The organism is Klebsiella sp. H-Nf2, from assembly GCF_002806645.1.
Lineage (GTDB): Bacteria > Pseudomonadota > Gammaproteobacteria > Enterobacterales > Enterobacteriaceae > Klebsiella > Klebsiella variicola.
On the sequence record NZ_PIBL01000004.1, the window covers coordinates 228,139 to 285,809 of the forward strand.

Here is a 57,671-nt window from a genome sequence, read left to right on the forward strand (position 1 = left end):
CCTCTTCGCTATCAGCGGCGTCGAGGACCACCTCTTCCGGACGCAGAACACTGATAAGCTTGAAAATCAGGCTGAGCGCGATGCCCACGATGGTCGCCAGCGCCATCCCTTTCAGCTCAGCAGCACCGATGTGCACTTTAGCACCGCTGACGCCGATGATCAGGATCACGGAGGTAAGGATCAGATTCTGCGCTTTGCTGTAATCCACCTTCGATTCAATCAGTACACGGATCCCCGAGGCGCCGATCACCCCGTACAGCAGCAGCGAAACGCCCCCCATCACCGGTACCGGGATGATCTGGATAGCCGCCGCCAGTTTGCCAACGCAGGAGAGCAGAATCGCAATGATCGCCGCGCCGCCGATTACCCAGGTACTGTAGACCCGGGTAATCGCCATCACGCCGATATTTTCACCGTAGGTGGTGTTGGGCGTCGAACCGAAGAAACCGGAGATGATCGTCGACAGGCCATTGGCAAACATCGAACGATGCAGGCCCGGGTCGCGGATCAGATCGCGTTTAACGATATTAGCGGTCACCACCAGGTGCCCCACGTGTTCGGCAATCACCACCAGCGCGGCAGGCAGAATGGTGAAGATGGCGAACCACTCAAAGCGTGGCGTGTAGAAGGTTGGCAGGGCGAACCAGTGTGCTTCGGCAATCGGGGTGGTATCGACCACGCCCATCACAAACGACAGCGCATAGCCCACCAGCACGCCGATCAGGATCGGGATAATCGCCAGGAAGCCGCGGAACAGCACGGAACCAAACACCGTCACCCCCAGCGTCACCATCGAAATAATGATAGTTTTGCTGTCAGGTGATTGGCCATCCGCCGGCAGCAGCCCGGCCATATTGGCCGCCACGCCCGCCAGTTCGAGGCCGATAACCGCCACGATGGCGCCCATCGCCGCCGGCGGGAACATCACATCCAGCCAGCCGGTACCGGCTTTTTTGACAATAAAGGAGACGATGCAGAACAGCACGCCGCACATAATAAAACCGCCCAGCGCCACTTCGTAGCCCAGCGGCAACAGCAGCAGCACCGGGGAGATAAAAGCGAAGCTCGATCCCAGATAAGCGGGAATTTTGCCTTTACAAATAAAGAGGTACAACAGCGTACCGATGCCGTTGAACAGCAGGACGGTGGCCGGGTTAATGTGGAACAGAATAGGCACCAGTACCGTTGCGCCAAACATGGCGAACAGATGTTGCAAACTAAGCGGGATTGTCTGTAAAAGCGGCGGTCTTTCACTCACCCCGATGGCACGGCGCGTCATAGTGTATTCCTCTGAGAGTCGTCTGTTATTTGCTGTGGATTACTTTTATTCAAAAAAAAGCCGACTCTCAAAGTCGGCTTTTTTCGCGGTATGTTTTATTTCGTTCCAAAAATCTTGTCGCCGGCATCGCCGAGACCGGGAATGATGTACCCGTGTTCGTTCAGCCCCTTATCGACAGAGGCGGTGTACAGCTCAACGTCCGGGTGGGCTTTCTCCAGCGCGGCAATCCCTTCCGGCGCCGCTACCAGTACCAGCACCTTAATACTGGTACAGCCGGCGTTTTTCAGCAGATCGATAGTGGCGATCATCGACCCACCGGTTGCCAGCATCGGGTCAACCACCAGCGCCATACGCTCATCGATGTTGGACACCAGCTTCTGGAAGTAAGGTACCGGCTCGAGAGTCTCTTCATTACGATAGATACCGACCACGCTAATGCGCGCGCTGGGGACGTGCTCCAGCACCCCTTCCATCATGCCAAGGCCTGCGCGGAGAATAGGCACAACGGTAATTTTCTTGCCCTTGATCTGCTCAACTTCCACCGGGCCATTCCAGCCTTCGATGGTCACTCTCTCGGTCGCCAGATCGGCGGTGGCTTCATAAGTCAGTAAGCTGCCCACTTCTGAGGCGAGTTCACGGAAGCGTTTGGTGCTGATGTCGTGCTCGCGCATCAGGCCCAGCTTGTGTTTGACGAGTGGGTGTTTGACTTCCACAATCTTCATTCTCTTTCTCCTCTGAGGGGCGGCCACAAAAAAAATCGCGGGATTATACCGCTTTTTGCGGATTGTGCCATACCCATCTTGCTTGACGTATATCAAGCAAAGTGATTTAGAGACAAAAAAACCGGAGGCAAGGCTCCGGCTTGGGTGCGGGGTGCAGTCCATACGCTTACGCGGGCCTACGTGTATTGTAGGTCGGTTAAGCGTTAGCGCCACCCGACTACGACAGGTTCTCCCCGTTGCTGGCAATCACCTGTTGATACCAGGCGAAGGACTTTTTCCGGCTGCGAGCCAGCGAGCCATTGCCTTCATTATCTTTATCGACATAAATGAAGCCGTAGCGTTTTTTCATTTCCCCTGTGCCGGCGGAAACCAGATCGATACAGCCCCACGGGGTGTAGCCCATCAGATCAACGCCATCCTCGACTACTGCCTTTTTCATCTCCGCGATATGAGCGGAGAGATAATCGATACGATATTGGTCATTGACGCTGCCGTCCGCTTCACGGACATCGATCGCGCCAAAGCCGTTTTCGACAATAAACAGCGGCAGTTGGTAGTGATCCCAGAACCAGTTCAGCGAATAGCGCAGGCCGACCGGATCAATCTGCCAGCCCCAGTCCGACTTTTTGACGTACGGGTTGGAGACCAGGCTGGTGGTTTCATCATAATCAAGCAAGGGGTTGTCTTCAGTGGCTTTGGTAGCGAACGACATATAGTAGCTAAAGCCAATGTAGTCGACACAGCCCTCGGTTAACGCCTGACGATCGGCTTCGGTGATATCCAGGGTAAAGCCGCGGCGGGCAAAATAGTTGAGCAGATGCTGCGGATAGTGCCCGCGCACGTGAACGTCGGTAAACCAGTAACGGCGGTGCATGGCGTTCATCGCCATCATCATATCGTCCGGCGCGCAGGTCAGCGGATAGATGGGGCACATAGCGATCATGCAGCCAATCTGCAGTGCAGGGTTAATCTCGCGCGCCGCTTTCACCGCCAGGGCGCTGGCCACCAGCTCATAGTGCGCGGCCTGGTACATCACCGGCTCCCGGTCTTCACCCGGCAAATATCTCAGACCAGAGTTGGTGAAGGGGGCAAAGTCCTCATGGAAGTTGGCCTGGTTGTTGATCTCGTTAAAGGTCATCCAGTACTTCACTTTATGTTGATAGCGGGTGAAGACGACCCTGGCAAAGCGCACGAAAAAGTCGATCAGCTTCCGGTTGCGCCAGCCGCCGTACTCAGTGACCAGGTGATAAGGCATTTCAAAATGCGACAGCGTAATCACGGGCTCAATGCCGTGTTTCAGGCATTCGTCGAACAGATCATCGTAAAACTGCAGGCCAGCCTCGTTGGGCTCCAGCTCATCACCCTGTGGGAAAATACGCGTCCAGGCAATCGAGGTGCGAAAACATTTGAAGCCCATCTCGGCAAACAGCGCCAGGTCCTCCGGATAGCGATGATAAAAATCGATCGCCTCATGGTTCGGGTAATTTTTCCCCGCTACCACGCCGTCGGTAATTTCACGCGGCACGCCGTGGGCACCGGCGGTCATCACGTCCGCCACGCTGATCCCCTTGCCGCCCTCCTGCCAGCCGCCCTCTAACTGATGCGCCGCGACCGCGCCGCCCCACAGAAAACCTTCTTTAAATCCGGACATAGTCTCTCCCTAATGTCGATCGTCGCCAGGCGAGCGATAGTGCTGATTGAAATGGTAAACCGCGCCAATCAGGCCGGCATCGTTGCCGTGACTGACGGTATCGAGATAGTCGGCAATGCCGAACCAGGCCAGATGCTCCTGTAGCAGCGCCAGAAATCCGGGACGTTCCACAATGCCGCCACCGATAAAGATGGCCTGCGGATCGAAGATATTGACGAGGTTATAAAGGCCATGACCCAGGCCATTGAAGAACTCAGCGACCAGACGCTGACAAACCGGGTCGCCGGCATCATAGCGGTCAAAAATCATTTCGCCTGTCACGCTGTCCAGCGGCGCACCGATATGTTCCGCATAGCGATGGCGTAGCACTCGCAGGGTGCAGTTCTCATTCATCGAATAGCGACGAGGATCGCGCCCGCCGGGACGGTCGGTGAGCATGTAACCGAACTCACCGGCGCGAAAACGCGCCCCGTGAACCAACTGATGATGGCAATAAATCGCCCCGCCAATGCCAGTGCCAATGGTGAGTACCAGAAAATTGGCCATTTCCGCCGCTTTGCCCTGCCAGCGCTCGGCCAGCAACACACAGTTGGCATCATTTTCAACTGAGACCGGCAGTCCGGTCCGGGCTTCAAGCCATGCTTTCATGGCGAAGTTATCAAATCGACGAATAGCGCCGCCCATGGTGATAAAGCCGCTGCGCGGATCAACATAACCCGGCGCGCTGATGGCTACCCCTTCACACGACGGGTGGGCCGCCAGCCACGACAGCATTGCCTGTAAAATATGATCGCCATCGCTGTCATTGATCGACTGCTTCGCGCTTTCCAGCAGCCTGCCGTCGCGGGTCATCACGCCCATCTTTAATGCGGTGCCACCAATATCGAATGCCGCAATTTTCATTCATCCCTCTCCTGACCAGCGTCAATCACCGGAAAAATGCGTGGCAAACCAACACAGAAACCGGTTTCATTCGTATGATGAGGATTCCTTTACGCTGAGGCAAGCACAAGACTGTACCCGGTTTCATTTTCGTGAGCAGTATCAAATTTGACCATCCATCCGCTGTTTCACGCCGACTGTAAAGCAGGCTCGCAAACGTTTGCTTTCCCTGTTAGAATTGCGCCGATTTTTCTTGCTTACCGCAAACGCGTGGAGACTTCGCAGTGACCGACAAAACCTCTCTCAGCTATAAAGATGCCGGCGTGGATATTGATGCAGGCAACGCTCTCGTCGACCGTATTAAGGGCGTGGTGAAGAAAACCCGTCGCCCGGAAGTGATGGGGGGACTGGGCGGATTCGGCGCGCTGTGCGCACTGCCGCAGAAATACCGCGAGCCGGTACTGGTCTCCGGCACCGACGGCGTCGGTACCAAGCTGCGTCTGGCAATGGATCTGAAGCGTCACGACACCATCGGTATCGACCTGGTCGCCATGTGCGTGAACGACCTGGTGGTTCAGGGTGCTGAGCCGCTGTTTTTCCTGGATTATTACGCCACCGGTAAACTGGACGTCGATACCGCGGCCAGCGTCATTAACGGCATCGCCGAAGGCTGCCTGCAGTCCGGTTGCGCGCTGGTGGGCGGTGAAACCGCAGAAATGCCGGGGATGTATCACGGTGAAGATTACGACGTAGCGGGTTTCTGCGTCGGGGTGGTGGAAAAATCAGAAATCATCGACGGCAGCAAAGTGGCCGACGGCGACGTACTGGTGGCGCTGGCCTCCAGCGGCCCGCACTCTAACGGCTATTCACTGGTGCGTAAGATCATTGAGGTTAGCGGCGTTGACCCGCAGACCACCGACCTTGACGGCAAACCGCTGGCCGACCATCTGCTGGCACCAACCCGCATCTATGTGAAATCGGTGCTCGATCTGATCGCCAGCGTTGACGTTCACGCCATCGCCCACCTGACCGGCGGCGGTTTCTGGGAAAATATTCCGCGCGTGCTGCCGGATAACACCCAGGCGATCATTGATGAGTCCTCCTGGCAGTGGCCGTCCGTCTTCAACTGGCTGCAAACCGCCGGTAACGTCAGCCAGCATGAAATGTACCGTACCTTTAACTGCGGCGTGGGGATGGTTATCGCCCTGCCGGCTGCAGAAGCAGACAAGGCCATTGCCCTGCTGAACGAGAAAGGTGAAAACGCGTGGAAAATCGGTTATATCAAAGCTTCCGATTCCGAACAGCGTGTGGTCATTGCATGAAAAACATCGTGGTGCTGATTTCCGGTAGCGGCAGCAATTTGCAGGCGATCATCGACGCCTGCGGCCGTAAACAGATAAACGGCACCCTACGGGCGGTATTCAGTAACAAGGCCGATGCGTTCGGCCTTGAACGCGCGCGCGCGGCCGGCATCCCGGCCCACGCGCTGGCGCAAAGTCAGTTTGCCGACCGGGAAGCGTTCGATCGTCAGCTGATGCATGAAATCGACGCCTACGCCCCGGATCTGGTGGTGCTGGCGGGTTATATGCGTATCCTTAGCCCGGCGTTCGTCAGCCACTATCAGGGACGTCTGCTGAACATCCATCCCTCATTACTGCCGAAGTATCCTGGCCTGCATACTCATCGTCAGGTGCTGGAAAACGGTGATGAGGAGCATGGGACCTCGGTGCACTTCGTCACCGATGAGCTGGACGGTGGTCCGGTTATCCTGCAGGCCAAGGTGCCGGTCTTCGCTGGCGACAGCGAAGATGAGGTGACGGCGCGGGTTCAGGCCCAGGAACATGCCATTTATCCGCTGGTCATTAGTTGGTTCGTCGATGGGCGTCTGCGCATGGCAGGTAACCACGCCTGGCTGGATGAACGACAACTTCCGCCTCAGGGCTATGCCGCTGAAGAATGAACAACAGCCCCGCCTGTCCCTGTCGCGGGGCTTTTTTTAATTAAAATTGTTTATTAATCAAACATCTCACAGAAATAATTCTTCTTACTGTCATATAGTTGTGACACAGTAAATCGCTATGCAGAAAAATTCGTCATAATAGTCTACGTCCTGTGAGTAAAACGGAGTGTGAGCGGTAATGGGCCAGGAAAAGCTATACATCGAAAAAGAACTCAGCTGGTTGTCTTTTAACGAGCGCGTGCTGCAGGAAGCAGCGGACAAGAGTAACCCGCTGATTGAGCGCATGCGCTTTCTGGGGATCTACTCCAACAACCTTGATGAATTTTACAAAGTGCGCTTCGCTGAGCTTAAGCGGCGGATTATTATCAGTGAAGAACAAGGCAGTACCGCCCATTCTCGCCACCTGTTAGGCAAAATTCAGGCCCGCGTTCTGAAGGCCGATCAGGAATTCGATAGTCTGTACAACGAGCTGCTGCTGGAGATGGCGCGTAACCAGATCTTCCTGATCAACGAGCGCCAGCTGTCCGTCAATCAGCAGGCCTGGCTGCGCAACTACTTCAAACAGTATTTGCGTCAGCATATCTCGCCGATCCTGATTAATCGCGAAACGGACCTTGTGCAGTTCCTGAAAGATGATTACACCTATCTGGCGGTGGAGATTATCCGCGGGGAAAACATCAACTATGCCCTGCTGGAAATTCCGTCAGACAAAGTGCCGCGCTTCGTAAACCTGCCGCCGGAAGCGCCTCGCCGCCGTAAGCCAATGATCCTGTTGGATAACATCCTGCGCTACTGCCTGGATGATATCTTTAAAGGCTTCTTTGATTACGATGCGCTGAACGCCTACTCGATGAAAATGACCCGTGACGCCGAGTACGATCTGGTGCATGAGATGGAGTCGAGCCTGATGGAGCTGATGTCTTCCAGCCTCAAGCAGCGTCTGACCGCCGAGCCGGTTCGCTTCGTCTACCAGCGCGATATGCCGGACGCGATGGTCGAAATGCTGCGCGATAAGCTCTCCATCTCCAACTACGACTCAATGCTGCCGGGTGGCCGCTATCACAACTTTAAAGACTTTATCAGCTTCCCGAACGTAGGTAAGGCCAATCTGGTCAATAAGCCGATGCCGCGCCTGCGTCATCTGTGGTTTGATAAATTCCGCAACGGCTTCGACGCCATTCGCGAACGCGACGTGCTGCTTTACTATCCCTATCATACTTTTGAACATGTGCTGGAGCTACTGCGTCAGGCCTCGTTCGACCCCAGCGTACTGGCGATCAAAATCAACATCTACCGCGTGGCCAAGGATTCGCGCATCATTGACGCGATGATCCACGCCGCCCACAACGGTAAAAAAGTTACCGTGGTGGTAGAGCTGCAGGCGCGCTTCGATGAAGAGGCTAACATTCACTGGGCGAAACGCCTGACGGAAGCGGGTGTCCACGTTATCTTCTCCGCGCCGGGTCTGAAGATCCACGCCAAGCTGTTCCTTATCTCGCGTAAAGAAGGCGATGAGGTGGTGCGCTACGCCCACATCGGTACCGGTAACTTTAACGAGAAGACCGCGCGGATCTACACCGACTATTCGCTGTTAACCGCCGATGCGCGTATTACCAATGAAGTCCGCCGCGTGTTTAACTTTATTGAAAACCCCTACCGCCCGGTCAGCTTCGATTACCTGCTGGTGTCGCCGCAGAACTCGCGCCGCCTGCTGTATGAGATGATCGATCGCGAGATCGCCAATGCGCAGAACGGGCAGCCCTCCGGGATTACGCTGAAGCTGAACAACCTGGTGGATAAAGGGCTGGTGGACAGACTGTACGCCGCCTCCAGCTCCGGCGTGCCGGTCAATCTATTGATCCGCGGCATGTGCTCGCTGATCCCTGGACTGGAAGGCATCAGCGAGAATATCCGCGTCATTAGCATCGTTGACCGTTTCCTCGAGCACGACCGGGTCTATTGTTTTGAAAACGGTGGCGATAAACAGGTCTGGCTCTCCTCTGCCGACTGGATGACGCGTAACATCGATTACCGTATTGAAGTTGCTGCCCCGCTGCTCGACCCGCGTCTGAAACAGCGAGTGCTGGATATTTTTGATATCTTGTTCAACGATACGGTAAAAGCACGCTATCTTGATAAAGAACTGAGTAATCGCTATGTGCCGCGCGGCAATCGCCGTAAAGTACGCGCACAGATGGCGATTTACGATTATCTCAAATCACTCGAACAACCCGACTAACCTATGCCAATAAACGAAATAACCCCTCGGCCGCAGGAATTCGCTGCGGTCGACCTTGGTTCGAACAGTTTTCATATGGTGATCGCCCGTGTCGTCGATGGCGCCATGCAGATCATTGGACGCCTGAAACAGCGCGTGCATCTGGCCGATGGCCTTGATGAAAACTCGGTGTTGAGCGAAGAAGCGATGACCCGCGGGCTGAACTGCCTGTCGCTGTTTGCTGAACGTCTGCAAGGGTTCTCCCCTTCCAGCGTCTGCATCGTCGGGACGCATACGCTGCGTCAGGCGACCAACGCGGCAGAGTTTCTTAAACGCGCGGAAAAAGTGATCCCCTACCCGATCGAGATCATCTCCGGCAATGAAGAAGCGCGCCTGATTTTTATGGGCGTTGAACATACGCAGCCGGAGCGCGGCCGTAAGCTGGTGATTGATATCGGCGGCGGTTCGACCGAGCTGGTCATCGGTGAAGATTTTGAACCCCGCCTGGTGGAAAGCCGTCGCATGGGCTGCGTGAGCTTCTCGCAGGCCTACTTCCCTGGCGGGACAATCAATAAAGAAAATTTCCAGCGTGCTCGCCTGGCGGCGGTACAAAAACTGGAAACCCTGGCCTGGCAGTTCCGTATTCAGGGCTGGACCGTGGCGCTGGGCGCCTCCGGCACCATTAAAGCCGCGCAGGAAGTGCTGGTGGCCATGGGTGAGAAGGACGGGTTTATTACGCCGGAACGCCTCGAAATGCTGGTCAGTGAGCTGCTGAAGCATAAAAACTTCGACGCGCTCAGTCTGCCTGGTCTTTCTGAAGATCGTAAAGCGGTCTTTGCCCCGGGGCTGGCGATTCTGTGCGGCGTGTTTGACGCATTAGCCATTAAAGAACTTCGTCTGTCCGATGGCGCCCTGCGTGAAGGCGTGCTGTACGAGATGGAAGGCCGCTTCCGCCACCAGGATATTCGTAGCCGCACAGCGCAGAGTCTGGCGAATCAGTACAATATCGATCGCGAACAGGCACGCCGGGTGCTGGAAACCACCACCCATATGCTGGAACAGTGGCAGGAACAGAACCCCAAGCTGGCCAATCCGCACCTTGCGGCGCTGTTGAAGTGGGCGGTGATGCTCCATGAGGTAGGGCTGAATATCAACCATAGCGGTATGCATCGCCACTCGGCCTACATTCTGCAGAACAGCGACCTGCCGGGCTTCAACCAGGAGCAGCAGATGCTGATGGCCACCCTGGTGCGCTATCATCGCAAAGCGATAAAACTCGACGACCTGCCGCGCTTTACGCTGTTCAGGAAAAAGCAGTTTCTGCCGCTGATCCAGCTGCTGCGCCTGGGCGTGCTGCTGAATAACCAGCGTCAGGCCACCACCACGCCGCCGACGCTACGGCTGCAGACGGAAGCTCACCACTGGACGCTGACCTTCCCGCACAACTGGTTTAGCCAGAATGCGCTGGTGCTGTTGGATCTGGAAAAAGAGCAGCAGTACTGGGAAGGTGTGCCGGAATGGCTGCTGAAGATTGCTGAAGAAGAGCCAGACGCCTGAGCCGCGCTCCTGAATATTCTCCAGGCCGGGCCATCACGCCCGGCTTTTTTCCGCTTCAGGCAGTCATCCCCTCCGCCAGCTGCGCCAGTGGCACCGGTACGCCGATATCGTAGCCCTGCAAATAATCGATCCCCAGCGCGATAACCGCCTGGCGTATCTCCGGCGACTCGACATATTCGGCCACCACCTGCATGTTCTTCATGCGCGCCAGACGACAAATAGAGTCCACGACCTGATAATCGAGGCTGCTGGCAAGCAGATTGCGAATAAAGCTGCCGTCGATTTTAAGAATGTCGACGTTCATCGTTTTTAACCGGGCGTAGCTGGCGTAGCCAGTACCAAAATCATCGATCGCTACCCGGCAGCCCAGCGCCCGCAGATGCTCTAAAGTCTGACAGACCAGCTCAGGGTTACTGAGCGCATAGTTCTCGGTCAATTCGAAAATAATCTGCCATGGCTCAATGTTGTACGTCTGCAGCAGCGCTTCGACCTCCTGAGGAAACTGGCTGCGGCTCAGCGAGACCGGAGAGAGATTGATCGCCAGCCTCAGACCGGGCAGGGCCTCGCGGTGGGTATCCATAAAGGCCAGCGTGTGCTCAATGACCCACTGGTCGACGCGGGTGGAGAGGCCAAACTCGTGCGCCACTGGCAGGAACGCGTTTGGCCCCGTCAGTTCGCCTGATTCCCCTTCCATCCTCAGCAATACTTCATGGTAGTTATCGCCGCGGATGCCCTGAATAGGTTGCGCCATCAGGACAAAATGGTCTTGCTCCAGCGCCTTGAGGATGCGATTCATCATCACCACTTTATCTTTCAGATCCTGCTGAACATGGCCGGCGCCGCGGCGCTGCATATTCTCTGGATGGCCGCTGGCCAGCGACATGTCGGCAATCGTGTTTAGTTCGCCAAGCAGCAAATACAGATGTTTGACCGGTGAGCGCACGTTGCAATAGCTCATGCCGATCCGCGGCTGGAGGGGAACCCCGTCCCAGTAGAAACGGAACTGTCGGAGGGAGCGGTCGATTAAATGAATGCGGGCCTGATGCCCTTCGCTGTTAAGGCGAAAAACCAAATCATGGCCGGCAAGGTGATACACCGCTTCGTTAGGCTGCAGCAACGCGCTCAGGTGGTTTGCCAGCATTTGCTTATACTGAATGCGTAACAATACGCCGTAGTGGCGGCCCAGCAGTTCCAGCTCAGGAATGCGCAGAAAACAGAGCGTCGACCAGCTCGCGCCGTTGAGCGCCCGGCTCAGCGCCCGCAGATTAGGCATATGTATGACCGGGTCGAGGAAAGCCATTTGCCGGACGCGAGCGTAGATCAGACGCTGCTGTGTCGCCAGCATCGCCGTGTAGGCGACAATAAACGAGAACACCAGATAGCTTGACGAGGTGATCGCCAGTTGGGTGTTATAGCTCGGATAAACCGGTAAGTAACGGTAATGAAAATGGATCACGGCAATCAGTACCGGCGTCCAGATCAGCGAGATAAAACGATAGCCAAAACGCATGGCTCCCCAGAGCATGACCGGCATAAGTAATGATAACGTATAATTCGTACTAAATATGGTGCTGGTATCATTAAGTGGCATCAATAATAGACCCAGCAGCAGAATTAATATCGCCGCCCAGAAAATGATTTCAATGGTTTTTATTTTTGGATCAATTTGTAAGCGAACCTGAGAAATAAATCCGCGAACATGAAAAGGGTTCCGAATTATCCGTAGCAGAAAATAACACAGCGGCACGCCCGTCAGACACCCCACCATCAGCGCCTGAAAGGTGATTAACGACCGTAAACTAAAGGGCGTAATCCCCGTCATCTCCGTCGTACGTGGATGCAGTCCCAGATACTCAGCGATCTGTGACAGAATAAGAAAAATGACCGAGGGAAGCAGCATCTGCCAGAACAGACGGTGCGGCATCAGTTTGACGTTACCGTGCGAGACCTGTTGGCGCCGGGGGACAAAGATGCGATACCCACCCCAGCACAGCACGCAGGGAATGAGAAAATGAAACAGCACGCCGATAGCCTGCTCGGGCGTCATCCCTCGGGCCAGCGTGAGCAGCAGGCCAATGATGATACCCGGGATCGCCGCCCAACCGAAAAACATCATCAGGCTGAGTACCAATGCCAGGGGAAGATAATAGAGAAATACCATGTGACCATTCAGCATGGTGTAGGTATTCGCCAATCTGGCGAGAGGTAATAACAGCGCAGGCAGGACAAGCGGTAAAGCCCACCACTTGTCGCGATATTGTTGATAGTATTTTAATAAATTCATAGGTGCTCTACAGGGAACCTCTGCTCCTGCGAGGCATATTCAGGCAGGTATCCAACCACCCCATGCTGACCGCATCAGTAATAACAATACGGTAATGTCCGCTGATTTTAGTGGTCAAGAGAATGGGACTGTTGATATAAATCAACAAATACTGACGCTAACATTAATAAAACTTATTTTTTTACCTTTTTATCGCTAATAAAGTGAGCATGTAAATACGATGATTATCTTATATAACATTAATTAATGTTTTCACTGCGGCACTTTTACATCTGCATCAATTGACCCCACCTCGTTCCTGTGCCTTAATACCCCCATCGCCCATCTTCGGGTATACTTCAAGGAACCTTTTGTGAGTCAGGCACCCAGTATGCGTAAACGACATCGATTTAACCGTCGCATGACCCGTATCGTACTGCTTATCAGCTTTCTCTTCTTCTTTGGACGCTTTGTCTACTCCTCCATCGGCGCCTGGTACCATCACCAGGATAAAAAAACGTCGCAGGAGTCTTCACTCACCGTCGAGCCCTCCGCCCGCGAGTAATTCGTTGATTCTGATACAGGAAGCACCACACTCCGCAGACAGAGCAACCTGCGGCTGATGTCCAGCTTTTGATACGGTCGTTTTGCCGTCGGCGATTTATAAGCGCACGGCATGCAGCAGGCGCAGCATTTCCGCGATACCTTTTGTCACAATTTTGTCCTGACGCATGACTACCGCCAGCTGTCGATATAGCCGCGGCGCCAGCGAGTGCACGCTTAATCCGTCGCGATCCTCCTCCTGCTCCACCGCCATGCGGGGCACGATGCTGTAGCCCAGTCCTGCCCGCACCATCCGTTTAATCGCCTCGATGCTGCCCAACTGCATCACCGGCGTGACCGCCAGTCCCGCCGAGCGGAACCAGCGGTCAATCAGATCCCGGGTGCCGCTGCCGGCTTCGAAAGCAATGAGCGGCAGCGCCTGCAGCTCGGCAGGGGTACAAACCGCCGACATCGCTGCTTCGTGGCGAGCATGGATAACCACGAACTCCTCGTCAACCACTGAGGTCACCGCCAGACTGCGCCCCTGTACGGGCAAGGTAACCAGCCCGAGATCGAGGCGATTTTCCTCCACCGCCCGGACGATATCCAGCGTGTTGCCGGTGGTCACCCCCACCGTCAACAGCGGATGCTGCTGACGAAGATGCTGCAGCAGCGGCGGGAGAAGATGAATGCAGGCCGTCGCGCCGGTCCCCAGCGTTACCGCCCCATTAACTTCCTGACTGAATACACTGACCGACTGCATTACGCTATTCACCGCCCGATCGATCTGCTCGCTGTGGGCCAGCAGTGCCATTCCCGCCGCCGTCGCCTTGATCCCGCGGCCGGTACGCTCCAGCAAACGGGTCTGTAAAAACTGCTCCAGCTGACGCACCTGCAGGCTAACGGCAGGTTGGGAGATCCCCAGCGCGTCGGCGGCGGCAGAAAAGCTGCCGCGCTGTACGACCAGCCGGAAGGTCGCCAGGTTTCCCAGGTTCAGTGTTGTCATGCAAAGTTTCTCTTATACCGCGCATAAGGTGGCCGCTATGCCAGAACAATAGCCTGCCGGGTATGCTCAGGACAACTGCCTTAACGGAATGAAAACCATGGAAACGCCAGCTATTCCCCGACGCCTCGCCTTCACCGCGGGCGGTCAGCAACTGCTCAACTGGGGGATCTCTTTTTATATGCCCGGCACCTTTGCCCAGGCCATCGCTGCCGACAAGGGGTGGACGTCACCGCAGATCTATCTTGGCCTGACGCTCGCCATGCTGATGATGGCCGTTGTTTCTCCGTTCGTCGCCAGACTGCTGGCTCGCTTTGGCGGGCGGCACGTGGTCACCAGCGGAACCTTACTGATAGCCGCCAGCTGCGCTGTCATGGCCTGGCATCCTTCACTTGCCGGCTGGTACGGCGCCTGGCTGCTAACCGGAATTGGCATGCGGCTCTCGCTGTATGATGCGCTGTTCGCCGCGGTGGTGAATCTGTACGGCCAGCAGGCGCGGAAAACCATTTCCCACATTACCCTTGCCGGCGGCCTGGCTTCGGCCCTCTTCTGGCCGCTGGGCGAGGCGTTATTAACCGTCATGTCCTGGCAGGATGCCCTGCGGATCTATGCGCTGTTTGGCGTACTGAGCGCCTGTCTGAGTTATCAGTTGCCACGCCAGCGACTCAGTACATCGGCGAAAATGGTAGCCCCAACGACGACAGCAGAGGGCGATCGGCGTAACGGAGTGCGTTACGCGATCTTTATTGCGCTGATCACCTTCATCTCCAACGGTACCTCCACCCATCTACCGGAGTTTATCAGCCACTTTGGTCTGCCGGTTGCCGTCGGTATGCTGTGGGGGTTCGGCCAGACCGGCGCCCGGCTGGGGGAAGTGCTGGCCGGTCCCCGGGTCACCCCACTCACGCTGACGCGTTTTACTGCGCTCGCCATGCCGCTCTGTTTTCTCCTTGGATTGAGCAGCACGGCTTATGCCGGGTTCGCAGCCGGGTTTGTGCTGGGCTATGGCGCGATTAACGGGCTGGTGACGATTGTCAAAGCGACGTTACCGCTGGCGCTGTTTAGCGCAGAAAGCTATGCCAGCCGCACGGGTATCCTGCTGATCCCCGGGCAACTGATGGCGGCAGCCTCCCCCTTTGCCTACGCATGGCTGAACCACCGGCTGGGCATTATCGGCGGAATGTGGGTATCCACCGGGTTAACGTTGATAGTTGCCTGCCTGGCGCTGTCGATGGTGCGTGGGGCGGGCAAGGCACAGCCAGGCAAATTTCCCGCCCTTCATCCGGCGGCGGCAAAAAATGGGCCAGCTGAACATCTGCCGGAACCGTAAACGGGCAATTCACAGGCCCCCCTGCCAGATAGCGTCCAGGGATGATGGGGTTGAGGAGAGGCATAAAGAAAAAAACCCTCTGTAAAAACAGAGGGTTTCGTTTCATTCAGCTAACGCCGGGGATTACTCCCACTCAATCGTTGCTGGCGGCTTACCGCTGATGTCATACACCACGCGGGAGATACCGTTCACTTCATTGATGATACGGTTAGAGACGCGGCCGAGGAAATCATACGGCAGGTGCGCCCAGTGCGCGGTCATAAAGTCGATAGTTTCCACTGCACGCAGGGAAACGACCCAGTCGTATTTACGGCCATCGCCCATCACGCCGACGGAACGAACCGGCAGGAACACGGTAAACGCCTGACTCACTTTGTTGTACAGGTCAGCTTTGTGCAGCTCTTCGATGAAGATAGCGTCCGCACGACGCAGCAGGTCGCAGTACTCTTTCTTCACTTCGCCCAGCACGCGCACGCCGAGGCCAGGGCCCGGGAACGGGTGACGGTAGAGCATATCGTACGGTAGGCCCAGTTCCAGACCGATCTTACGCACTTCGTCTTTGAACAGCTCACGCAGCGGCTCAACCAGCCCCATCTTCATCTCTTTCGGCAGGCCGCCCACGTTGTGGTGAGATTTGATGACGTGCGCTTTACCGGTAGCGGAAGCAGCAGATTCGATAACGTCAGGGTAGATGGTACCCTGCGCCAGCCATTTGACGTCGTCCAGCTTCAGCGCTTCTTCGTCGAACACTTCCACGAAGACGCGGCCGATGATTTTACGTTTCGCTTCCGGATCGTTCTCGCCTTTCAGTGCGTCGAGGAAGCGCTGCTCGCCTTCGACGTGAACAATGTTCAGACCGAAGTGGTCGCCGAACATGTCCATGACCTGTTGCGCTTCGTTCAGGCGCAGGAGACCGTTATCCACGAATACGCAGGTCAGGTTTTTGCCGATGGCGCGGTGCAGCAGCATCGCGGTCACCGAGGAGTCCACGCCGCCGGAGAGGCCAAGGATCACTTTGTCATCGCCAACCTGCTGGCGGATACGCTCAACGGCGTCGTCGATGATTTTAGCCGGGGTCCACAGCGCTTCACACTGGCAGATGTCGCGCACGAAGCGTTCCAGCATGCGCATACCCTGACGGGTGTGGGTGACTTCCGGGTGGAACTGCACGCCGTAGAAGCGTTTTTCTTCATTGGCCATGATGGCGAACGGGCAGCTATCGGTGCTGGCAACGGTCACGAAGTCCGCCGGGATCGCGGTGACCTTGTCGCCGTGGCTCATCCACACGTCCAGCAGCGGTTTACCGTCTGCGGTCAGGGAGTCTTCGATACCACGCACCAGCGCGCTGTCGTTAACCACTTCAACCTGCGCGTAGCCAAACTCACGCTCGTTAGAACCTTCTACATGGCCGCCCAGCTGCATCGCCATGGTCTGCATGCCGTAGCAGACGCCAAATACCGGCACACCGGCTTCGAACACATACTGCGGCGCGCGCGGGCTGTTCTCTTCGGTAGTACTTTCCGGGCCGCCGGAAAGAATGATGCCGCTTGGATTGAATTCGCGGATCTGTGCTTCCGTGACATCCCACGCCCACAACTCACAGTAGACGCCCAGCTCACGCACGCGACGCGCCACCAGCTGAGTATACTGAGAGCCGAAGTCGAGGATGAGAATGCGATGTTTATGAATGTTTTCCGTCATTGACGCTAATTCCGAGGCAAGTGAAACAGAGTAAATAAATCGCCCGACGCTAGGTCGGGCGAAGAAATCAGGAGCCCAGACGGTAGTTCGGGGACTCTTTGGTGATGGTCACGTCGTGAACGTGGCTTTCCTGAATGCCCGCACCGCTGATGCGTACGAATTCAGCTTTGGTACGCAGCAGGTCAATGGTACCACAGCCGGTCAGACCCATACAGGAACGCAGACCGCCCATCTGCTGGTGAATGATCTCTTTCAGGCGACCTTTATAGGCCACGCGCCCTTCGATACCTTCCGGCACCAGTTTGTCAGCAGCGTTATCGCTCTGGAAGTAGCGGTCAGAGGAGCCTTTAGACATCGCACCAAGAGAGCCCATGCCGCGGTAGGATTTGTAAGAACGGCCCTGGTAGAGTTCGATTTCACCCGGGGATTCTTCGGTACCCGCCAGCATAGAGCCGACCATCACCGCGGCTGCGCCGGCAGCGATCGCTTTGGCAATATCGCCGGAGAAACGGATACCGCCGTCAGCGATAACCGGAATACCGGTGCCTTCCAGCGCTTCCACCGCGTCGGAAACGGCGGTGATCTGCGGCACACCTACGCCGGTAACGATACGGGTCGTACAGATGGAGCCCGGGCCGATACCCACTTTCACTGCGCTGCAACCGGCTTCCGCCAGCGCGCGCGCGCCTGCACCGGTGGCCACGTTGCCGCCGATGATTTGCAGGTCTGGGTATTTCGCGCGGGTTTCACGAATGCGCTGCAGGACGCCTTCTGAATGACCGTGCGAGGAGTCGATCAGCAGGACGTCAACACCCGCGGCGACCAGCGCGTCTACGCGCTCTTCGTTGCCCGCACCGGCGCCGACCGCTGCGCCTACGCGCAGACGACCCTGCTCATCTTTACAGGCGTTCGGTTTACGTTCCGCTTTCTGGAAGTCTTTAACGGTGATCATTCCGCGCAGGTGGAAGCTCTCATCCACAACCAGCGCCTTCTCAACGCGTTTTTCGTGCATCTTAGCGAAGACCACTTCGCGGCTTTCGCCTTCACGAACGGTAACCAGACGCTCTTTCGGCGTCATGTAGACGCTGACCGGCTGGTTCAGATCGGTGACGAAACGCACGTCGCGGCCGGTGATGATACCGACCAGTTCGTTGTCTTCAGTCACCACCGGGTAACCGGCGAAGCCGTTACGTTCAGTCAGCTCTTTCATTTCGCGCAGGGTGGTGGTCGGCAGAACGGTCTGCGGGTCGGTGACCACGCCGGACTCATGTTTCTTCACGCGACGAACTTCTTCCGCCTGGCGCTCGATGGACATGTTTTTGTGAATAAAGCCGATGCCGCCTTCCTGTGCCAGGGCAATAGCCAGACGCGCTTCCGTTACGGTATCCATGGCTGCGGAGAGCATAGGAATATTCAGACGAATGGTTTTCGTCAGCTGAGTGCTGAGATCGGCAGTATTCGGCAGAACGGTAGAATGAGCGGGAACGAGGAGGACGTCGTCAAACGTCAGGGCTTCTTTAGCGATACGTAGCATGGGCAATATCTCGACCAGGGTGGATAAATATTGCCGTGGCATTATACAGAGCGTAACCGATTGCATCTACCCTTTTTTGCAAAAAATACTTGCCATCCCCTCTGAGCGCGTTACTATCGACTGAATAACCTGCTGATTTAAAGTTTGATCTTGCTCACATGTTACCCTCTCAATCCCCCGCAATTTTTACCGTAAGCCGCCTGAATCAGACGGTGCGTTTGCTGCTTGAGCACGAAATGGGCCAGGTGTGGATCAGCGGCGAGATCTCTAATTTCAGCCAGCCTTCTTCCGGCCACTGGTACTTCACCTTAAAAGACGATAACGCCCAGGTGCGCTGCGCAATGTTCCGCAACAGCAACCGCCGGGTCACGTTTCGCCCACAGCATGGGCAGCAGGTGCTGGTTCGCGCCAACATCACGCTGTATGAGCCGCGCGGTGACTACCAGATTATCGTCGAAAGCATGCAGCCCGCCGGCGAAGGGTTGCTGCAGCAGAAGTATGAGCAGCTCAAAGCACAGTTAACGGCGGAAGGACTGTTCGAGCAAAAACATAAGCATGCGCTCCCCTCCCCCGCCCACTGCGTCGGCGTCATCACCTCGAAAACCGGTGCGGCGCTGCACGATATTCTCCATGTTCTCAGGCGCCGCGACCCCGGGCTGCCAGTGATTATTTACCCGACTGCGGTCCAGGGTGACGACGCCCCCGGGCAGATTGTGCGCGCCATCGCGCTGGCCAACGCGCGCCAGGAGTGTGACGTGCTGATTGTCGGGCGCGGCGGCGGTTCGCTGGAGGATCTGTGGAGTTTTAACGATGAGCGGGTGGCACGGGCTATTTTCGCCAGCCAGATCCCGATCGTCAGCGCGGTTGGCCATGAAACCGACGTCACGATCGCCGATTTTGTTGCCGACCTGCGAGCGCCGACCCCTTCTGCCGCCGCGGAAATCGTCAGCCGCAATCAGCAGGAGCTGCTGCGCCAGCTTCAGTCCGGGCAACAGCGGCTGGAGATGGCGATGGACTATTTCCTCGCCAGTCGTCAGCGCCGCTTTACCCAGCTGTTCCATCGCCTGCAGCAACAACATCCGCAGCTGCGGTTGGCCCGCCAGCAGACCGCCCTGGAACGCCTGCGCCAGCGGATGCGCATCGCCGTAGAATCGCAGCTTAAGCGCGCAGAACAGCGGCAAAAGCGCACCGTTCAGCGTCTGAATTACTACAATCCGCAGCCGCGGATCCACCGGGCGCAATCGCGGATCCAGCAGCTGGAATACCGGCTGGCGGAAACTATGCGTGGCCGCCTCAGCGAGCGGCGCGAACGGTTTGGTAACGCGGTGACCCATCTGGAGGCGGTAAGTCCCTTAGCCACCCTGGCGCGCGGCTACAGCGTCACCTCGGTGAATGACGGTACGGTGCTGAAACAGACAAAACAGGTTAAAACCGGCGATCTGCTCACCACCCGCCTGAAAGACGGCTGGGTTGAAAGCGAAGTGAAGCAGATCGCGCCGGTGAAAAAAACGCGGGCCAGAAAGCCTTCACCCACTAAACCAGCGGAATAAATTCCACCCGTTTTTTCGAGATCAGGCCGTGCCCGTGCTGGCAAAAGTAATCCACCGCGCCGCACGCCTTGAGCACCTCCAGCGGCTGGTGGCATTCCGGGCAGCGGGCCTCGAGGGCAAATACCCTTTCGCACTGAGCGCAATGCGCGCTGCTGCCTTTGACATCTAACGGCGCGTGGCACAGAGGGCAATCAAGTTCCATAACCATTCCTTTCAACGTTTATCTGCACCTATTTTATCATGTTCCGGGTTTAATGAGGGCCGCGTAATTGCTGCTGCAACCTGAGCAGCCATTCCACTTCCTCAAGCCGACGCCGCGTCAGCCCGGCCACGCTGTCGGGCGCCCGGATAAACAGATTATCTGCGCCGAGGATCTGCTCATCGAGACAGTGCGCATAGATCGTCCCGGGGCGGGTCCAGTGCTGGATCCGCTCGCCGTCGTTCAGCGTCACCACTTCACCCTCAGGGCAGCGGTCAAGGGTGAGGGTTCGCCCGTCCTGCAGCCCTATCCGCATTCCCTTTTGCCCGCCCGCGGGGCCCGCGTATTTGTTGAGCCAGATATTGAGCGGGATAGTGCCCAGGGTCCCCTGCAGATGCGCCTCCCCCTCGGCGGTGACCGTATCCCCAGGGGCAATGTCATGGCCGAGGCGGTCTTTCGCCACCCGAACGGAAAGGCTCAGCGCGGCATCGCCTCCGCTGGCGTGCAGGGTTTCGCGCAGCATCGCCAGGACATGGGTGCCGATATCGAGGATCACCCCATCAGGGTGGCGCAGCTGCCGGGTATCCAGCTCCCCCGTGGCAAAATTGAGTGCAACCGGCTCACCGGCGGCGTTAAAGCCGCTTGGCTCCTGTAAATAGCCTTCGAGCCAGACGATCTCTTCTGCCCGCCACGACGGAGTAATCGCATTCAGCGCAACGCCTCGCGCCATCCAGTGGTCAAGGGCCAGCACCCGCCTGGCCTGCTCAGCCGGCGCCAGCAGCGCCCGCAGCCGGGCGGCCTGCTCAAGGTTGGCCACAATCGGCTTTTCCACCACAATGCGGGAAATGCCGCTGGCTAACGCCCTCTCCAGCACGGGCAGATGCTGAAGTGATGAGGTGGTAATGAAGAGCGTATCCAGGGGTTTGGCCAGCAGTGCCGCCAGCGAACTACAGCGCTGGATCCCCGGTAGCGCTCTGCTGCTGTCGAGGTCATAACCCCAGCAGTTGTCGATGGCGTACCCCAGGCGACGCAGCACCGGTAAATAGGCGGTTTCCACCACCGCGCCGAGGCCGATAAAACCAATCTGCATAGTAAGTCCACCTTTGAGCCGCTCTGTTCCCCGCGAAGTATCGCGGGATTATGGCGGAAGGTTTTGACATTTACCGGCATGGCGGCCACAAAAAACCCGCCAATATGAATTTCAATTTTGAAATGATGTATAAAATTGTACCTACTGCGAGATACCTGGCATTTTTTGCGTGAAAATAATGGAGTCATGCGCAACAACGGTCATTCCATGAGTCGCGGTAGTAAATATTTCCGTCCATGTATTTCCAGGTGATCGCCTCATAACGCATCTCGAGCGTTTCCAGGTGGGTACTGCTCATACCAGTAGGTGATAAATACGGCGCAACCGTAGTGACTTTGACGTTCTCCAGGATGATGTTGAAATACTCGGCCTCAATGCCCGCCTCCAGAATGCGATACATCTTTATAATCGCCTTCTTCATCGGGCGCCCCTCACACACGGCACGATACAAAAGCGGTGTTGTCTGATCGAATTCCTTCACTATCGACACAGGACGATGTATACGCGTACCTGTCAGTTTTCCCCAGCTTGGATCAACTGGAATAGTAATACCATGAGAGAATGATTTTAACTCAATAGATCCAAGACGCGTTGGCATCATGCAGCTTCCAATGATCGGAGAACCGTTTTCATCTTCAAGCCATAAATGTGCGGGAGTAGACATACAATTTCCTTATCATAAATAACGTTAGAATTACCATTTCACATAGCGCCCAAAGATAATAATTATAAGTACAGCGAATATACCAACAGGCCAAACTGGCCCCTCAGGAAAAATTTGAAAAAAAACCACTGCAAATATGACAATGCAAAGTGGTGGGGCATACAGCGAAATTAATTGCTGGAACAACCACAAAAGCGCTCTTTTAATAAATGACATCATCACTACCTAATCATTCTTTCGATGATATTAGCGATCTCTGCCTCTGAAGCCCATTGAGCTTTAAAAGCGTCGGCATGTTCAAATAATGGCGCCACCAGGAAATACATCATTTCAAGCTCTTGTTCGTATAGTATAGAAAAGAATGCCGGATAACAGATTCGGAGACGCTCAGCGCTATCTGCAGCCTTCTGCACAACGCCATACACGCCAGCCACTGTAACGGCGACCCCCGCAGAACGCCCAGCAATCGCTCCCATATCAAGGCTTAGTTTCATGCCTACCGAAACACAGGTAGCCGTAGCTAAAACAAATCCAGATTTGGTTAGAGAGTCTGCAGCGATATGAACGTTAACAGCCATCAGAATTCTTTTAATATGCTCTAACTGCTCTTTTGTTTTGTGCCTAAATATTTCTTCAAAATATATTTTAAGCATTTCATATACAATATCATTACGCTGTAAAAGATGGTAGATACCTTTAGCAAATCTAACATCCTCATTCTTCTGCTTTTTACATACATCCTGATACTCATCAGTAAAACAGGATGTATAATACAGGGTCCGAGTTACGCCAGCGCCTATTGTTTTAACCTGACTGGAAACCTGTTGTTCTATGCCTGAAACAGCGTATTCAAGTTTCATTGCGAGAATTTTATTGGCCTGCAAATAGCTGATGACGACATTGCTGTAATACATTATCACTCCTTGCTGATTAATTTCACCATCCTGTGAAGAAACCTAACTTACCATAATACTCAGCCATAAAGTAGACTCTCCAGTTTCTCCCGCATTACAGGAAAGCGGCACCGTGGAATTCCCCCAACATATCCAGATGCGTTTTCTCTCTTATCATTGCGATAACTTTCTACGTATATATTATCAAAGCGTACTCAAAAAATTGCTTGAGCAAGCGAAGCTAACAAATGAGAAATTTCATAGGATACGTGCAGTTATACATGCCAATCATGCGCGTTGTTGCTTCGCTACAATCGCCCTTAATAAAAAAGCCCGGCAGATGCGGGCTTTGAAGGATTCATGTTGGTGGGCAAATCTTGCTGATAGCTTATTTGCTTTTCTTGATGTGCTTGATCAGGCGCTTACGTTTACGCATCTGGTTCGGCGTCAGGGTGTTGCGCTTGTTGGCGAACGGGTTTTCCCCTTCCTTGAACTGGATACGGATTGGCGTGCCCATCACGTCGAGGGATTTACGGAAATAGTTCATCAGGTAGCGCTTGTAGGAATCCGGCAGATCCTTCACCTGGTTACCGTGGATCACCACGATAGGCGGGTTGTAGCCCCCGGCGTGGGCATATTTCAGCTTCACGCGACGGCCACGCACCAGCGGCGGCTGATGATCTTCCGCCGCCATGTTCATGATCCGGGTCAGCATCGCGGTGCTTACGCGGCGGGTGGCGCTGTCGTAGGCTTCGCGTACCGATTCAAACAGGTTGCCGACGCCGCTGCCGTGCAGGGCGGAGATGAAGTGCACCCGGGCAAAGTCGATAAAGCCCAGACGATAGTCGAGGGTCTCCTTCACCTGCTCCTTCACTTCCTGACTCAGGCCGTCCCACTTGTTGACGACAATCACCAGCGAACGGCCGCTGTTGAGAATAAAGCCCAGCAGCGACAGGTCCTGATCGGAGATCCCTTCGCGAGCATCGATCACCAGCATCACGACGTTGGCGTCTTCAATCGCCTGCAGCGTTTTGATCACCGAGAACTTTTCCACGACATCGGTGATTTTCCCGCGCTTACGTACCCCGGCGGTATCGATGAGCACGTATTCACGCTCGTCACGCTGCATCGGGATGTAAATGCTGTCACGGGTGGTGCCCGGCATATCGTAGACCACCACGCGATCTTCACCGAGGATGCGGTTAGTGAGGGTAGATTTACCGACGTTAGGGCGTCCAACAATCGCCAGCTTGATCGGCAGATCCTGCGGATTGAAGTCGTCCTCCGGCTCTTCTTCCGCTTCGCCATTCTGCTCGGCTTCGAATTTTGCCCAGTATTCGGCGTCTTCATCCACCTCTTCCTGCGGGCTGATCTCATCCACCCATGGCAGCAGGGCCTGTTCCAGCAAGCTGGTCACGCCGCGGCCATGCGAAGCGGCGATAGGATAGATATCGCCCAGGCCTAAGGACCAGAAATCCGCCATCGCCTGGTCGACGTCGATGCCGTCGGTTTTATTGGCCACCAGAAAGGTGGGCTTTTCACGAGAGCGCAGATGTTTAGCGATCGCGGTATCCGCCGGCATCAGGCCCGCGCGCGCATCGACCATAAACAGCACCACATCGGCCTCTTCGATAGCCAACAGCGACTGCTCCGCCATCCGGGTTTCCACGCCCTCTTCCGTACCATCAATACCACCGGTATCGATACAGATGAATTCGCGGCCTTCGACTTCGGCCCGACCGTACTTACGGTCACGAGTCAGCCCCGGGAAATCCGCAACCAGCGCATCACGAGTGCGCGTCAGGCGGTTAAAGAGCGTGGATTTTCCAACGTTAGGGCGCCCGACAAGCGCGACCACAGGTATCATGTTAAATGCCTCATACAATCACTAAGCAACATCGTCTTAACGACGTTTTTAAAAAAGTCAAAACGGCCCCTGTCTGCCAGGGGCCGTTTCTTAATCACTCACGACAGCGGTAATTAACGCGTAATCGCGTACAGCGTACCGTCTTTCGCCTGGATCAGCAGTCGACCATCAGCAACCACCGGGTCGGTCAGGAAGCCGGAACTATCGACTTTCTGCTGCGCCACAAAATGGCCATCTTCCGGATTCACCCAGTGCATGTAGCCTTCGCTATCACCGACCACCAGATTGCCATTATACAACACCGGCGCGGTCAGCAAACGGTGCAGCAGATCGCTCTGCGTCCACAGGGTCACACCACCATCGGTGGTCAGTGCCAGCAGGCGATCGTTCTGGTCAACCAGGTAGATACGGTTACCATCAACGATGAAATCATTCACCGAACCCAGCTCGCGTTTCCACATAATCTGGCCGCTACGCAGATCCAGCGCGGTCAGGTTACCGTTATAAGCCAGCGCATAAACCACACCGTTGACGATGATCGGCGTCGTGTCGACGTCGTTCAGACGATCAATTTCCGTCGGCCCGGTGGCCGTAGAAATACGCTGCTGCCAAATCATCTGCCCCTGCTGCATCAATACCGCGCTGACGCGGCCGTTGTCACCGCCGACGATCGCCGCGCCATAAGCGGTCGCAGGCGCAGACTCGCCGCGCAGGGAGAGAGCTGGCATATCGAGGTTAACGGTCCACTTCACGGCACCATCGGTCTCATTCAACGCCTGCAGCTGGCCGTTACTGGTATGCACCAGCACCATGCCGTCGCTCACCACTGGACGCGACAGCGCCTCACCGGCGACACGGGTTTGCCAGGCAACGGTACCATCGCTGGTATTCAGCGCATACAGCTGCGCTTTCTCACTGCCGATATAAACATGGCCGCCAGAGACGGTCACACCGCCGGAAAGCAGCGCTGGCGTGCGCGAGAACCAGCCATCTTTCTCCGCCAGGTTCACAGACCACACCTCTTTGCCGTCGTCCGCATTCAGCGCTTTGACAGTACCTTTACGGTCAGCGGCATACACTACGCCGTCGGCGAAGGCCGGATGGAGGTTAGAGTAAAATTCGCCGATACCATCGCCAACCGAGGTGCTCCAGGACGTGGACGGCGTAAACTGGTTTTCTACCGTCGGCAGCGGTGACATTTTCACCACATCTTCTTCGCTATTAAACAGCGAACACCCGCTCAGCAAGGTAACGGAAAGCAGCCCTGGCAAAAGTAATTTACGCAATTGCATCGAGTCCCTCTCAGATGGACAAATTATTCATTTTCATACGCATCATTTCGCTGAGCGCAGGAGAAGCATCGCTTTTCACGCCAGCTTCCCACGCCGCACGGGCCCCTTGCTTATCGCCTTTGCTCAACAGAATTTCGCCGCGCAAATCAGCCACAATCGCGGTCCAGCCTTCACCTTTGATGCTGTCGAGGGTTTTCAGCGCCGCATCAGCCTGCTTCATCTGCAGCTGAACGCGGGCAAGGCGCATATTGATAACCGATTTCAGATTATCATCAGACGCGGCCGCCAGCCCCTGCTGAAGCTGCTTTTCGGCGTTCGGCAGATCGTTCTGTTCAACAAAATGTTGTGCCAGCTCGAGGGAAGCGAAGGCGCCGTAGGTATTTTTATTATCAGCCGCGAACTTCTCCGCCCCTGACAGCACTTCTGGCGTATTCGATTTCAGCGCGGAAGTCGCCTGTTCGTAAGCCAGCGAAACGTCTCTGGCCGTATCCTGCTGATGGGAGGTCCAGTAGCGCCAGCCAACCAGCGCACCAACCCCTAAAATCACCCCGACCGCCAGCGCTTTGCCGTTTTCGGCAAAGAAACGCTTCAGCGCATCGACCTGATCGTTCTCGTTGTTAAAAGTTTCCACGCAGTCCTTCTCCTGACTAATAATTCCCGGGAGATTAACCCAGAAGTGTGCGCAAATGCGCGGCAACGCTCTCCTGCGTTACGGTAGTTTGCTCACCTGAGCGTAAATCCTTCACTACCACGTTTCCGTCAGCGATCTCTGACTCACCGACCACCAGGGCGATACGGGCGCCCCATTTATCGGCGCGGGCAAACTGCTTCTTAAAGTTGCCGCCGCCGTGGTTGGTCATCAGCTTCACGCCGGGCAGCGCATCGCGAACCTGCTCAGCCAGACGCATTGCAGCAGACTGAGTATCGGTCCCGGAGGCTACCAGGTATATATCGACAACAGGATCGGCTTTAAATTCCGGATTCACTGCCTGGACCAGTAAAACAAGGCGCTCTAACCCCATAGCAAAGCCCACGCCCGGGGTAGCACGACCGCCAAGCTGCTCAACCAGACCGTCATAGCGGCCGCCGGCGCAGACGGTGCCCTGGGAACCGAGGCTGGTGGTTACCCACTCGAACACGGTACGGTTATAGTAGTCGAGGCCGCGTACCAGACGCTGGTTGACGGTGTAGCGGATCCCCGCATCATCGAGCAGCGCGCACAGGCCGGCAAAGTGGGTTTTCGACTCTTCGTCGAGGTAGTCGCCAAGCGCCGGCGCGTCGTTCAGCAGCGCCTGCACATCCGGGTTCTTGGAGTCCAGCACCCGCAGCGGGTTGGTGTACATCCGGCGTTTGCTGTCTTCATCCAGCTTATCGGTAAACTGCTCCAGGTAAGCCACCAGCGCGTCGCGGTAGTTGGCTCGCGCTTCCAGCGAACCGATGGAGTTCAGCTCAAGGCTGACGTGATCGGAAATGCCCAGCTCACGCCACCAGCGCGCGGTCAGCATAATCAGCTCGGCATCGATGTCCGGGCCCTGCAGGCCAAACACTTCGGCGCCGATCTGGTGGAACTGGCGGTAGCGACCTTTCTGCGGACGCTCGTGACGGAACATTGGCCCGACGTACCACAGACGCTGTTCTTGATTGTACAGCAGACCATGTTCGATGCCGGCACGTACGCAGCCCGCCGTCCCTTCCGGACGCAGCGTCAGGCTGTCGCCGTTGCGGTCCTCAAAGGTGTACATCTCTTTCTCAACCACGTCGGTCACTTCACCGATCGCGCGTTTGAATAACGGGGTCTGCTCTACAATCGGCAAACGGATTTCGCTGTAACCGTAGCTACCGAGCACCTGCTTCAGTGAGCCTTCAATGCGCTGCCAGAGAGCGGTTTCGCCCGGCAGATAATCGTTCATGCCACGGATGGCTTGAATGTTCTTTGCCACGTTTATTCTCTTTATATATACAAAAATGAACCCCGGCGCCTTGCGCCCGCAGGTTCAATCATACACGGGAAGCGTATCGCTTCCCAACACGTTATTTTGCTTCAAGCTGTTGAACGTCAATACGACGGGCTTCATCGAGCATCGAGGCTTTGGCACGAATACGCGCTTCCAGCTGGTCGATCATGTCGTCGTTATCCAGTCGATCTTTACGCACGCCGTCCTCATACAGACCGCTTTTCTTGTTGCCGCCGGTCACGCCGAGGGTGGAGACCAGCGCTTCGCCCGGACCATTCACCACGCAGCCGATGATCGAAACATCCATCGGAGTGATGATATCTTCCAGACGCTGCTCCAGGGCGTTTACCGTACCGATAACGTCAAACTCCTGACGCGAGCAGGTTGGGCAGGCAATGAAGTTAATGCCGCGAGCACGAATGCGCAGGGACTTGAGGATATCGAAGCCGACCTTGATCTCTTCCACCGGATCCGCCGCCAGCGAGACGCGCAGCGTATCGCCGATCCCCTCGGATAACAGCAGGCCCAGACCGATCGCGGACTTCACTGCGCCGCTACGTGCGCCGCCCGCTTCGGTGATCCCGAGATGCAGCGGCTGATCGATCTGTTTCGCCAGCAGACGATAGGATTCCACCGCCAGGAAGACGTCAGACGCTTTAACACTGACTTTAAACTGATCGAAGTTCAGACGATCGAGATGATCGACGTGACGCATGGCGGATTCAAGCAGCGCCTGTGGCGTCGGCTCGCCGTATTTTTCCTGCAGATCTTTTTCCAGCGAGCCGGCGTTGACGCCGATGCGGATAGGAATGTTTTTATCGCGCGCGCAGTCCACGACCATGCGGATGCGCTCTTCGTTGCCGATGTTGCCCGGGTTGATACGCAGGCAGTCAACACCGTATTCCGCGACTTTCAGCGCAATACGGTAGTCAAAGTGGATATCGGCGACCAGCGGCACGTTAACCTGCTGTTTGATAAGTTTGAACGCTTCGGCGGCGTCCATCGTCGGAACAGAGACGCGGACGATGTCCGCGCCCACGCGCTCTAACGCTTTGATTTGGTTTACCGTCGCGGCCACATCGGTGGTGCGCGTATTGGTCATTGACTGGACGGCGATGGGAGCCCCATCGCCAATTGGCACATTACCAACGTAAATACGTTTAGATTTTCTACGTTGAATCGGAGCCTGGTTATGCATGAAAAATCTCCCGCGTTACCCGTCTGTTACTGCGCCGGTGATTGTTCGGCATTGAGGGTCAGACGCGCAACCTGGTTAGTTCTGATAAAACGACTCAAATCGACAGGCTTGCCGAGGAACTGGATCTGTACCGCGGCCGGAGCGCCAATTTTCAGTTTATACGGCGCCTGCCCGCTCAGGTTCAGGTTGCCGCCTTTACGCTGCAGGCCGCTGAACAGTTTTTTACCGGTGGCATCGCTCACTTCCAGCCAGCAGTCGGCGGAAAAGTTCATCACCAGGTCCTGAGCCGCCGCAGCCGCCGTCACGTTCGCCTGATCCGTCGGTAATGGCGCGGCTGGCGTTGCCGGGGCCGTCGCGGCGGTATCGACATTCGCCTGAGAAGGCGCCACGACAGCGTTATTGTCCGCTGGCGTCTGAGCCGGGGCGCTGGTCGTCGGAGCACTGGCGGTATCGGTTGGCGCACTGTTCGCGGCGCTATCGGTGCTTGAGGCTGCCGGCGCGCTGGTATCCAGCGGCACGTTCTGGCTGTTGGCATCACTGCCGTTCAGCTCAGCGGAAGACTGATCGGCCATGGTCGAGATCTCTTCCTGCTGCGCCTTGTGGTCTTGCCACCACCAGGCGCCGCTCAGGCCAATGACCACAAACAGCACCAGCCAGGTAACGCTCATCAGCCAGCCATCGCGCTTTTTGCGACGCTTGCCTAAAGAGAAGCTCTGCATTGGCGCCACCTTCGCCGCCCTGATAGGCGCCTGCTTGGCCATCATCGGCAGCAGCTCTTCTTCAGGGATATGTACGAGGCGAGCGTAGGAGCGGATGTACCCGCGCAGGAAGGTGGAGGCGAGGTCGGCAGGTGCCTTATCGTCTTCAATATCACGAACCGTGGACACCTTCAGGCATAAGCGTTCAGCCACCGCTTGCTGGCTAAGTCCGAGTTGTTCGCGGGCGTGACGCAGACGCGCGCCCGTGGTGTTTGCTTCTTGATGATCTTGAGTGGCTTCAGTATTCATTCGCTACAACTACTGGTACGTGAAATTTAAAGTTCAGCGCGGGAAAACGCCGGCGCCGCGAGACATCTGTGGTACGTCAGCCTCACAGTATAGGACTGTCAGGCTCGCGATCACAGAGACGAATCAAAATTGAATGCTAAGCGGTTGTTGAGCCGCTACATACTGCCTCAAAGTCGACAAAAACGCACCGTAATTATTAACCGAATCAGTGTATTTCGCCTGGTTATTGGTCATAAATATGACCCGCGCCGCCTGTGCCGCGCGGGTCATCATTTATCAGACCGCTTTTACGTCAATCGCTTCACCCTGCATCCGCTTACGCAGCGTACGCTTGGTACGGTCAATAACATCGCCCGCCAGCTGACCACAGGCGGCATCGATATCGTCGCCGCGAGTTTTACGCACGATGGTCGTAAAGCCGTACTCCATCAGTACCTTGGAGAAACGGTCAATGCGGCTGTTGGAGCTGCGACCATACGGTGCCCCCGGGAAGGGGTTCCATGGGATCAGGTTGATCTTGCACGGGGTGTCCTTCAGCAGCGCCGCCAGTTCGTGAGCGTGCTCGGTACCGTCGTTGACGTGATCCAGCATGACGTACTCGATGGTCACCCGACCCTGGTTGGCGTTGGACTTCGAAATATAACCACGCACCGAGTTGAGGAACGTCTCGATGTTGTATTTTTTGTTGATCGGTACAATTTCGTCGCGGATGGTATCGTTCGGCGCGTGCAGGGAAATCGCCAGCGCAACGTCGATCATATCGCCGAGTTTATCCAGCGCCGGCACCACGCCGGAAGTCGACAGGGTCACGCGACGTTTGGAGAGACCAAAACCGAAGTCATCCAGCATGATTTCCATCGCCGGGACGACGTTGTTGAGGTTCAGCAGCGGCTCGCCCATGCCCATCATTACCACGTTGGTGATAGGACGCACGCCGGTGGTCTTCACCGCGCCGACGATTTTCGCCGCGCGCCAGACCTGGCCGATAATTTCGGAAACCCGCAGGTTGCGGTTAAAGCCCTGCTGAGCAGTGGAGCAGAATTTACATTCCAGCGCGCAGCCTACCTGAGAAGAGACGCACAGGGTGGCGCGGTCTTCTTCCGGGATATAAACGGTCTCGACGCGCTGATCGCCAACGGCAATCGCCCACTTGATGGTCCCGTCGGTTGAGCGTTGCTCTTCAACCACTTCCGGGGCGCGGATCTCGGCGACTTCTTTCAGTTTGCCGCGCAGGACTTTGTTGATGTCGGTCATTTCATCAAAGTCGTCGCAGCAGTAGTGATACATCCATTTCATCACCTGATCGGCGCGGAAAGGCTTCTCGCCCATGTTTTTGAAAAACTCGCGCATCTGCTGACGGTTTAAATCCAGCAGGTTGATTTTGGCATCTTTGTTCGGCACCGTCAGAGCGGCGGTATCAGGCGTGACAATTTGTTCAGACATAATATTTTCCGGCCTCGTTATTACACGTTATGGCCCCAGGTGGGTTGAAAAAGAAACGCCCCGGAGAGCGACTGCTCGTCCAGGGGCGCTATATTCTACAAATTCTGGCGCATGGAAGCCATGCCTGCGCGCAGTCAATGATGAAAAAATCTGTTACTGACTGCTCAATCCTCTAAGGCTTTTCGATTGTCAGGCCAACGCCGCGACGGTCGAAAAGACGAGGTTTAGATCTCCAAAGTATTTCAGGTCACCGCGAGGCGGCGAATTCGCAAATCCCCGGGAGCATAGATAACTATGTGACCGGGGTGCGCGAATGAAGCCAACAAAGCGGTGGCGTGAAAGACGCAGGAGATTAGCGAGTGCGCGGGCAAACCTCGCCTTCAGCAAAGAAGAACGCGATTTCGCGAGCAGCGGACTCTACAGAATCGGAACCGTGGGTGCCGTTCTCGGTGAAGCTGTCAGCGTAGTCAGCGCGCAGGGTACCGGCCAGAGCGTTCGCCGGGTTGGTGGCGCCCAGCAGGTCACGGTGACGCTGAACCGCATTTTCGCCTTCCAGTACGGAAACCACGATCGGGCCGGAGGTCATGAATTCAACCAGACCGTCGAAGAACGGGCGACCTTCGTGCTCAGCATAGAAACCACGAGCCTGCTCAACGGTCAGATGCAGCATTTTGGTGCCGACGATTTTGAACCCTGCAGCTTCAAAGCGAGAAAAGATGCCGCCAATAACGTTTTTTGCCACCGCGTTTGGTTTGATGATGGAAAAAGTACGTTCAATAGCCATGATTACCTCTAATTAAATGTTCTGTTGTTGCGCATACGATCGTATGGCCTGGCGCGCATTATAATGAGCAACGTCGGCGATGCCTACGGATGAAGGTAACATTTTGTTAAAATAAGATGAGTATTGGAAACACAAACTGCCAACAACAAATTTACCCTGGTTATTGCAGGGTAAAACTGGCGGCCGCCGTTTGTCCTGCCTCATCCATGACCACCAGCTGCCACTCGCCGGGCTTATCCAGCGTTAGCGTGGTTGTCGCACCGGTAGCGTCTAACGGCTGGCCGTTGATAAACCACCAGCGTCGCCCTTCCCCACCGCTGGTTTGCAGGGGTAACACCACCCGCACCTCGCCCGGCAGACGTTTTATCACCGCCCCTTCACGAATACCTGACAGCACCAGCGGCGCGGCATCCTGAGTTTGCAGCGGCGGACACGCTGTCGATACCGGTCCCAGACGCGCACGTCGGCGCTCGCTGGCCGGCAGCCAGGGTTCCAGCGGTAGCGGCCAGACATCAACAGAAGTTTCTGTCGCACCCGGACAATCCGCGGCCACCCTTTCCCCTGCTGCGTTGCGCCACACCGGGAAGCGGATCCCGCGCACGCCCTCCTGCCCGGGCAGCAGCAGCGTCGGTGGCTGGCTGGCATCCAGCAGCCAGCTGGCTAAGCGCCGGCGGCAGTTGCTGTCACCGGCCGGTAGATCCTGCCCGCCTGGCCAGCAAATAGTCCCGCGGCTCACCGTTTGCGGGCGCGGGTCGACCGGCAGACCGCCGCGGCTCATCGCCTGGCGCGCCAGCAACAGATTATTGACCTGATTGAGCAGCGGCACGGCGCTGGCGAAGCCAAACTGGCCCACCACCGGTGTACCGTCGGGCCGTCCGGTCCAGATACCTATCAGATATCGCGCATTGAGGCCGACCGCCCACGCATCGCGATAGCCATAGCTGGTGCCGGTTTTCCACGCCAGCGGGACCACTTGCGACAGTGAGGCATCGGGAACCGGTTGCGCTTCGCCGGCCAAAATGCGCCGGACAATCCACGCCGCGCCGGGTGACATCAGCGCCCGTTCCACCAGCGGCGCGTCAGGTTTCATGCGCAGCCGCGCCGCCTTGCCATGACGGGCAAAGGCGCTGTACGCCGCGACGATATCTTCCAGCCGTGCCCCGGCCCCACCGAGGATCAGCGACAGATTCGGCTCAGCGCCAGCGGGCAGCATCAGGGGCAGCCCGGCGTTGCGTAAATTCGCCGCGAAACGTTTGGGCCCATAGGCTTCGAGCACCTGTACCGCAGGGAGATTCAGCGAGCGCACCAGGGCTTCGCTGGCGCTCACCGGGCCATGAAAACCACTGTCAAAATTGCCGGGGCGATAGTCGCTAAAACGCCGTGGAACATCCTGTAACAACGATGCCGGATGAATCAGCCCGTCATCCATTGCCATCGCGTAGACAAAGGGTTTCAGTACCGATCCCGGCGAACGCACCGCCGAGACCATATCAATATGACCGAAGCGGCTGTCGTCGGTGATATCCGCCGAGCCCACCCAGCCGCGGACTTTCATATCCGTGTGGTCGACGACAACAATCGCCAGTGAGCTGCGCGGCGGCAGGCGCGATTTCCAGTTCAGCGCCAGATCCTCAAGCTGACGCTGGAGCCCGGCATCAAGAGTCGTCACCACCTTTTCATCCCGACTGGTCGCCAGCGCCCGGCGTGAAAAAAGCGGCGCCAGCTGCGGCATCTGGCGCGGAAACAGCCACACCGGCTCCTCCATCGCTTCCTTCACCGCCCGTTGCGGCCAGACGCCCTGGCTGACCATGCGCGTAAGGACTTTATCGCGCGCCGCCTGGGCCCGCTGCGGCCAGCGGTCCGGACGTAAACGGCTGGGCGCCTGCGGCAGGACCGCCAGCAGCGCCGCCTCGCCGTAGCTGAGCTGAGTGGGCGGTTTACCGAGATAAGCCCAACTGGCCGCGCCGATCCCCTGCAGGGTGCCGCCAAACGGCGCGCGGTTCAGATACAGAGTTAGAATATCGCTTTTTGACAGATGCCACTCCAGCTGCAGCGCCCGCCATAGCTGGCGCAGCTTGCCGCCGAAGGTGCGTGGATGAGGGTCGAGCAGACGCGCGACCTGCATGGTGAGCGTGCTGCCGCCGGAAATGACCCGCCCGGAGGTTAAATCCTGCCAGGCGGCGCGCAGCACCGCGAAGGGATTGACCCCTGGATGTTTCCAGAACCAGCGGTCTTCATACTGGATGAGCGCCTGCAGATAGCGCGGCGACACATCGGCGAGAGTCACCGGATAACGCCAGACGCCCTGCGCATCGGCAAAGCGCCAGAGCGGCGTGCCGTCTTCCGCCACCACCACCCGGGCAGGGGTGACCTCCTGCAGCGGCAGCGGCCACAGGCGATCGGCGGCCAGCACCGCCAGCCACAGCAGAAAAATAAACGCCGCCAGCCAGTGCCAGCGGCGTTTTACCCGAGGCAATACGCGCATTTACGGCGTCACGGTGAGCGGACCGCTGGCCGCCCCGGTCGCCCGCCACTGCGGCACATACATCGATTCCACCTGCGGCTGCGGGACCTGATAAGTGCCCGGCGTCACCGCCCGCGCCAGATAGACCAGCGTCACCGGCTGGCCTTCATTGACAGCGACAGCGGCGACGAAACGGTCGTCACGGAACTCGATATGCTGAATATCCGCCTGCTGCATCTGGTTGAGCAGGTTTTGCACCGCGTCGCCATTTTCCTGCAGACTGGCGCTGCTGTTGGCCAGACTCTGGTTTTCCAGCTCGAGACCGGCTGGCAGCAGGTCGACGATCAGCGCGTCAGGCACGTTGCGTTTGGCGGTCACCTCCAGCTTCACCAGCACCAGTTCGCCGCTGCGCAACGACGTCAGCGATTTCTGCTGACCCTGGGTATCGAAAATAGTGCGTTCAATCCCCAGGACGTTACCGCCTGGCTGCGGCGCGCTTTGTGGATAGCCGCTGCTGTCCAGGCGCAGCCACAGCGGCTGACTGCCGGTATTGCTCACCTGCAGCGCCGCCAGCCGATCGCCGTCGAGGTTGCGGGTTTGCGCTTTGTCGCCGGCCAGCGGCTCGGCCTGCAGTGAGGTTTGCGCCTGCCAGTTGCCCGGCAGGTCCGCCAGCGAACGTCCGGCAAGGAACAGGGCATTGGTTTCCTGGGTCGACAGCCAGCGCTGACCGTAGGCTTCTTCCGACAGCATGCTCAACAGCTTATTTTGCACCTCCGGCAGCAGCTTGTTCTCTTCCAGCAGCGCCAGCTTCAGGGCGTCATCGCGAAGCGGGCTGCCGTAATCACCCAGCCAACGATTCTCATCCTGGCGCGGGGTGGTCACCGCCAGCTTCATGGCCTCATCGCCGCGCGGCGCATCGCCCATGGTTTTCAGCGCAATGCCGAGCTGCAGCAGCGGCAAGCCGGAGCGCGCCTGGTCGTAACGGCTCCAGATTTCACGCAATGCGCCAAGCGGGGCTTTTTGCTGACGTGCCAGCACCAGCGCGGCATACGCCTGGGCGGCAAAGCGGCTGGCCTGGGCATCATCGCTGTAGCGCACGGTCATCAGCCCCGGCTCCTGCAGATAGCGCAGCAGGCGTTCGTTACCTTTATTAATGGCGTTGACCGGTACGCTATAGCCCTGCTCGCCCGCGCGGACGAGGAAGTCCATAGCGTAGGCGGTCAGCCAGTACTCTTCCGGCCCCTCTTTATCCCACAGCGCAAAACCACCGTTTTCCAGTTGCATCTGCAGCAGGCGCGAGATACCAACATCGATTGCCGCGCGGCGTTTTTCATCGCTATCGCCGCTGATGCCCAACGCTTTTAGCTGCGCCGCGCTGGTGTACAGCGACGGGAACAGGCCGCTGGCGGTCTGCTCAAGGCAGCCGTAAGGATAGGCTTTCAGCTCACGGATATAACGGGCAAGGTTCAACGGCGGTTTACCGCTGAGCAGCAGCTGGCCCTGCAGCGTTTGCGGGGCAAAGCCCTGGCTCTGCGCCGCCGGCGCCTGCCAGCTTTCGCCGGGCTGCAGCACCGCGCCGCTGTTGACGGTCTGGGCCGGGAACGCCGGACGGACGCCGATTTTCCACTGTTTTTGCAGCGGGGCGAAGGTTTCACCCGGCAGGCTCAGGCCGCTGATGGTCGCGCTCACTTGACCATCGCCGAAGCCCGCCAGTGCGCTGACCGGCACGAATAGCGTGCTGCGCGCCCCTGGTGCCAGTTGCACCGGCGGCAACTGACCCTCGGTCAAGGTCACCAGCCCGCTGGCGGCAAGATGTACCTGCAGAGTTTGCGGTTTATCGGTCAGATTGCTGAGATCAAGCGCCAGACGCGTGGTATCGCCGCTGGCGAGGAAGCGCGGGGTATTCAGTTCGGCGATAACCGGGGCGGCCACCACCACTTTATCTTCGCTGCTGCCGAAGTCATCGGCCGTCCACGCCTGGGCCATCACCCGCAGCTCGCCGTTAAAATCACCGATGGGTAACGTCACCGTGCCTTCGCCCTGATCGTTCAACACCACCGGCTGCGCCTGCTGGGCGACGATCGTCACGTGGTTGACCGGCGGTTTGCCGCCGCGTTTTAACTCGTCGCCATCGCCGCCGAAGCGCAGGCTGGCCACACGCCCCTGCCCTTCAATCACCTGGCCGTAGATGTCATAGATATCTGCGCCGTAACGCTTCTGGCCAAAGAAGGCGTTCCACGGATCCGGGGTGGCGTAATCGGTAATATTCAGCACCCCGCTATCCACCGCCGAAAGCAGGACATTGACCTGTTTCGGCGCCTCGCCCTCTTTGACGCTGGCTTTCACTTTCACCGTCAGCGGCTGGTTGGGGCGCATTTTGTCCGGCGCTTCCAGCGCCAGCGTCAGACGGCGGTTTTCATCGCCCAGCGGCAGATGCAGCAGGCCCACCGCGCGTTTTGGCGTCGCCGAGCGGGATTTATCACCGGGGCGAACCACCAGCGTGCTGAGGTAGAGATCGTGGCGGTTCCAGGCTTTACCCACCGGAATAGACAGATCCATCCCCTCGGCAGGGACGTCAATTTCCTGCCACCACAGCGGCCCTTCGCTGGATTCCACCATCGCGTAGCCTTTACCCGCCGCCGGGGCGGCAATGTGCAGCTTGATGGTGTCGCCCGGTTTATAGCTCGGTTTATCCAGCTTCATGGTGACCCGGTCAGGACGCGCCGCGCCGGTACCTTCGCTGTTATCCTGCCAGCTATAGCCGGCCCAGAAGCGCACGCTGCTGACCACGTCGTCCGGCCCTTTCACCTCCAGGCGATATGAGCCCCACTCTACCGGGAAGCTCACTTTGCCGGTTTGTCCGGCCTGCAGATCCAGCGACTCCTCACCCTCCTGCAGATCTTTTTGATCGAACTGCGACTGCCAGCCCTCGCTATCGGACCAGTTCCAGTAGTAGTCGCGCCGCTCGCGGATCAGCCGTACCTGCAGGCCCGAGACCGCTTTTTTCTCGCCTTTGGCGTCGGCATAGACGATGTCAAACGCGGCGTTACTGTTCTCATCGACCACCGGCTGCTTCACCGTGGTGTCGGTGCGGTAATCGTAAACGTCCTTCAGTGTAAATTGCGGGCGGATCCCCGGCAGCGCCTCGGCAGGCCAGATCGGCTGCTTAACCGTACGGGTCACCGGGCGACCGCCGGATTCCAGCAGGCTCGCCTGCAGCACCACCTGCAGCGGCGAGTGGCTATCCTGCCACTGGCTTGAGGTGGTCACTTCGCCACGGCCTTTTTCATCCAGCGTCAGCTGGACTTCATCCAGACTACGGGAGAGGTTTTCTTCCGCGATATCGCCGAACTGGAAGCCCGGCAGCGCGGCAACGGCATCGCGCAGCGGGCGCAGGAACAGCTTGCCCTGCAGCTGATTGCCGCTGGCCGGCGCACCGTAGAGATAAGCGCCGCGGACGCCAAAGGTGACGTCGGCATCCGGCGCGACTGGCGCCGCCTGCGGCGTCAGGTTCAGGGCCATGCGTTCCGGCATAAAGTCCTCGACGTGGAAGTCCCATTCGCGCGGCTGGTTATCGCCGGTGCTGGCGCGAATGTGCCACATACCGGTGGCCGCGCCGCTGTCGAGCGGATAAGTGAACTGGTACAGACCATTCACCGGTTTGCTCATCACCGAGCGGATCACCTGGCCATCCGGCTGAACCACCTCCAGCTTCACCGGCTGCTCCGCCAGCGGCTTGCCGTCGCTATCGCGCAACAGCGCATTAAGGATGACGGTTTCACCCGGGCGATAAAGGTCGCGCGGGCCAAACATAAAGAACTGTTTGCTAAAGCCGGGCGCCCCTGCGATAGAGAATTCAGCCAGATCCAGCGCCGGCAGCTTGAGGTCGAGCAGCGTCGTCTGCCCCTCTTTGCGCGCCAGCAGCAGCGCGGCTTCTTTATCGGTTTGCAGGGTGACATGGCCCTGGCTGTCGCTTTTCGCCTGCGCCAGCGTCTGCCCTTTGGCATTGAGCAGTTGCACCTCAATGCCCGACTGAGCAGCGCCGTTTTCCAGGCTCTGGGTAAAAACATCCAGCCGGTTATGGTAGCGGTGCGCCGAGACGCCGATATCGCTGAGGGTAAACAGCGTCGCCGCGTTGCTGTAGCTATAATGGCCCGCCGGGTTCATGACCGCCACGTAGACGCCCGGCTGCTGGAGCGGCTTGATATCGTTCAGCGGCAGCAGCAGCTTCTCGCGGGTATTGCGTGCCGGGTTGAGATCGAAGCGGCCGGTATAGACCAGATCCGCCATCTTCAGCAGCTCATCAGACTCCCAGTTGCTTAACGAGTTGCGATATTCCCACTGGCTGACAAACGCGGAGAGTGATTCCGGCTTAATACGGAAGAAGTTAACGTCGACATTGTCGACGTTCAGCGCCATCACCGGCAGCCCGGCGACCACGTTGCCCGGCAGCAGCGAGCCGCGGCTGGCGAAACCAACGCTCGGTGCGATATCGCGAGTGGTCAGGGTCTTCTCGAACGGTTTGTCGAGCGTAGCCTTGTTCAGGGCGGTCAGCGTCGGGTCGACCGAGACAATCAGCTCGCGCTTTGGCTCAAGGTGACGCAGACGCAGCTCTTTCAGATTCGGCGCCAGCTCCCAGGCACCGTCCACCTTACCGCTTTTCTTGTCGACCAGATGTACGCTGCGGGAGAAATCCTGGTCCGGCTGCAGCGGCACGGAAAACGTCAGCACCAGGGTCGCGGCGCCATCCAGTTGGACTTCCGAGGCGTCGATCAGCGTCAGCGCTTTGCCCTGACTTTTTTCCGCCAGCGCCGCCAGCTGGGCGCTGTCCGGTTTTGTCGTCGTGTCTGGGCTGCTATCCGCAGCTGGCGCCGGGGCAGTGGCCTGCGGTGTACCGCTGTCATCACACCCGGTTAATGAAAATGCGGTAAGGAGCGCCAGTGACAGCGCCGCTAAACGAAATGGTTTCATCCTTCTAACCCCTCGGCCGGTGGGCCTGATGCAAATTATCACTTTTTATTATGCGTTAAGGCGGCACTTCTCAACAGTGATGACGCGGGTTTCTGCCGATTAATCAGAAAAGTGCCGTGACGTCGTCCCCACTATGACGTCCTTAACTTGTCAGCGTGAGATAAAACGCCGACAATTCAGTCATGAATCGTAAAACGGAGGCACCCATGTCCACCTCGTTTTTTATCGCCGCCGACTGGCTGGCAGAACATATTGATGACCCGGAGATCCAGATTATCGACGCCCGCATGGCGCCCGCCGGGCAGGAGGCCCTGCGCGATATGGCAGCGGAATACCGCGCCGGCCATGTGCCGAACGCGCTGTTTTTCGATATCGAGGCGCTGTCCGATCATACCAGCCCGCTGCCGCATATGATGCCGCGCGCCGAGGCGTTTGCCGTCGCCATGCGCGAGCTGGGCGTCTGCAGCGATAAGCACCTGGTGGTTTATGACGAAGGCAATCTGTTTTCCGCGCCTCGCACCTGGTGGATGCTGCGCACCTTTGGCGTGGAGAAGGTGTCCATACTGGCCGGTGGGCTGGAGGGCTGGCGGCGCGACGAACTGCCGCTGGAGCAAGGCGTGCCGGAAGTAGCTGAAGGGGAATTCGACGTGCGTTTCGATCCCCAGCAAATTAAGCGCCTGACCGACGTCCTGCTGGTCAGCCATGAAGGGTCGGCGCAGATTGTCGATGCCCGTCCGGCAGCCCGGTTTAACGGCCTGGCCGACGAACCGCGCCCGGGCCTGCGTCGCGGGCATATCCCCGGCGCGCTTAACGTGCCGTGGACTGAGCTGGTGATTAACGGCGAGCTGAAAACCGTCGACGAGCTGAACGACATCTTTTTGCGTCAGGGTGTCGATTTTGAACGGCCAATCATCGCCAGCTGCGGATCGGGGGTGACGGCGGCGGTGGTCGTGCTGGCGCTCACCACACTTGGCGTGAACGGCGTCTGCCTGTATGACGGCTCCTGGAGCGAATGGGGCGCACGGAGCGATCTACCGATTGAACCGGCCTCTACCGCTCAGTAAACACGGCCTGACCGCGGGAGGGAACCACCCGCGGTCACTAAATAATTTCTGATTTTCCCTCCCCCTTCCTTCTGCTTCTCGATAAACCGGTTACTCTGTGCTGCCGCAGGGTTTGTACCTGCCGTATTCGCTTTGCCTGATGAGGAGGCAGAGCACCGGTACGGAATTCCTCAGGGCTGATAGCGCATCCAGTCCGTCCCAATCTGATGTCACCACAAGGAGTGAAAATGGCATTAGTCTCCAACCCACATTCTGCTTATTCGCCGCGCCTTCCCTGGCTGGGAGGCATAGCTGGCCTGCTGGCAGGCGGCGCGATCCTTTATTTTTGGCCGCAATGGAACCGAACATGGTTAAGCGTGATTCCTGCGCCGGTCTCCGTGTATACCCAGTTTCTCGGGGTCACTCTGGAAGAGGTCCCGCTGATCACCTATGGCCATCAGGCGCTGCTGGGTTTTCTGATGGTGCTGCTCGCGCCCGGCTACGGAAAATCGACCCTTGCCGCGTGGATGATGCATAACCCTGCGTCAAGCCGGCGCTGGCCCGGCGAGGTACTCCGCGCCTGGGGCATAAAATTTGGCCTGCTGGTCATCGTCTTTTGCAATCTGTTCTTTTTGTCCCGGGTCGGATCCGGAACCCTGGCGTTATATATTTTTATTCTCCAGCACGTCAGCGTTGCCGCGGCGGTGGCGTCAGGGGTGCTGCTCCTGCGTGACGCCCGGCGTCTGGCCCGCACGTTTGACGCTCCGCTGGCGGATCTGCGTCTCCTCGTGATACTCACTCTGGGGTTCCAGACGATTTTGCCGGCGCAGATCGCGCTGATGAGCGCCCGGGGCGTGAATACACCGCTGGGCTGGTACATTGTTATCGCGCAAATGGCAGGGGTGTTACTGGCGTTTATGCTGGTCGGCGGGCTGGTGGCAGCGCTACGTTCTCTGCTGGGCGAAGAGAGATGTCGGGCCTGGCGCGGGGATATGGCACTCTACAATGGGATCGTCACGCTGTGCGTAACGGGATTTCTTCTTTATCACATGGTGTCAGCCTACCCGCGGATCTTTGCCGCGCTGCATTAACCCTGGCAAAGCCGATTTTCAGCATCGCACTGTAGGCATAGAGGACACAACGGGGGCAGCCGCCCCCGCTGTCAGATAATGCGGTTTTGTTTGAAATCGCGCAGGAAGCTGCCCCAGCGCTTTTCATAGAACGGCGTGATATGGGCAATCATAAAATGGCTGATGCCCTTCTCGCCTTCCACCACCTGGCAAATATCGATAGGTTCATCGCCTGGCAGGGTATCGGTCGCCACGCTGCCGGTGGTCTGAATAACGGATTCAATATCCCCTTCCGCTTCAATGCCGATCAGCAAGTTGGCCGGTGCGTCGACACGCTCTTTAATCGAGCACAGGAACGCCCGCTTGACGGTCTTCAGCGTTTTAAACAACGTGGTCAGGGAATCCACCATCTGCGCCGGCGGGTCGGCGACTTCAGACAATAACAGCGCTTCGCCGCCTTCCAGTACTGTCTGGGTACTGAGCGGGCTGCCCTCTTCACCGAGCAGATGGCTGATCTCCCGCGGGGTGAACTCTTTGCCGCTCGGCAGCTTCGGGTTGAGGAACAGCGATTCGCCCAGTGTCATCGCCATCAGTGTGCGGGCCGGCATCATCACGAAAGCTTGTTCGTCTTCCACCGCCTGCTGCAGCGCCTCCAGCGAGGTAAAGAACGGGATCACCGAGCTGCCGTCATCTTTTTCCCAGTGCTGCAGATCCAGCGCGCTGTCTTCGACAATCTGCTCACCATCGGCTGCACTGCCCGGTACCCAGACGGTCGCCTCAAGCAGCGCGCTGAAAAATGCCGGACGGTGGGCGGGCTCGGTCGCCGCTTTTTCCAGCAGGGTTTCTAATTCATTTTTCGTATCAGACATAGTTTGGCTACTTCACAATGAATTGCCCGGCGGTGCTACGTCCACGCGGGCATACGAGTTTCCAGTCCGGGTAAGCGTAGCGCCACCCGGCAAAGCCGTTACTCGGCCGTCAGCAGGTTAGCAATGGTACGTACGCCAAGACCCGTCGCGCCCGCCGACCACTGCTCAACGGCAGATTTACGATAGGTTGCCGAACAGTCGATATGCAGCCAGCCCTGATGGTAGTTTTCCACGAAGTGGGACAGGAAGCCCGCCGCGGTACTGGCGCCAGCCGGATAGGCCGCGCTGCCGGTATTGTTCAGTTCTGCGAAGTTCGACGGCAGCTGATTACGGTGGAACTCGGCCAGCGGCAGACGCCAGAAGGCTTCGTTTTCCGCCTGCGCGCTCGCCAGCAGGCGATTCGCCAGCGCATCGTCAAAGCTAAACAGCGCATGGTAGTCATTACCCAGGGCAGTTTTCGCCGCGCCGGTCAGGGTGGCGGCATCGATGATCAGCTGCGGCTTCTGCGCCGAAGCGTCAATCAGGCCATCCGCCAGCACCAGGCGGCCTTCGGCGTCAGTGTTCATCACTTCAACGGTTTTGCCGTTACGATAATGAATAATATCGCCGAGTTTAAAGGCGTTACCGCTGATCAGGTTGTCGGCGCAGCACAGGTAGAGCTTCACGCGCTTGTTCAGCCCGCGAGAAATGGCAAAAGCCAGCGCGCCGGTGATGGTCGCCGCGCCGCCCATATCGGATTTCATTGAATCCATAAAGGCGCTCTGTTTGATGCTATAGCCGCCGGAATCAAAAGTAATGCCTTTGCCCACCAGGCAGGCGTATACCGGGGCTTCTTTATCGCCGGTTGGGTTATAGTCCAGCGCCAGCAGGACCGGCGGACGCTCGGAGCCGCGGCCCACGGTGTGCAGACCAAGATAGCCCTGCTCACGCAGATCTTCACCTTTGGTGATGCGATAGCTCATCTTCTCGCCCGCCACACTGCACAGCAGGTCGACGGCGCGCTGCGCCAACTGCTCAGGACCCAGATCTTCCGCCGGGGCATTGATGGTGTCGCGCACCCAGTCGATAATCGTCAGGCGATGATCCAGCTCACTGCGCTGCGCATCGTCCAGCGTCGGCCATTCGACCAGGCGCTTCCCCTTCGGCCCTTTGTAGCCGGCCCAGAACGCCCAGGCACGATCGGTGTCCCAGCCTTCGCCGCTTAACGCGACATGTTTAATGCCCATACCGTCAATTTTACGCGCCGCGCGCTGAATCAGGCCCAGGTCGTCTTTGCCGTTGAGGTGCAGGGCGATGCCGTCGTTATTAATGCTGTAAGACGCCTTTTCTCCCCAGCGCGCATCGGCTGGCTGAGTAGAAAGCGTAATCTTCATGGCTTCGGTCATTATCATTATCCTTCTTAGCAAACGGGCCACCGTATGGCAGCCCGTAAAGTTCTCTCACTCGATGATTCATCCGACTTAATACTGCCGCATAAATCATGACGCGAAAATTATTCGGCTTCGTCTAACCAGACTAGCAGAATCGCCTCGAGAATTTTTTCATTGGATGCGTTTGGGTCGTCATCAAACTCTTCCAGATCGCAAATCCACTGATGCATGTCGGTAAAGCGAACGGTTTTCGGGTCGAGATCCGGGTAAGCGTCGTACAAGGCTTCGCCGATTTCACGACTGTCGGTCCATTTCAGTGCCATATTAGTGCTCGCGTGCGTGGTTGATGGTGTAACGCGGGATCTCAACGACCAGATCTTCGTCGGTGACGCGCGCCTGGCAGCTCAGGCGGCTGTCCGGTTCCAGCCCCCAGGCTTTATCCAGCATATCGTCTTCATCTTCGGTACTTTCCGCCAGCGAGTCAAAGCCTTCACGCACGATGCAGTGGCAGGTGGTGCAGGCACAGGATTTTTCGCAGGCGTGTTCAATCTCGATGCCGCTACGCAGCGCCGCATCCAGAATGGTTTCACCGGTCTCAGCTTCCACAACGATGCCATCCGGACACAGGTCCTGGTGCGGCAGAAATACAATTTTTGGCATTTTAAACCTCGTCCACGGATTGGCCTTTCAGCGCGATACGGACCGACTGATCCATACGGCGGGCGGCGAATTCCTGGGTTTGTGTGTCGATATTTTTAATCGCTTCTTTAATGGCGTCGGCATCGTCGCCTGCCGCCGCGGCGCGCACTTGCTCCGCGGCGGCATCGATAGCCTGACGCTCCGCGGCGCTTAACAGCGCGGCATCGGCGGCCAGCGCGCTGACCAGGCTTTCCAGAACGCGGGCGGCTTCCACTTTCTGCTCAGCCAGCATACGCGCCTGGACATCCTGTTCGGCATAGCTCATCGAATCTTTGATCATGGTGGCGATTTCGCCATCGGTCAGACCGTAAGACGGTTTCACCTGGATAGAGGCTTCCACGCCGGTCGATTTTTCCATCGCCGTGACGCTCAGCAAACCGTCGGCATCGACCTGGAAGGTGACGCGAATATGCGCCCCGCCCGCCGGCAGCGCCGGGATACCGCGCAGCGCAAAACGCGCCAGCGAGCGGCAATCCTGCACCAGCTCACGCTCGCCCTGCATCACGTGAATAGACATTGCCGTCTGACCATCTTTGAAGGTGGTAAACTCCTGCGCGCGAGCCACCGGAATAGTGGTATTACGCGGGATGACTTTCTCCACCAGCCCGCCCATCGTTTCCAGCCCTAACGACAGCGGGATAACGTCGAGCAGCAGCAGTTCGCTGTCCGGCTTGTTGCCGACCAGAATATCCGCCTGAATCGCCGCGCCGATGGCAACGACTTTGTCCGGATCGATGGAGGTCAGCGGGGTGCGGCCAAAGAATTCGCCAACGCGTTCGCGCACCAGCGGCACGCGAGTGGAACCACCGACCATCACCACTTCCAGTACCTCTTGCGCCTCAACGCCGGCGTCTTTCAGCGCACGACGGCAGGCCAGTAAAGTACGTTTTACCAGGGAGGCAATCAGATCGTTAAACTGGCTACGGGTGATATCGCCCTGCCAGCCGCCAACCTCGACGTGCGCCACCTCAGCATCGCTGAGGGCGATTTTCGCCGCGATGGCGGCATCCAGCAGCTCGCGCTGCAGGCGGTTATCGCTGCGGTCGCTGAAGCCCGCCTGCTCGCGCAGGTAGTCCGCCAGCAGATGGTCAAAATCATCGCCGCCGAGCGCCGAGTCGCCGCCGGTGGCCAGTACTTCAAACACCCCGCGGCTTAAGCGCAGAATAGAGATATCAAAGGTGCCGCCGCCGAGATCATAGACCGCAATCACCCCTTCCTGACCGGAATCGAGGCCGTAGGCGATAGCCGCCGCGGTCGGCTCATTGAGCAGGCGCAGCACGTGCAGTCCCGCCAGACGCGCCGCGTCTTTGGTCCCCTGACGCTGAGCATCATCGAAGTAAGCGGGAACGGTGATCACCACGCCATCAAGTTCGCCGCCCAGCGCTTCGGTCGCCCGGGCGGCCAGCGCTTTGAGGATATCGGCGGAGACGCGAATCGGGTTCAGCAGGCCGCCGGCGGTCTGGATCATCGGCAGACCGTTTTCACTGGCCTGCAGCTGATATGGCAGATGCGGATAGCGGTTTTGAATATCGGCGAGGGAGCGCCCCATCATTCGCTTCACCGAGCTGATGGTGTTCACCGGATCCTGAGCGGCATTCAGCCGGGCTTCATAGCCGACGGTCAGTCCCGAGGCGTGGTAGTTCACCACCGACGGCAGCAGATAGCGACCTTGATGATCGGGCAGGGTTTCGGCCTGGCCGCTACGCACGGTAGCCACCAGAGAATTGGTGGTGCCCAGGTCGATACCGGCCGCCAGACGACGCTGGTGCGGCGCGGCGCTCAGGCCGGGCTCACTAATTTGTAATAAGGCCATAATTGCTTCCGAAAATTAAAAATCGAGCAGTTTTTCTTCGAGTTCTTCAGCACTGCTGCGCAGTTTATCGAGAAAACGGAGCTTACGTACCGTATCCGCCGCCGCCTCCCAGCTCTCATTATGCAATTGTTCAACCATCAGTTGATGGCGGGTATCAAACAGCGCTTTCACTCGTTTGATAAAGTCTTCCAGCCGCGCATCGTCTTTCGCCTTACCGATCTCATCGAGCTCTTCACGCAGTTCCAGCTGTTCCATCAGGAACGCGGTATCGCGGACGGTATGTTGCTCGCTGGCGAGGTCGAAGCCGTGCAGCGAAAGGAGATATTCCGCACGGGTCAGCGGATGGCGCAGAGTTTGCCAGGCCTGGTTAATGGTGGCGGAGTGCTGAACCGCTACCAGCTGTTCCGCAGCAGGCGCGCTGGCAAATTTATCCGGATGGTACTGGCGCTGCAGATCCTGATACCGGACAGCCAGTTGTTCAAGCGAGAGGGTATAGCTGGCTGGTAACCCGAAGAGGGTGAAATAGTCCATAGTAACCTCAGGGTCATGCATCTAAATGAAAACCCCACGCGCGGCGTGACCGCGGTGGGGTTGGGGATGACCGATTATACGTTAAAGCTTTCGCCGCAGCCGCACTCATCTTTGACGTTAGGGTTGGTGAACTTGAACCCTTCGTTGAGGCCTTCTTTGACGAAGTCCAGCTGAGTGCCGTCGAGGAATTGCAGACTTTTGCCGTCGATCACGACCTTCACGCCTTTGTCTTCAAACACGGTGTCTTCAGCCGCCGGCTCGTCAACAAACTCCAGTACATAGGCCATACCCGAGCAGCCGGAGGTTCTCACGCCCAGGCGCAGGCCAAACCCTTTACCGCGGTTCGCCAGAAAGGCATTGACTCGCGCTGCAGCACTGTCGCTAAGAGTAATCGACATAACAAAACCTCAACTAATTATTTTGCTTCACGTTTGCTTTTGTAATCCGCAATCGCGGCTTTAATCGCGTCTTCCGCCAGAATAGAGCAGTGAATTTTCACCGGCGGCAGTTCCAGTTCATCGGCGATATCGGTGTTCTTGATCGCCTGCGCTTCGTCCAGGGATTTGCCCTTCACCCACTCGGTGACCAGGGAGCTGGAAGCGATGGCGGAACCACAGCCGTAGGTCTTGAAGCGCGCGTCTTCAATGATACCTTCATTGTTGACTTTAATCTGCAACTTCATCACGTCGCCACAGGCCGGCGCACCGACCATGCCGCTGCCGACGTTCTCGTCGCTGTTGTCAAAAGAGCCGACGTTGCGCGGGTTTTCGTAATGATCGATAACTTTTTCGCTGTATGCCATGTTGAATTCTCCTTATCGGTGCCGAATTAGTGATGTGACCATTCAATACTGTTCAGATCCACGCCCTGCTTGAACATTTCCCACAGCGGAGAAAGGTCGCGCAGACGGCCGATGGAGTTGCGAACCAGATTGATGGTGTAGTCAATCTCTTCTTCGGTAGTGAAACGACCTAAAGAGAAACGAATAGAACTGTGCGCCAGTTCATCAGTCATACCTAACGCGCGCAGCACGTAGGATGGCTCAAGGCTCGCGGAAGTACAGGCTGAACCGGAGGAAACCGCCAGGTCTTTCAGCGCCATAATCAGCGACTCACCTTCAACATAGTTGAAGCTGACGTTAAGAATGTTCGGCGCGCCCTGCTCGAGGTCGCCGTTGAGATATACTTCTTCCATATCCTTCACGCCGTTCCACAGACGGTTGCGCAGGGTGCGCAGACGCGCCATTTCGCTTTCCATCTCTTCTTTGGCGATACGGTAAGCTTCACCCATGCCGACGATCTGGTGAACAGGCAGAGTACCAGAACGCATACCGCGCTCGTGGCCGCCGCCGTGGATTTGCGCTTCGATACGAATACGCGGCTTACGGCGAACGTACAGCGCGCCAATGCCTTTCGGACCGTAGATTTTGTGGCCGGAGAAGGACATCAGGTCCACTTTCAACTGGCTCAGATCGATAGGCAGCTTGCCCACGCTCTGGGTGGCGTCTACGTGGTAAATGATACCGCGGGCGCGACACATCTCGCCGATGGTAGCGATATCCTGCACCACGCCGATTTCGTTATTCACATGCATGATGGAAACCAGGATGGTGTCGTCACGCATCGCCGCTTCCAGCTCTTTCAGATCGATAATCCCGTTACGCTGCGGCGCCAGGTAGGTCACTTCGAAGCCTTCGCGCTCCAGCTGACGGCAGGTATCCAGAACCGCTTTATGCTCGGTTTTGCTGGTGATGATGTGCTTGCCTTTTTTCTGATAAAAGTTGGCTGCACCCTTAATCGCCAGGTTGTCGGATTCCGTCGCACCAGAGGTAAAGACGATTTCGCGCGGGTCGGCACCGACCAGCTCGGCAATCTGATTGCGGGCGATATCAACCGCCTCTTCAGCCTGCCAGCCAAAACGGTGGGAACGGGAGGCCGGGTTACCAAAGGTCCCGTCCATGGTCAGGAACTGCATCATTTTCTCGGCAACACGCGGGTCCACCGGCGTGGTTGCGGAGTAATCGAGATAAATCGGTAATTTCATTGCTCTTAAACTCCGTACATCACTCAATGCAAGGAATCAGGCAACCGGCTTGATGTACGACCGAGTACACGGAATGTTGGAGCATCCCGGCCTGATTCTGAAAGCTCTTTATAATCGTTGTCCCGACCGTTTCGTGCTGCCTCGCCCTGTCAGCGGCAGTCCGAAACGGGACGGGTCACTCAGGCGCGCAGTTTAACGTCGATCGCGTCCTGGGTGCGCGCATTGCGCTGGGTTTCGTGCTGATGCTGACGACCGGACACATCAAGGATTTCCTGGTTATTCACCAGTTCACCCAGGGTGATATTGTTCAGGAAGCCGGTCAGGCGTTCGCTCAAATCGCGCCACAGCGCGTGAGTCAGGCATTTATCGCCGCCCTGACAGCCGCCTTTGCCCTGGCAACGGGTCGCGTCAACGGATTCGTCTACCGCGCTGATCACTTCGCCAACGGCGATGCTGCTGGCATCTTTACCTAACAGATAACCACCACCTGGACCACGAACGCTGGAAACCAGGCCATTTTTACGCAGGCGAGAGAACAGCTGTTCCAGATAGGAAAGCGAAATTCCCTGACGCTCTGAAATATCTGCCAACGGTACCGGGCCCGTTTCAGAGTTGAGCGCAACGTCAAGCATCGCGGTCACGGCATAACGCCCTTTAGATGTCAGTCTCATGTCTTACTTAACCTCAAACTCGCCCCTGGCCGGGCTTTTTATTAATATGAGTATTGCATAGCAGGGGCAAGTCTGACATTCCCGAGTAATTTGGTCAACTATTTACTTGACTGTTTTAGTCAGGTATTTGGCTTTCCGTGCCGTTATTGATTTAGAGCCGCTCCCGGGCTACAACAGCGATGTAGATTCGTAGGCCGGATAAGCGCTTACTTACCTTTATTCTGCTGCTCAATAGACGCCAGCATCCCGCGCAGGATGTTCAGCTCCTGGCTTTCCGGACGCGCGCGGGTGAACAGACGACGCAGCTTGTTCATCACCTGCCCCGGATGATTCGGGCGGATGAAGCCCGTCGCCAGCAGCGTCTGCTCAAGATGGCCGTAGAAACGCTCCAGATCGTCCACCAACGGGTACGGCGCCTCTTCATGGTCAACCGCCGGCTGTTCCTGCTCCTGCGTCGCCAGCCAGGCCATCCGCACTTCATAAGCGATAACCTGCACCGCCATCGCCAGGTTCAACGAGCTGTACTCCGGGTTCGCGGCGATCGCCACGTGGTAGTGGCACTTCTGCAGCTCTTCGTTGGTCAGGCCAACGCGTTCGCGGCCAAAGACCAGCGCCACCGGCGCATGCTGACCCTCGGCGACGCTTTTCAGGCCGCATTCGCGCGGATCGAGCATTGGCCACGGCAGTGTGCGGGAGCGCGCGCTGGTACCCACCACCAGGCTGCAGCCCGCCAGGGCTTCATCAAGGGTATCGACGATCTGCGCATTGCCGATCACATCGCTGGCGCCCGCGGCGAGGGCTATCGCCTGTGAGTCGGGTTTGACCAGCGGGTTGACCAGCCACAGGTTAGTTAAGCCCATGGTTTTCATCGCGCGGGCTACAGAGCCCATATTGCCGGTGTGGGAGGTTTCTACCAGTACGATTCGAATATTTTGCAGCATTATGGTTCTTCGGCTAAAGATTATTCGGGCATGCTACCATAAAACGGAGACATAAGCAGATTTCGCTGTTATTATATGCGCCGTTTTTTCCCGTTCTTTAACATCCAGTGAGAGAGACCGATGCATCCGATGCTGAACATCGCCGTGCGCGCAGCGCGCAAGGCGGGTAATTTAATTGCCAAGCACTACGAAACGCCAGACACCGTAGAAACCAGCCAGAAAGGCAGCAATGATTTTGTGACCAACGTCGATAAAGCCGCCGAAGCGATTATTATCGAAACCATTCGCAAATCTTACCCGCAGCACACCATTATCACCGAAGAAAGCGGTGAACACGCTGGTGAAGATCAGGATGTTCAATGGGTTATCGATCCACTGGATGGCACCACCAACTTCGTTAAACGTCTGCCGCACTTCTCTGTTTCCATCGCCGTACGCATCAAAGGCCGTACTGAAGTCGCGGTGGTTTACGATCCCATGCGTAACGAACTGTTCACCGCAACCCGTGGCCAGGGCGCGCAGCTGAACGGCTACCGTCTGCGCGGCAGCAACGCTCGCGACCTCGACGGCACCATCATCGCTACCGGCTTCCCGTTCAAAGCGAAGCAGCACGCGACCACTTACATGAATATTCTTGGCAACCTGTTTACCGAGTGCGCCGACTTCCGTCGCACCGGCTCCGCCGCGCTGGATCTGGCCTACGTTGCCGCTGGCCGCGTTGATGGTTACTTTGAAATCGCCCTGAAACCATGGGATTTCGCCGCAGGCGAGCTGATCGCTCGTGAAGCAGGCGCTATCGTTTGCGACTTCACCGGTGGCCATAACTACCTGCTGACGGGCAACATCGTTGCCGGTAACCCGCGCGTGGTGAAAGCGATGCTGGCGAATATGCGTGAGCATCTGAGCGATGCGCTGAAGCGTTAATCTCTTACTGATGTCAAAAAGGAAGCCGCGGCTTCCTTTTTTTATGTCATTTTATCATGTTGAGGATCTGGCGAATCACCGCATTGCCGCCGATGCACAGCACCGTCAGGCCGCTAAACAAGGCCAGCGGTCCGCGCCAGCGCAGGCAGCCCTGCGGCCCCAGCCAGTGCCGGAGGCACAGCGCTATTCCCACCGTCGCCAGGCGGGCTAACAGCACGCCGACCATCGCCGGGATCAGCAGCAGCCATCCCCACAGCGGCAACTCGAACTGTTGCGCACTGAGTAAAATCCACACCAATTGAAACGGCAGATAAAAGCTCAGGGCAAAGATCAGCGGAATGCGAATATTGCTTGCCGATGCGGAAACGCCTTTAAAGCCGCGCCAGCTATCGCGCAGCAGTATTCCAGCCAGCACCAGCGTGGCCAGATAGCAGACGTCGTTAAAGATGCCCACGATCTGCATCAGCCGATAACTGGTCAGCTTCCCCATGAAAGCAAAACGCCAGAAAATGATCACCAGGAAACCGAACTGCAATATCCAGCTGCGCAGGATCCAGTCGACCATTTCCCGCGGCGAGGGCTGATTATGCACGGCCCAGGCAACGACGGGCAGTTTACTGTGCCCGGGATGGCAAAAGGCCATGACGAAACCCGACAGCGTTAAGGTGGCGTAGGCCACCAGCGGGATATCCCCGATGTGCGACACCCCGAATCCCATGACGTACGACATGGCGTGATAGACGCGCACCAGACCTGACGGCCACCAGCTGGCCAGCACCGGAAACCAAAAGACGATCGCCAGCCCCGCCAGCAGCCCGGCGACACCGGCGCAGCCATAATAAAACCGCCCGCTCTGCGCGGGAGAAACGATATTTGCGGCCATAGCGACTCCTTGTCATCCGCCGAAATGCGGAAAACTAGAGCATCGCTTCGCCAGCGGCAAGCGCTGGCGCCCACTTTCGGATTTGCGCCCGGCGCCGGGCTAAAACGGGCGGATCCCACCGCCGGCCGGGACCGCGCTGAACCACATTACCCCTGCCGCCGCCAGCAAAATCACGCCGCCGGCCAGCGCCAGCGTCAGCCAGCCCACCTGGCGCCACAGCGGCGGCGCCTGATGCTGACCCAGCTTCACTGCCAGCTGGCGAAAACTGTGCACCAGCAACGCCAGCGCGGTGATGGTTAATGAGGTTCCCGCCGCCATCGCCAGCGCCGCCGCCATTCCCCAACTGAACACCCCGATCACCTTGCTGAACAGCAGAACCATGATCGCCCCAGAACAGGGACGCATGCCCATCGACAGGACGATCGCGGCGCGTGCCCGCCAGTCGTCGCCGCTCTGAAGTTGTTCCGGCGCGGGAAGATGCTGGTGGCCGCAACCGCAGTGGTCATGATGCACATGATGCGGGGTAAAAGCGGTAAACCTTGGCCGGCTCAGCAGCCGATACAGCTTTTTCAACGCCCGCCAGCACAGCAGCAAGCCTAATGCGCCCACCAGCAGATAGCTGCCCTTCTCCAGCCAGAAACTGCTGAGATGCAGCTGGCGCGCCGGCAGCTGCAGCAGCGCCAGCACCACGACCACCAGCACGATGGCCACCAGCCCCTGTAATAAAGAGGCGGCCAGCGTCAGGTTAATGCTCGATTTCAGCTTCGAGGGATGGGTGGCGAGCCAGGTAGTGATGACAATTTTGCCATGGCCGGGCCCTAAGGCATGCAGCACACCATAAACGAAACTGAACCCGAGCAGCGACAGGCCCGCCGCTGCCGGGTTCTCCGCCACCGCCTGCAGCAGGCGGCTGAGTTCCAGATTCAACGAGCGCTGCCAGACCGCGCTCTGCATCAGCACCTGCGGCCACACCCGCCATAGCCACATGCCGCCGATGATGCTCACAGCCAGCAACAGCGCCAGCGGCCACAGCGCTTTCCAGCGCGAGGATCGCGCACGCGGGGTAATAATTACTGACATGTCAGGGTCACCTTCTGGGCAAAATAGCTGCCCAGCGCCATATCCTCCGGCGGCGCATCCGCTTTATCCAGCGACTGGGCGTACGAGAGCATTTTGTCGTTCGGTTTTGGCGTCATCACCGTTGCCTTACAGGCGGCCCGCAGCGCGGCGGGCAGGGAAAAATCGCTATCCTTGTCATAAAACATGTCGACGTAGTAGGTCGGGTCGAAGGTGGAAAAGGTAAACGTCTGCCCGGCAACAGGTTGCGGCGTCGCCAGCGGCAGCGTAAAGGTCAGTACCGCCTGCAGTCCGTCACGCTCGAGGCCATAGCCGTCGGGACGATTTTCAAATTTCACCCGCTGGCCGTTGTGCCACAGCTCGCTGAAATAGTGCTGGCCGAGCACGTTGGCCATCACCTCCGCCGCCAGCTTTTTCCATACTTCGCTGCCCGGTTTGGCGTTACCGGCATCATAGAGCAGATCCGATGAGGTAATTTCATCCATGGTCCAGCGCATTTTAAACCCGCTCAGCAGACCGTCTTTGACCACCGGCTCGCTCTGCAAACTAATGAAGCTATGCGGATGCGCGGCGGCTGAAAATGATAAAACCATGAAAAACGCCGCGCTGGTGCATTGTTTCACTCTGTTCATCTGTTCCTCACGTGAAAAATTCTGTGAACTTCACCAGCAATCCTGAGCTAAAGCGGGCGTTTCGCCCTGCCCCCGCCTCTGCCATTGTCTATTCTTAGCGAAAACCCTAACTGGAACTTACCAGATGATGACCGTCATTGAACCACCATCTGCGCTTTCCAGTCCACAGCGCCGTAGCCAGGTGCTCCTGATGTTTTATCTGCCCGGGCAGTCGGTGACGACTGAACGGCTTGGCAGGATCAACCTCGTTGATGAGTCCACGGCCCGGCAGGATATTGAGGAGACCGGACGCGAAATTAAGCGTTACCACCGTTTGACTCTCCGGTCACAGGTGGACGGCAGCTATCGGATTGAAGGCGCCGCGCTCGACCAACGTTTATGCCTGCTGCATGCGCTGCGACGGGGGCTGCGCCTCTGCCCCCAATTCGTTAACCATCATTTTACTCCGGCCCTGAAAACGCAGCTTAAACAGGAAGGCATTGCCCGCACCTTATACGATGATACCAACCTGCAGGCGCTGGTGAACCGCTGCGCGCGGGCACTCAATCGTCAGTTTGACTGCCGCGATGTCCAGTTTCTGCGCCTGTATCTGCAGTACTGTCTGCTCGAGCATCACCGGGGATACTCTCCCGACTTCAATGATGAACAGCAGCGCTGGGCCCAGACCGCCGCCGAGTTTACCCTGGCGCAGGAGATTGTCCGCCACTGGCAGCGTCGGGTCGGCGCTCCGCCGCATGTTGGGGAGCCCTTCTTCCTCTCGCTGCTGTTTATGTTGCTCAAAACCCCCGACCCGGTCCGCGACGGTCACCCGCACGATCGCCGCCTGCGGCTGGCTATCTCCGGCCTGATCCACCGCTTCCAGGTCATCGCCGGCAGGGCATTCAGTGATGAGCAGGGGCTGAGCGATCAACTCTATATTCATTTATCGCAGGCGTTGATCCGCAGCGTGTTTGCCATCGGCATCGACAGCACGCTCACGGAGGAAGTGAGCCGGCTCTATCCTCGCTTACTGCGTACCACGCAGGCGGCATTGAGCGAATTCGAGGAGGCCTGGCATATCCGTTTTAATGAGGAAGAGACTGGCTTAATCGCGGTGATCTTTGGCGCCTGGCTGATGCAGAAAAGCGATCTGCACGAGAAGCAGGTGCTGTTGCTGACCGATGACAATCCGGATATAGAAGAGGCCCTGGAACAGCAACTGCGCGAACTCACGCTGCTGCCGCTGAATATCAAATATCAGAGCGTGCAGCGCTTTCAGAAAGAAGGTGCGCCCAAAGGGGTGACGCTTATTGTCACCCCTTATGCGACGGCGCTACCACTGTTTTCGCCGCCGCTGATCCACGCGGAAAACTGCTTCACTGAACGCCAGCAGCAGCATATCTGCGCGATGCTTGAGGACTAGGCCGCCACTGTTTTTGGCCGGATAACCAGCGCCGGGATCGTCAGCAGGGCCATCACCCAGAACACGCCCTGGTGCAGGTGCTGATAGAGGAAACCGGCGAAGACGGTCATGATGGCAATACTCCCGCCCATCGCCACCGCGGAGTAGACGGCCTGCAGGCGGATCACTTCGCTGCCCTGACGGGCGGCGATATAGCGCATCGCCGCCAGATGACACACCGTGAAGGTGCCGCAGTGAAGGATCTGCGCAAGGAGGAGTCCCGGCAGCGCCGTGGTCCAGCCCATTAGCGTCCATCGGATCAGTCCGCAGACGGCGGAGAGCAGCAGCAGGTCGCGCGCGCTGAAGCGGCGGAACACCTTTTTACTCAACGCGAAGATCACCACTTCCGCCACCACACCTAACGACCACAGATAACCGACCGCCGAGGCAGAATAGCCGGCCTGCTGCCAGTAGATGGCGCTAAAGCCGTAGTAGGCGGCGTGCGCCCCCTGCAGCAAACAGACGCAGGCGAGAAAGCGCCAGCTCTGGCGCACCAGCGTCAGCCAGGCCGTCAGTCCAGCCCCCTGCTGCTGGCGCGACTCCCCCTGGGGCATCACCGACGGCTTAAGCAACATACCGAGCAGCATCGAGGCAGTCCCCAGGCTTAACATCAGCAGGATCGCCCGGTAGTCAAACAGACTCACCAGCTTGCCGGTCAGCGCCGAACCAATAACGAAGGCAATGGAGCCCCATAGCCGCACCCGGCCATAGTCCATGGTGATCTGCTTTTGCCAGGTATTGGCCAGGGCATCCGTCAGCGGCACCAGCGGCGAAAAGAACAGGTTGAAGCCGATGATGACCGCCAGCAGCCATGCCACGTGGCTGCCAGCCCAGAAGGCCAGCGCGAAAAGCAAAGTTAACAGGGCCAGCACGCGCAACGCGGCAATGAGCCGGGAGGGGTCGCTGACCCGCGGGGCAATCAGCAGGCTCCCAAGAAAACGGGCCACCAGGCCGGCGCCAAGCAACAGGCCGATGGTTTCCGGCGTTAATCCGTTGCCTGCCAGCCAGACGCTCCAGAAGGGCAGAAAAATACCGTAGCTAAAAAAGTAGGTGAAATAACTGAGCGCCAGCCAGCGCGTGGAGTGCAAGACCATGATTTCCTCCCGAATGGTGGCGACAGTCTGGCGATAAAGCCCGGTGGGCGCAAGATACTCTGTCTCCTGATATTTCGCTATTTATGCCCCTCGATGATGATTTTCAGCGAAAAATTCAGCACCTCGCCTGCGCCCAAAACTCGCAGCCCCGGCTGCCCATCCATGTTATGGGCGTTTACCGGATGACTTTGCGGCTCGAGGCACAAGAACGGTTCACCTTGCATTCTGAAGAGCATCAACCACGGAGTTTGCGATAGAATTGTGATACTCATCACATCACTACTCACCCTCGCCCGCCCACTCCAGCCGGAATAGCCCACGTTCAGCCAACGATCTTCACCGAACTGAGCCACACTGAAATTGGCATAGTCGGGCAAGTTTCCTTGCCAGCTGAGAGGTAAATGATTCTCCCCTTCCGGCCAGTAGCCGCTGGCCTCGAACTGGGCTTTACTGCGTTCATCAAAAGGGAAAAAGGGATGAAAGCCGCAGCCGTAAAGCGCAGGGACCTCCCCACAGTGGGTAAGCGTCAGCGACGCTATCAGTTGGTTAC

Annotated in this window: 48 protein-coding genes and 1 pseudogene (2 of these 49 only partly in view); 11 read left to right on the forward strand and 38 right to left on the reverse strand. The window is 57.6% G+C overall.

The features are described 5' to 3' along the window. The 4 genes from uraA to bglK form a co-directional block, all read right to left on the reverse strand. Positions 1–1,279 carry the 5' portion of a uracil permease gene (gene uraA / locus CWM58_RS13400; protein WP_061153689.1) on the reverse strand. It extends 8 nt beyond the left edge of the window, so the window shows 1,279 of its 1,287 coding nt (coding positions 1–1,279); it begins with the start codon at positions 1,277–1,279; its stop codon lies beyond the left edge, outside the window. A gap of 95 nt (positions 1,280–1,374) precedes the next feature. After that, complete coding sequence (upp, locus tag CWM58_RS13405) at positions 1,375–2,001, reverse strand: uracil phosphoribosyltransferase (protein WP_061153688.1); 627 nt, start codon at positions 1,999–2,001, stop codon at positions 1,375–1,377. Positions 2,002–2,218: 217 nt separating this feature from the next. Further along, complete coding sequence (locus tag CWM58_RS13410) at positions 2,219–3,652, reverse strand: 6-phospho-beta-glucosidase (protein ID WP_100681096.1); 1,434 nt, start codon at positions 3,650–3,652, stop codon at positions 2,219–2,221. A 9-nt stretch (positions 3,653–3,661) separates the two neighbouring features. Continuing rightward, a complete protein-coding gene (bglK, locus tag CWM58_RS13415; RefSeq protein WP_100681097.1) occupies positions 3,662–4,555 on the reverse strand; it encodes a beta-glucoside kinase BglK in 894 nt (297 codons plus the stop codon). Positions 4,556–4,818: 263 nt separating this feature from the next. On the opposite strand from bglK, the gene purM reads away from it, so the two are divergent. The 4 genes from purM to ppx all read left to right on the forward strand — a co-directional run bounded on the left by purM (position 4,819) and on the right by ppx (position 10,269). Continuing rightward, the gene (gene purM / locus CWM58_RS13420) at positions 4,819–5,856 is read left to right on the forward strand and encodes a phosphoribosylformylglycinamidine cyclo-ligase (protein WP_008803825.1); all 1,038 of its coding nucleotides are present in this window, start codon (positions 4,819–4,821) and stop codon (positions 5,854–5,856) included. Then, positions 5,853–6,494 carry a phosphoribosylglycinamide formyltransferase gene (gene purN, locus CWM58_RS13425; protein ID WP_012540904.1) on the forward strand — a complete coding sequence of 214 codons (642 nt, stop codon included), beginning with the start codon at positions 5,853–5,855 and terminating at the stop codon, positions 6,492–6,494. The genes purM and purN overlap by 4 nt, the downstream gene beginning before the upstream one ends. A 178-nt stretch (positions 6,495–6,672) precedes the next feature. After that, positions 6,673–8,733 (forward strand): polyphosphate kinase 1, encoded by a 2,061-nt coding sequence (ppk1, locus tag CWM58_RS13430; RefSeq protein ID WP_061153685.1) that lies wholly within the window; start codon positions 6,673–6,675, stop codon positions 8,731–8,733. A 3-nt stretch (positions 8,734–8,736) separates the two neighbouring features. Further along, on the forward strand, positions 8,737–10,269 hold the full coding sequence (ppx, locus tag CWM58_RS13435; RefSeq protein WP_008803823.1) for an exopolyphosphatase: 1,533 nt from the start codon (positions 8,737–8,739) through the stop codon (positions 10,267–10,269). Between the two features lie 55 nt (positions 10,270–10,324). Here the strand turns inward: ppx and CWM58_RS13440 are convergent, their stop codons facing one another. Next, on the reverse strand, positions 10,325–12,553 hold the full coding sequence (locus CWM58_RS13440) for an EAL domain-containing protein (RefSeq protein ID WP_100681098.1): 2,229 nt from the start codon (positions 12,551–12,553) through the stop codon (positions 10,325–10,327). A 370-nt stretch (positions 12,554–12,923) separates the two neighbouring features. On the opposite strand from CWM58_RS13440, the gene CWM58_RS13445 reads away from it, so the two are divergent. Further along, positions 12,924–13,097 (forward strand): YfgG family protein, encoded by a 174-nt coding sequence (locus CWM58_RS13445; protein WP_064774528.1) that lies wholly within the window; start codon positions 12,924–12,926, stop codon positions 13,095–13,097. Between the two features lie 96 nt (positions 13,098–13,193). On the opposite strand, the pseudogene CWM58_RS13450 reads toward CWM58_RS13445, so the two are convergent. Beyond that, positions 13,194–14,106: pseudogene (locus tag CWM58_RS13450) on the reverse strand (LysR family transcriptional regulator). Between the two features lie 72 nt (positions 14,107–14,178). Here CWM58_RS13450 and CWM58_RS13455 point away from each other — a divergent pair. Beyond that, positions 14,179–15,408 carry an MFS transporter gene (locus CWM58_RS13455; protein WP_100681127.1) on the forward strand — a complete coding sequence of 410 codons (1,230 nt, stop codon included), beginning with the start codon at positions 14,179–14,181 and terminating at the stop codon, positions 15,406–15,408. Between the two features lie 123 nt (positions 15,409–15,531). Here the strand turns inward: CWM58_RS13455 and guaA are convergent, their stop codons facing one another. Together guaA and guaB are read right to left on the reverse strand one after the other, a co-directional pair. Then, positions 15,532–17,109: a glutamine-hydrolyzing GMP synthase gene (gene guaA / locus CWM58_RS13460; RefSeq protein WP_016161630.1), complete on the reverse strand. Its 1,578-nt coding sequence runs from the start codon at positions 17,107–17,109 to the stop codon at positions 15,532–15,534. A gap of 67 nt (positions 17,110–17,176) precedes the next feature. Then, the gene (guaB, locus tag CWM58_RS13465) at positions 17,177–18,643 is read right to left on the reverse strand and encodes an IMP dehydrogenase (RefSeq protein WP_061153681.1); all 1,467 of its coding nucleotides are present in this window, start codon (positions 18,641–18,643) and stop codon (positions 17,177–17,179) included. 158 nt (positions 18,644–18,801) lie between these two features. Here guaB and xseA point away from each other — a divergent pair, with 158 nt between their 5' ends. After that, a complete protein-coding gene (gene xseA, locus CWM58_RS13470; protein ID WP_100681100.1) occupies positions 18,802–20,193 on the forward strand; it encodes an exodeoxyribonuclease VII large subunit in 1,392 nt (463 codons plus the stop codon). On the opposite strand, the gene CWM58_RS13475 is transcribed toward xseA, so the two are convergent. The 14 genes from CWM58_RS13475 to CWM58_RS13550 all read right to left on the reverse strand — a co-directional run bounded on the left by CWM58_RS13475 (position 20,177) and on the right by CWM58_RS13550 (position 40,020). After that, the gene (locus CWM58_RS13475; RefSeq protein ID WP_004201901.1) at positions 20,177–20,395 is read right to left on the reverse strand and encodes a zinc ribbon domain-containing protein; all 219 of its coding nucleotides are present in this window, start codon (positions 20,393–20,395) and stop codon (positions 20,177–20,179) included. The two genes, xseA and CWM58_RS13475, sit on opposite strands and share 17 nt — an antisense overlap. Positions 20,396–20,444: 49 nt before the next feature. After that, complete coding sequence (locus CWM58_RS13480; RefSeq protein WP_100681101.1) at positions 20,445–21,482, reverse strand: Gfo/Idh/MocA family oxidoreductase; 1,038 nt, start codon at positions 21,480–21,482, stop codon at positions 20,445–20,447. Between the two features lie 184 nt (positions 21,483–21,666). Then, the gene (locus CWM58_RS13485; RefSeq protein ID WP_020317242.1) at positions 21,667–22,146 is read right to left on the reverse strand and encodes an Hcp family type VI secretion system effector; all 480 of its coding nucleotides are present in this window, start codon (positions 22,144–22,146) and stop codon (positions 21,667–21,669) included. 221 nt (positions 22,147–22,367) lie between these two features. Continuing rightward, a complete protein-coding gene (locus tag CWM58_RS13495) occupies positions 22,368–23,060 on the reverse strand; it encodes a hypothetical protein (protein WP_100681102.1) in 693 nt (230 codons plus the stop codon). Between the two features lie 367 nt (positions 23,061–23,427). Then, positions 23,428–24,906: a ribosome biogenesis GTPase Der gene (der, locus tag CWM58_RS13505; protein WP_061153676.1), complete on the reverse strand. Its 1,479-nt coding sequence runs from the start codon at positions 24,904–24,906 to the stop codon at positions 23,428–23,430. A gap of 113 nt (positions 24,907–25,019) precedes the next feature. Further along, positions 25,020–26,198: an outer membrane protein assembly factor BamB gene (gene bamB / locus CWM58_RS13510; RefSeq protein ID WP_002913889.1), complete on the reverse strand. Its 1,179-nt coding sequence runs from the start codon at positions 26,196–26,198 to the stop codon at positions 25,020–25,022. Positions 26,199–26,208: 10 nt separating this feature from the next. Next, positions 26,209–26,829, reverse strand: a complete 621-nt coding sequence (locus tag CWM58_RS13515; RefSeq protein WP_061153675.1) for a YfgM family protein — start codon at positions 26,827–26,829, stop codon at positions 26,209–26,211. 34 nt (positions 26,830–26,863) lie between these two features. Then, positions 26,864–28,138, reverse strand: a complete 1,275-nt coding sequence (hisS, locus tag CWM58_RS13520; RefSeq protein WP_012967446.1) for a histidine--tRNA ligase — start codon at positions 28,136–28,138, stop codon at positions 26,864–26,866. A gap of 91 nt (positions 28,139–28,229) precedes the next feature. After that, entirely contained in the window at positions 28,230–29,351 is a 1,122-nt protein-coding gene (gene ispG, locus CWM58_RS13525; RefSeq protein WP_061153673.1) for a flavodoxin-dependent (E)-4-hydroxy-3-methylbut-2-enyl-diphosphate synthase, read from the reverse strand. A gap of 26 nt (positions 29,352–29,377) precedes the next feature. Then, complete coding sequence (gene rodZ / locus CWM58_RS13530; RefSeq protein WP_100681103.1) at positions 29,378–30,358, reverse strand: cytoskeleton protein RodZ; 981 nt, start codon at positions 30,356–30,358, stop codon at positions 29,378–29,380. A gap of 276 nt (positions 30,359–30,634) precedes the next feature. Then, on the reverse strand, positions 30,635–31,801 hold the full coding sequence (locus tag CWM58_RS13535; protein WP_008803802.1) for a bifunctional tRNA (adenosine(37)-C2)-methyltransferase TrmG/ribosomal RNA large subunit methyltransferase RlmN: 1,167 nt from the start codon (positions 31,799–31,801) through the stop codon (positions 30,635–30,637). Between the two features lie 352 nt (positions 31,802–32,153). Further along, on the reverse strand, positions 32,154–32,585 hold the full coding sequence (gene ndk / locus CWM58_RS13540) for a nucleoside-diphosphate kinase (RefSeq protein WP_004114414.1): 432 nt from the start codon (positions 32,583–32,585) through the stop codon (positions 32,154–32,156). Between the two features lie 160 nt (positions 32,586–32,745). Beyond that, complete coding sequence (gene pbpC / locus CWM58_RS13545) at positions 32,746–35,070, reverse strand: peptidoglycan glycosyltransferase PbpC (protein ID WP_100681104.1); 2,325 nt, start codon at positions 35,068–35,070, stop codon at positions 32,746–32,748. Next, on the reverse strand, positions 35,071–40,020 hold the full coding sequence (locus CWM58_RS13550) for an alpha-2-macroglobulin family protein (RefSeq protein WP_100681105.1): 4,950 nt from the start codon (positions 40,018–40,020) through the stop codon (positions 35,071–35,073). Positions 40,021–40,226: 206 nt separating this feature from the next. On the opposite strand from CWM58_RS13550, the gene sseA reads away from it, so the two are divergent. Together sseA and CWM58_RS13560 are read left to right on the forward strand one after the other, a co-directional pair. Further along, positions 40,227–41,084 carry a 3-mercaptopyruvate sulfurtransferase gene (sseA, locus tag CWM58_RS13555; protein ID WP_100681106.1) on the forward strand — a complete coding sequence of 286 codons (858 nt, stop codon included), beginning with the start codon at positions 40,227–40,229 and terminating at the stop codon, positions 41,082–41,084. A 227-nt stretch (positions 41,085–41,311) separates the two neighbouring features. Further along, positions 41,312–42,154, forward strand: a complete 843-nt coding sequence (locus CWM58_RS13560) for a hypothetical protein (RefSeq protein ID WP_100681107.1) — start codon at positions 41,312–41,314, stop codon at positions 42,152–42,154. A 71-nt stretch (positions 42,155–42,225) separates the two neighbouring features. On the opposite strand, the gene sseB is transcribed toward CWM58_RS13560, so the two are convergent. The 11 genes from sseB to trmJ all read right to left on the reverse strand — a co-directional run bounded on the left by sseB (position 42,226) and on the right by trmJ (position 51,070). After that, on the reverse strand, positions 42,226–43,002 hold the full coding sequence (gene sseB, locus CWM58_RS13565) for an enhanced serine sensitivity protein SseB (protein WP_100681108.1): 777 nt from the start codon (positions 43,000–43,002) through the stop codon (positions 42,226–42,228). Positions 43,003–43,100: 98 nt separating this feature from the next. Continuing rightward, positions 43,101–44,387: an aminopeptidase PepB gene (gene pepB / locus CWM58_RS13570; protein WP_100681109.1), complete on the reverse strand. Its 1,287-nt coding sequence runs from the start codon at positions 44,385–44,387 to the stop codon at positions 43,101–43,103. A gap of 107 nt (positions 44,388–44,494) precedes the next feature. After that, positions 44,495–44,695: a Fe-S cluster assembly protein IscX gene (iscX, locus tag CWM58_RS13575; RefSeq protein WP_002913954.1), complete on the reverse strand. Its 201-nt coding sequence runs from the start codon at positions 44,693–44,695 to the stop codon at positions 44,495–44,497. A gap of 1 nt (position 44,696) precedes the next feature. Continuing rightward, complete coding sequence (gene fdx / locus CWM58_RS13580; RefSeq protein WP_004201872.1) at positions 44,697–45,032, reverse strand: ISC system 2Fe-2S type ferredoxin; 336 nt, start codon at positions 45,030–45,032, stop codon at positions 44,697–44,699. Between the two features lies 1 nt (position 45,033). After that, positions 45,034–46,884 carry a Fe-S protein assembly chaperone HscA gene (gene hscA / locus CWM58_RS13585; RefSeq protein WP_061153664.1) on the reverse strand — a complete coding sequence of 617 codons (1,851 nt, stop codon included), beginning with the start codon at positions 46,882–46,884 and terminating at the stop codon, positions 45,034–45,036. Between the two features lie 15 nt (positions 46,885–46,899). Next, complete coding sequence (gene hscB, locus CWM58_RS13590) at positions 46,900–47,415, reverse strand: co-chaperone HscB (RefSeq protein ID WP_074387856.1); 516 nt, start codon at positions 47,413–47,415, stop codon at positions 46,900–46,902. 74 nt (positions 47,416–47,489) lie between these two features. Continuing rightward, a complete protein-coding gene (gene iscA, locus CWM58_RS13595) occupies positions 47,490–47,813 on the reverse strand; it encodes an iron-sulfur cluster assembly protein IscA (protein WP_002913979.1) in 324 nt (107 codons plus the stop codon). A gap of 17 nt (positions 47,814–47,830) precedes the next feature. Then, entirely contained in the window at positions 47,831–48,217 is a 387-nt protein-coding gene (gene iscU / locus CWM58_RS13600) for a Fe-S cluster assembly scaffold IscU (protein ID WP_002913991.1), read from the reverse strand. Positions 48,218–48,243: 26 nt separating this feature from the next. Continuing rightward, positions 48,244–49,458, reverse strand: a complete 1,215-nt coding sequence (iscS, locus tag CWM58_RS13605; RefSeq protein WP_061153662.1) for a cysteine desulfurase — start codon at positions 49,456–49,458, stop codon at positions 48,244–48,246. Between the two features lie 179 nt (positions 49,459–49,637). Next, positions 49,638–50,129, reverse strand: coding sequence for a Fe-S cluster assembly transcriptional regulator IscR (gene iscR, locus CWM58_RS13610; RefSeq protein ID WP_012540866.1), 492 nt, complete (start codon positions 50,127–50,129; stop codon positions 49,638–49,640). A gap of 206 nt (positions 50,130–50,335) precedes the next feature. Then, a complete protein-coding gene (gene trmJ / locus CWM58_RS13615) occupies positions 50,336–51,070 on the reverse strand; it encodes a tRNA (cytosine(32)/uridine(32)-2'-O)-methyltransferase TrmJ (protein WP_061153661.1) in 735 nt (244 codons plus the stop codon). Between the two features lie 120 nt (positions 51,071–51,190). Here trmJ and suhB point away from each other — a divergent pair, with 120 nt between their 5' ends. After that, positions 51,191–51,994 carry an inositol-1-monophosphatase gene (suhB, locus tag CWM58_RS13620; protein WP_061153660.1) on the forward strand — a complete coding sequence of 268 codons (804 nt, stop codon included), beginning with the start codon at positions 51,191–51,193 and terminating at the stop codon, positions 51,992–51,994. 46 nt (positions 51,995–52,040) lie between these two features. Here suhB and CWM58_RS13625 read toward each other — a convergent pair whose 3' ends face one another. From CWM58_RS13625 to CWM58_RS13635, 3 genes are all read right to left on the reverse strand, one after another. Then, positions 52,041–52,877, reverse strand: a complete 837-nt coding sequence (locus tag CWM58_RS13625; RefSeq protein WP_100681110.1) for a hypothetical protein — start codon at positions 52,875–52,877, stop codon at positions 52,041–52,043. Positions 52,878–52,976: 99 nt separating this feature from the next. After that, positions 52,977–53,957, reverse strand: a complete 981-nt coding sequence (locus CWM58_RS13630) for a nickel/cobalt transporter (protein WP_100681111.1) — start codon at positions 53,955–53,957, stop codon at positions 52,977–52,979. Beyond that, positions 53,948–54,586, reverse strand: coding sequence for a DUF1007 family protein (locus CWM58_RS13635; protein WP_012967437.1), 639 nt, complete (start codon positions 54,584–54,586; stop codon positions 53,948–53,950). Before CWM58_RS13635 ends, CWM58_RS13630 begins: the two co-directional genes overlap by 10 nt. A gap of 124 nt (positions 54,587–54,710) precedes the next feature. Between CWM58_RS13635 and csiE the strand changes: the two genes are divergently transcribed. Next, positions 54,711–55,988, forward strand: coding sequence for a stationary phase inducible protein CsiE (gene csiE / locus CWM58_RS13640; RefSeq protein ID WP_100681112.1), 1,278 nt, complete (start codon positions 54,711–54,713; stop codon positions 55,986–55,988). On the opposite strand, the gene CWM58_RS13645 is transcribed toward csiE, so the two are convergent. Both CWM58_RS13645 and CWM58_RS13650 read right to left on the reverse strand, forming a co-directional pair. Then, complete coding sequence (locus CWM58_RS13645) at positions 55,985–57,121, reverse strand: 3-phenylpropionate MFS transporter (protein WP_100681113.1); 1,137 nt, start codon at positions 57,119–57,121, stop codon at positions 55,985–55,987. The two genes, csiE and CWM58_RS13645, sit on opposite strands and share 4 nt — an antisense overlap. 77 nt (positions 57,122–57,198) lie before the next feature. Beyond that, positions 57,199–57,671 carry the 3' portion of an aldose 1-epimerase gene (locus CWM58_RS13650; protein ID WP_100681114.1) on the reverse strand. Its footprint extends 364 nt past the window's final position, so 473 of the gene's 837 nt are visible here — the last part of the coding sequence; its start codon lies off the right edge, out of view; it ends in the stop codon at positions 57,199–57,201.

Bases quoted from the DNA above. Each gene is read 5' to 3' on its own strand.
- upp (WP_061153688.1), bottom strand. From the start codon at position 2,001: ATGAAGATTGTGGAAGTCAAACACCCACTCGTCAAACACAAGCTGGGC.
- CWM58_RS13410 (WP_100681096.1), bottom strand. From the start codon at position 3,652: ATGTCCGGATTTAAAGAAGGTTTTCTGTGGGGCGGCGCGGTCGCGGCG.
- bglK (WP_100681097.1), bottom strand. From the start codon at position 4,555: ATGAAAATTGCGGCATTCGATATTGGTGGCACCGCATTAAAGATGGGC.
- purN (WP_012540904.1), top strand. From the start codon at position 5,853: ATGAAAAACATCGTGGTGCTGATTTCCGGTAGCGGCAGCAATTTGCAG.
- ppk1 (WP_061153685.1), top strand. From the start codon at position 6,673: ATGGGCCAGGAAAAGCTATACATCGAAAAAGAACTCAGCTGGTTGTCT.
- ppx (WP_008803823.1), top strand. From the start codon at position 8,737: ATGCCAATAAACGAAATAACCCCTCGGCCGCAGGAATTCGCTGCGGTC.
- CWM58_RS13440 (WP_100681098.1), bottom strand. From the start codon at position 12,553: ATGAATTTATTAAAATACTATCAACAATATCGCGACAAGTGGTGGGCT.
- CWM58_RS13445 (WP_064774528.1), top strand. From the start codon at position 12,924: ATGCGTAAACGACATCGATTTAACCGTCGCATGACCCGTATCGTACTG.
- CWM58_RS13455 (WP_100681127.1), top strand. From the start codon at position 14,179: ATGGAAACGCCAGCTATTCCCCGACGCCTCGCCTTCACCGCGGGCGGT.
- guaA (WP_016161630.1), bottom strand. From the start codon at position 17,109: ATGACGGAAAACATTCATAAACATCGCATTCTCATCCTCGACTTCGGC.
- guaB (WP_061153681.1), bottom strand. From the start codon at position 18,643: ATGCTACGTATCGCTAAAGAAGCCCTGACGTTTGACGACGTCCTCCTC.
- xseA (WP_100681100.1), top strand. From the start codon at position 18,802: ATGTTACCCTCTCAATCCCCCGCAATTTTTACCGTAAGCCGCCTGAAT.
- CWM58_RS13475 (WP_004201901.1), bottom strand. From the start codon at position 20,395: ATGGAACTTGATTGCCCTCTGTGCCACGCGCCGTTAGATGTCAAAGGC.
- CWM58_RS13480 (WP_100681101.1), bottom strand. From the start codon at position 21,482: ATGCAGATTGGTTTTATCGGCCTCGGCGCGGTGGTGGAAACCGCCTAT.
- CWM58_RS13485 (WP_020317242.1), bottom strand. From the start codon at position 22,146: ATGTCTACTCCCGCACATTTATGGCTTGAAGATGAAAACGGTTCTCCG.
- CWM58_RS13495 (WP_100681102.1), bottom strand. From the start codon at position 23,060: ATGTATTACAGCAATGTCGTCATCAGCTATTTGCAGGCCAATAAAATT.
- der (WP_061153676.1), bottom strand. From the start codon at position 24,906: ATGATACCTGTGGTCGCGCTTGTCGGGCGCCCTAACGTTGGAAAATCC.
- bamB (WP_002913889.1), bottom strand. From the start codon at position 26,198: ATGCAATTGCGTAAATTACTTTTGCCAGGGCTGCTTTCCGTTACCTTG.
- ispG (WP_061153673.1), bottom strand. From the start codon at position 29,351: ATGCATAACCAGGCTCCGATTCAACGTAGAAAATCTAAACGTATTTAC.
- rodZ (WP_100681103.1), bottom strand. From the start codon at position 30,358: ATGAATACTGAAGCCACTCAAGATCATCAAGAAGCAAACACCACGGGC.
- CWM58_RS13535 (WP_008803802.1), bottom strand. From the start codon at position 31,801: ATGTCTGAACAAATTGTCACGCCTGATACCGCCGCTCTGACGGTGCCG.
- ndk (WP_004114414.1), bottom strand. From the start codon at position 32,585: ATGGCTATTGAACGTACTTTTTCCATCATCAAACCAAACGCGGTGGCA.
- pbpC (WP_100681104.1), bottom strand. From the start codon at position 35,070: ATGCGCGTATTGCCTCGGGTAAAACGCCGCTGGCACTGGCTGGCGGCG.
- CWM58_RS13550 (WP_100681105.1), bottom strand. From the start codon at position 40,020: ATGAAACCATTTCGTTTAGCGGCGCTGTCACTGGCGCTCCTTACCGCA.
- sseA (WP_100681106.1), top strand. From the start codon at position 40,227: ATGTCCACCTCGTTTTTTATCGCCGCCGACTGGCTGGCAGAACATATT.
- CWM58_RS13560 (WP_100681107.1), top strand. From the start codon at position 41,312: ATGGCATTAGTCTCCAACCCACATTCTGCTTATTCGCCGCGCCTTCCC.
- sseB (WP_100681108.1), bottom strand. From the start codon at position 43,002: ATGTCTGATACGAAAAATGAATTAGAAACCCTGCTGGAAAAAGCGGCG.
- pepB (WP_100681109.1), bottom strand. From the start codon at position 44,387: ATGACCGAAGCCATGAAGATTACGCTTTCTACTCAGCCAGCCGATGCG.
- iscX (WP_002913954.1), bottom strand. From the start codon at position 44,695: ATGGCACTGAAATGGACCGACAGTCGTGAAATCGGCGAAGCCTTGTAC.
- fdx (WP_004201872.1), bottom strand. From the start codon at position 45,032: ATGCCAAAAATTGTATTTCTGCCGCACCAGGACCTGTGTCCGGATGGC.
- hscA (WP_061153664.1), bottom strand. From the start codon at position 46,884: ATGGCCTTATTACAAATTAGTGAGCCCGGCCTGAGCGCCGCGCCGCAC.
- hscB (WP_074387856.1), bottom strand. From the start codon at position 47,415: ATGGACTATTTCACCCTCTTCGGGTTACCAGCCAGCTATACCCTCTCG.
- iscA (WP_002913979.1), bottom strand. From the start codon at position 47,813: ATGTCGATTACTCTTAGCGACAGTGCTGCAGCGCGAGTCAATGCCTTT.
- iscU (WP_002913991.1), bottom strand. From the start codon at position 48,217: ATGGCATACAGCGAAAAAGTTATCGATCATTACGAAAACCCGCGCAAC.
- iscS (WP_061153662.1), bottom strand. From the start codon at position 49,458: ATGAAATTACCGATTTATCTCGATTACTCCGCAACCACGCCGGTGGAC.
- iscR (WP_012540866.1), bottom strand. From the start codon at position 50,129: ATGAGACTGACATCTAAAGGGCGTTATGCCGTGACCGCGATGCTTGAC.
- trmJ (WP_061153661.1), bottom strand. From the start codon at position 51,070: ATGCTGCAAAATATTCGAATCGTACTGGTAGAAACCTCCCACACCGGC.
- suhB (WP_061153660.1), top strand. From the start codon at position 51,191: ATGCATCCGATGCTGAACATCGCCGTGCGCGCAGCGCGCAAGGCGGGT.
- CWM58_RS13625 (WP_100681110.1), bottom strand. From the start codon at position 52,877: ATGGCCGCAAATATCGTTTCTCCCGCGCAGAGCGGGCGGTTTTATTAT.
- CWM58_RS13630 (WP_100681111.1), bottom strand. From the start codon at position 53,957: ATGTCAGTAATTATTACCCCGCGTGCGCGATCCTCGCGCTGGAAAGCG.
- CWM58_RS13635 (WP_012967437.1), bottom strand. From the start codon at position 54,586: ATGAACAGAGTGAAACAATGCACCAGCGCGGCGTTTTTCATGGTTTTA.
- csiE (WP_100681112.1), top strand. From the start codon at position 54,711: ATGATGACCGTCATTGAACCACCATCTGCGCTTTCCAGTCCACAGCGC.
- CWM58_RS13645 (WP_100681113.1), bottom strand. From the start codon at position 57,121: ATGGTCTTGCACTCCACGCGCTGGCTGGCGCTCAGTTATTTCACCTAC.